The following is a 43,258-nucleotide window of genomic DNA, read 5'->3' as shown; positions in this document are numbered from 1 at the left end:
AATCTAGGTGCTTTTTGTACCAACTTTGGACTTATTTTTTGTAAGTTTTTTTCAATTTTTAATAGATTGTTAATTTTCCCTAAATTAGAAATTTTAAAACCCTTAGAAAAATCATTACGTGCTAATTTTCCAATTGTATATAATAAAGTCTCATTATTTGCTTGTTTAGTAAAATCAAATATTAATTTGTTAAATAAAATTTTTTTGCCCGCAACTTGCCTTACAACATCTTCTATGTTTTTAGCAGTTACTATTCCTAATTTTTCAAGTAGTTTTGTTTCTTTTGCTAATTTTAAAATGGTTAAACGATTTAACATTATAATTCTCGTTTTTCTTTATAATATTTATTATAAAAACTAAATATAAATATTAGCAAATATTTATCCATTAAAAAGTTTCTTCCACTTTTAATTTATCATAATTTTGGGGTGCGAAAAAAATAAAAAAAGGAAATAAAATTTTCCTAAAAAAAATATTTTTTTTAAATTTTATTAATAATCTGCTCATTAATTAAAATAATAAATTTATCAAAAGTAGTAGTAATTTGATCTTCTTGCCCGTAAATTCGATAAGTAATCATTTTTTTATCGCGTTCTTGATCACCAATAACGATTTGATATGGAATTTTAGCAACTTGTGCTTCTCGAATTTTATAACTTAAACGTTCATCACGATCATCAATTGTTGTACGTAATTTTAACTTTTTAAATTGCTGGTGTAATTCATTAACATATTCCAAATGATGCTCATTATTAACTGGAATTATGACAATTTGTTTTGGAGATAATCAAAATGGTAAAACTCCTTTTGTTTGTTCTAATAAAATTGCTATAAAACGCTCATAAGTCCCAATTAAACCACGATGTAACATTACTGGCATTGCTTTTGCCCCTGTTGCATCAATATAACTTAAATTAAATTTTTTTGGTAATAAAAAATCAAATTGTAAGGTTGAAACAGTAATTTCATGGTTTAATGCTGTATTAATTTGAATATCCAACTTTGGTCCATAAAATGCTGCTTCTCCAATCATTGGCACATATGGAATTTTTAAATCATCTAATGCTTCTTGCAACATTTGTTCAACATGATTTCACATTTGATTATCATCATAATATTTTTCCTTATTTTCTGGATCACGTAATGACAATGAGTAATAATCAACAGTAATTTTTAAATCTGTTAAAACTTCATTAATTAATTTAAAACAACGTTTAAACTCTTCTTTCAACTGGTCATGACGTAAAAAGATGTGCGAATCAGTTAATTGCATCATTCGTACTCGTTCTAGACCTGTTAAACTTCCTGATGTCTCATATCGATGTAAAATAGCATGCTCAGCAATTCGTAATGGTAACTCACGATAACTACGTTGTTTATAATTATAAACAGCAATATGATGAGGGCAAGCCATTGGGCGTAAAACACTAATTTCATTATCTTGTGCCATCGGGGCAAACATATTTTCTTGGTAATGATCCCAGTGACCAGAAATTTTATACATTTCACTAGTTCCAATAACTGGTGTATCAACCTCAATAAAATCATATTCTCATTCTTTTTCTCGGATATATTCTTGGATAACTTTTTTTAATGCCATCCCATTTGGTAACCAAATGGGTAAACCGGGTCCAACTAATTTATCAAAAGTAAAAATTTCTAAATTCTTCCCAATTTTACGATGATCACGCTCTCTTCGTTCTTCATATGCGAATAATACTTGTTCAAATAATTCACGTGAAAAATGTGAACTTCCAGTTAATCGTTGCAACATTTTATTTTTAGCATCATCTTGTCAATATGCTCCTGCTAAGCTTCAAAGTTTCAGGACTTTAATATGTTTCAAACTTGTAACTGGATAAGTATTTGGCAAATACAATTCATTCCCAAGTAAATATCCACCTTGTTCTGCCCTTGTTTCTGCACAAAAAGTTAATAAATAGCGATTGTTATTATATCATTTTTTTGCATCGGCTAGTGCCCCTAAAACAGGCTTAATAGCAAGATTATTATTAATTAACTTTGTTACTTCCTGCTCTAAAGCACTAAGATCAGTTTCTTTTAAATGTGGTTCCACATCAAAGTCAACTAAAAAGGTATCATCTTGTACGGCAATTTTAGCAATTTTAGCAGTTGGATGTAAATTAGTAATTGCCTTTGCTGTTATTAATGCTGTTGTATAATGCAAAATTGCTAAAGCTAGCGGTGATTTATCAGTAATAATTTCTAATGTTCCATCAGTTGTTACTAAATAGTCTAAACCACGAACTTGGCCAGCAAAAACTCCACCAAAGGCAGCTTTTCCTAAACTTGATGCAATACTACTTGCTATAGCATGAATTGTTTGTGGTGTATTAAATTCACGAACTTGACCATCCGGTAATGTAATTTTAATCATTTGTCATCTTCCTTTCCAAAAAGTAAAACTCGCTCCCAATATTACTTAAAGCAATAATACTAGGAGCGAGTTCTTCGCGGTACCATCCTAATTAAATTAGGATTTAACCTAATTTATCTTTCACACTTAATAACGAAAAGTGCTTAAACGTAAACTAATTGCTGTTACTAGTAATCTAATCATTCTTTTATTAAGCTTCCATCACCCTTAACTTGCTGAGAAAAGAGGAATATTAGACCATGGGGAACTAGTTTAATTATTTAATTGTAATTTCTTTAATTTCTTCATTGCGAGCAAATAGAATTGTTGAACCAATTTTTGCCCCTCATTTTTTTGCCACTTCACAAATTGCTTTTTCATCTGTTTTAAATGCTTCATAATTATCAACTTTATTCATAAAAATTGAATGTCATGATCCAAAGGCAGTATATAATTCTGGTAATGGACTAACTCCTAAAATTACCACATTTGGGCGAAATTTTGAAATTGTTTTTAATAATTCCCCTGTATTTGAGACAACAACGGCATACTCATATTTTCCATCTTTACATTTATTTGCTAATTTTTTAGCAATATCAGCGCGTGGACCTGTTGTTGAATTCATAGCGTCTTCTAATTGCTTTTCATAGTACAATTTTGAATAAAATTCATGCTCTGCTCGTTTGTTAATCATTGCCATTGTATGAACAGCAATAAACGGATAATCACCATTTGCTGATTCACCTGATAACATCGTTGCATCAGAACCTAATTCTGTTGCAAAATAAACATCAGTTACTTCTGCTCGCGTTGGCGATGGATTTTCTGTCATTGTTTCTAACATTTGTGTTGCAACAATAACAATTTTCCCTGCTTCACGACATTTACGAATAATAATTTTTTCTCAATATGGAACATCATAATAAGGAATTTCTAAACCTAAATCTCCCCGTGCAACCATAATTCCATCAGCGGCGGCAATAATTTCATCAATATTATTAATTCCAATTTGTGATTCAATTTTGGCAATAATTTGAACATGTTCAGCTTTACACTCTTTTAATAATTTGCGAATTTCTTTGATATTACCAGCTGTGTTAACAAATGATGCTGCAATATAGTCAATCCCTTGTTCAACTCCAAATTTAATATCATTAATATCTTTTTCAGCTAAAAATGGTAATGTAAAGTCAACCCCTGGTAAATTAATTCGTTTGTTTGTTTTAACAATATGATGGTTGAAAGCTTTTGTTTCAATAATGCCTGGTTTAATACCAGTAACATTTAACTGTAATTTTCCATCATCAACTAGCACCACATCACCAACTTTTAAATCTTGTGACATATCATATGAAACAGTGATTTCTGTTCCAGTTCCTTCACGGTTTTGATATTCTGTTGGTAATGAATAAATCGTAACTGTTGCTCCAGAAACAATTTCTTGTTTCCCACCTTTCATTATTCCAGCACGAATTTCTGGCCCTTTCGTATCTAATAACACTGAAATTGGTTTTCCAATTTTAGCACTAACTTCTCGTGCTCATACAATTCGTGCTCCTTGTTCAGCATGATCTCCATGTGAAAAGTTTAAGCGAATTGTTGTCATTCCTGTTTTAAACAATTCTTCAATTGCACCCGATGAATGTGTACTTGGCCCAATTGTTGTAATAATTTTCGTTCTTTTCATTTTCTCGTTAATATTAAATTTATCCATTCTTTTGACAATCTCCTTCTAAAAATATCTTACCACCTTATTTTATCGCAAAATTATGATTTTTGATAAATATTCTGATTTAATTGATCAAATTTAGCTCAAATTTCTTTCCGTGATGAACGCGGAATACTTAATGCTTCCATAATTGGACGAGCAATAATTTGATCACCTTGATTACCAATTGCTAAACCACCTACGCCTGCAATAATTTGTTCAACAGCAAATTGTGCCATTTGAAAAGCACGATAACGGTCCATTGCCGTTGGATTACCACCCCGTTGAGTGTGTCCTAAAACTGTTGCACGAGTAATGTAACCACTTTTACTTTCAACTAATTTTGCTAATTTATGCACATCGGGATAAATCATTTCACTAACAACAACAATGACACTTCGCTTTTGTGCTTGATGTAACATTGCAACCCGATCAGCAATTTCTGTTTCAGATAAAGCAGCTTCATTAATTGAAATAATATCTGCTCCACCAGCAATCCCAGCGTATAAAGCAATATCGCTGCAAGCATGACCCATTACTTCAACAATTGAACAACGATTATGTGATTGCATTGTATCACGCAAGCGGTCAATTGCTTCAACAACAATATTAATTGCAGTATCAAACCCAATCGTATAATCTGATGAAGTGATATCATTATCAATTGTTCCCGGTAAAGCAATACAATTAATTCCCAGCTCTGTTAACCGTTGAGCACCTTGATAACTACCATCACCACCAATAACTACTAATGCCGCAATTTCTTGCTTTTTTAAAATATCAACAGCTTTTTTTTGTACTTCTGGGTCTTTAAATTCCGGTAAGCGTGCACTTCCAATCACAGTTCCCCCTAAAAGCATAATACTATCCGCAAAATTATTATCAACAACTTCCATTCAATTATTAATTAATCCTAAATAACCATCACGAATAATATATGTTTCTAGTCCTTTTGCATGTGCTGTTTTAATAACTCCCGCAATTGCAGCATTCATTCCTTGTGAATCACCACCAGATGTTAAAATTCCAATTTTTTTAAGCATGCTTTTTCTCCTTCTCTTTTGCTTGTTTCATCTTGTTTATATTAATTTTAGTTGATATTCTAAGATTGTAAAGATTTTTTTAACTAAAAAACATAAAAAACACTTTAATAAGTGTTTTTTATTTTGTTCTAAATAAGAAAAAGTTAATTCTTATGCTGCAGGTGTTGCTACTGTAGCTGTTACTTTTACATTAACTTTAAATTCACCAGAAATGTTTGCTGAATTATCTTTTGCTTTAACTGTTACTTTAACATCTTTTGCAGCTTTATAGTCTCCCTCTTCACCATTATTTGTAATTTCAAAATCACTTGCTACTGCATTTAATGCTTTCTTTTGTATAGCTTTTAAAACAGCATTTGCAAGATTTTTATCAGTATTAACTGCATTTAAATCAACTTTTTTAACTTGTTCTGGATTTACTACTTTAATTGCTACATTTTGGTCAGCTACTGTTACATCTGAAATATCTACTTTTTTTCCTTCTCCGTATTTTGGTAAAGTTACTTTAATGTATTCTGATTTACCAATAACAACATTTTTATCTTTTGCTGGAGTAATTTGAACATAAACTTCAACTTTACCTTCTTCTAAATTAATTGTTGTTAATGATGTACCTTGGTTGTCTTTATAAACATCAAATTGAAAATCAGTTGCTGTTGCTGTTTTTAAAACTCCTTGCACTGCTTTTAAAACATTAGCTTCTAAAGCTGTTTTAATTTCAGCGTTTGTAACTTCTTTTGGGTTTGCTACTGCTACAGTTGCAGGTGCTACAATTTTTTTAACTATTGATAAATTATTACTTTCAGTTTTATTACATGCAACCACTGATGTTGTTCCGACAGCTGATACACCAAAAACTGCTAAAATCGATAAAAGTTTTTTCATTTCTTATATTTCCTTTCTCTATTAAGTAGTGTTTTTATTAAAAAGCAAATGTAATTAAAATTACATTGAATATATAAGAGAAAAATAACATTAATAATAATTATTAATTGCTTCTAACCCTACTTTATACAATTTATATCTTTCTTTTTTCTTTCCCTTATAGGAGCAATTGTACAATAATTTTTTTAAAAAAACAATAAATATTTCTTAAAAAAACAAAAAAATATTTTCCAAATAAATTGCTTAATCTTTTTTTGTTTTTTCGTCTTCTTTTGGTTCAGAAACTGGTGCTTCACTGTTTTCTTGTTCACTAACTTTTAATTCTGGCTCGGCTTGACCATCAACAAATGGCATAATTTCTTGATTTAATAAATTAACATTATTAACCATAAATTGTCCCGCTTGACTTGCTAAAGAAAAACGACATTTCTTTTTACTACGGCTTCCTTCAATATAATAAATTACTAATTGATTTGTTTTATCATTGCGTTCAACACGAGTAATTTTTTGAATTAAAATTCGTTCTCCTAAAAAAGCAATTTCTTTTTCATCAATTCCAACGGCAATTAGTTGTAAAAATAAGAAAATATAAATTCCTACCCCAACTGTTAAACCAAAAGCCAATACAATCATAATAATTAACGGTGCAGTTGATGATAAATTAATAACAAATTGGAATAAAAATCCAAGAATAACAATTGGTAAATTAATTCCTAACACTGTAAATAAAATAATTAAAATTTTTTTATTAATAAAACGTGGTTTAAATTCTCGTTTTGTAAAACTAATTAAATAACCAATAATTGATAAACTAACTGCAACAAATAAGAATGCTGCCATTGAGATTGCAATTATTGTTCCTTTTTCAGTATTTTCCACTTTTAGGTTTTCCTTTCTATCACAATTATTCTTACTTGCGAACTTGTGCCATTACTTCTGAAGCAAAATCAACTTTTTCTTTTTCAATTCCTTCACCAACTTCATAACGAATTATATCAACAACATTAACATTATTTGCTTTTATAACATCACTAATTTTTTGATCAGGATTAACAACAAAAACCTGGTCTAAAAATGATATTTCTGCTAATTGTTTATTTAAACGCCCTTCAACCATTTTTTCTAAAATATTATCTGGTTTTCCAGCATTTTTTGGATTATTTTTTGCTTCAGCAGTTAAAATTGCTTTTTCACTATTTAAAAAATCTACTGAAATGTCATCTCGTGAAATAAATTGTGGTCGCATTGCAGAAACATGCATTGCTAGTTGTTTTCCAATTGTTTCGTCAATCTTACCACTAAAAATTAAAACAGTTGCAATACGATTATTAGAATGTAAATAAACTCCTAGTGATTGATCTGTTTTTAAATGCACTGTTTTAAAACGGCGTAAAGTAATCTTTTCACCAATTGTTGCAATAGCATGAACAATAACAGTTTCTAATGGTTCACCATTAACTGACACTTTTAATGCATCTTCCACAGTTTTTGGGTCATTATTAATTAAGGTTTCTCCTACAGTTGCCATTAAATCTAAAAATTGTTTATTTTTTGCAACAAAATCAGTTTCTGAATTAACTTCAAAAATAGCTGTTTTATCACCTTTAGTTACTAAACCTACTAATCCTTCTGCAGCAACTCGATCAGATTTTTTAGCCGCTTTGGTAATGCCTTTTTCACGTAACCATGTAATTGCTTCTTCAATATTCCCGTCAGTAGCTTCTAATGCTTTTTTGCAATCTAGCATTCCGGCTCCTGTTCTATCTCTTAATTCTTTTACTAATTGTGCAGTAACTGCCATACTAATTCTCCTTTCAAATTTAATGTTCTTGTATTGAAACTAACCAGTTAATACAATCTAATTTTTATGTTATTTTTTTACTATTTTATTATCAACAATTGTTAAATGCTTGCTTAATTCACTAACCATTTCAGCTTTTTTTGCTTTTGGTAAAGCAAATCCTTCACTAAGAATTTCTAACTCATCAACTTTTAATTTTGATAATGTTTTCTCTAAATCATTATCAACTACATTAATTGTATTGAAATTAAAACTTGGTGCTGGTGTTGTTGCAACAGGTTCTGCTCCAACAGGTGCCTCTTCTTTTCCTGAAGTTGGTGCTTTATGTGAATAATGTGTGTCTCTTCCACGTTCATTTCTTCCGCTCATTCTTCGATTATCGTATTGTCCACCACGTGAATTACGATTCTCATCACCATCACGGCGAGTAAATTCACTTGGTTTAAATTGAGGTTCTGGCATTTTAATTCCCATTGCATCACCATATAAATCAGCAATATGATGAGTAATAATTGCAATTGAACGTGAAGTATCATCATTTGCTGGAATAATATAGTCAATTGGGTCTGGGTCAACATTTGTATCACAAATAGCAATGACTGGAATTCGTAATTTACGTGCTTCTCGAACAGCAATATGTTCTTCTTTTGGATCAACCACAAATAATGCTTGTGGTAATTCCTTCATCCCTTTAATTCCACCTAAGAATTTTTCTAATTTATCTTTTTCTTTTTTAATTAACATTTGCTCTTTTTTTGGTAACAATTTTAATTCACCATTTTTTTCTTGGCGTTCAATATTTCATAATCGTTTAACACGTAAATGAATTGTTTTTAAGTTTGTTAATGTTCCTCCTAATCAACGTTGATTAACATAAAAACATTCGCAACGTTCTGCTGCATCCTTAACAATTCATTTTGCTTGTTTTTTTGTTCCAACAAATAAGATTTTTCCTTTGCGGGCAGCAATATTTGCCATTAATTTTTTAACATCTTCTAATCTTCATAATGTTTGTTGTAAATCAATAATGTGAATCTTATTCTTTTCACCATAAATATATGGTTTCATTTTTGGATTTCATCGTTTTGTTTGATGCCCAAACTGAGCACCAGCTTCTCATAACATTTCTCTTGTTAATTCTTTTGCCATATTTCTATTTAATTCTCCTTTTCGTTAAAACATCCATTTATTTCTAACATTTACCACTATCTTATTAAAACAAATAGCACTAGGCAAATTAATCCATAAATGTGTATTGTATATCATTAATTTTATTGAATACAAGCAATAAAATTATAACATATTTTGTTTTAAACAAACAAATAAAAATGTTATTTATCAAAGATAAATAACATTTTTGGCTGTTCATTTGGTTTCTGTTCATTTTTTTATTATTGTGTTTTAATTAAAAATTGTTTGTTTTTCAAGGTTTTATAATTTTTAAATAAATAAAAATAAGTAAATCAAAAAATAACAAATATTTTTAATTCAACATTTTTAATGTCCAATCATTAGGATTAATTTCTTCCTTTGAAAAATTAATTAATGGCAAATTCGGATTAAGCTGCTGCAATGTTAAAATTTTAATTGAATCTAAATTTTCAAGTTGATAAATCTCATCTTTTGAACGAGTTAACAACTGCTGCAAATACAATACTAAAATAAATAAAGCAAATAAATCCACAATTAATGTTGCAATAGAATAAATTTGTTGGAACAATTGACGCAATTTAATATTTTCTTCTAACATCATTGGAATTGATAATTTTGAAGTATTATTAATAATATTAAAAAGAATTAAAATAATAACAAAACGAATAACATTGCTTTTTTCATCTTGACGAGTTAAAAGACCACATAATTGTAAACTAGCAATAAAAATAGTTATTACTAAAATGGTTAATAAAATAAATAATTCTTTATCATAGCGAAGATTCACATCATTAAAATTATTAAGAATAACGGGGCCAATAATAACAAACGGTGAAGCATAAACAATATATAACAAAAGCGAAACTAAACGCCGACTATTGAAAATCATAGCCATGGTAATGGTTAATTGTACATATGAATATCCTGTTAATAATATTCGATAATAACTTGGATCAATTGAATAGTCTGGTACTAACACTAAATTTCAAATTAATTTACTAAAGAAAAAAATACTAATTCCACCAATAATTGAAACAAAATTTAGTAAACTACGCGAAGCACTAATTTTTTTACTTTTATAATGTAAAAAAGTTCATGATGAAAGAATTGTAAATAAAAAAAAGGCAGAAAAAATAAACATTCATAAAAAGAACTTCAAGACACCATCACTGATTTCAAGAATTCATTGACGAATAAAAGGATTGCTACAAAAGTCTTTAAATAATATATCATCAAATGAATAATTCATTAATGTTTTCTCCCCCTTTTTGTAAATTTCTTCACTATCATTATACTCTACTTTTGTCAAAAAAAACAAAAAAACAATTATTAAAAATTGTTAAAAAGTTGAAAAAATTGCAAAGCCAACACTATAATCTCGCTCATGGCTAAGGGAAATATGAATAAGTTCATTTTGTTTTAACGAAAGACCTTCAACATGAAGATTATTATCATCTTTTAAACAAATTGTTACTTCGTTTAAAATTACCTTAGTTTCTAAGGCTTTAATTAAAGCTTCTTTTACTGCTCATCGGCCTGCTAAAAATTGTCGTTGAGCATTTTTATTAAAAAAAGATGCATATTGTTTTATTTCAACTGGACTTAATACTTTTTGAATGAATGCTGTCGATAGTTTAATTCGTTTATTTTGAATAATATCAATACCAACATTTTTAATCATAATTTTTTCCTCCGTTTGATAACTTATTAATATTTTAACAAAAAAGGATGAAAAACGATATAATAATTTTATAAAAGAAAACAATGAGGCCCATCATATGAATAATATCAGTTTTAAAAAAGTTGATTCCACAATTATTAAAGCGATTAGTACTGCCTATCAAACTTATGCAATTAATAATACAGATCCCAATAAAGTTAGTGTTTTTAATAAAAATGGAATTATTATTACAATTTATAAAACAAAAAGTGTTTTGTTCCAAGGCTATCAAGCTGAAAAAGAAGCACAGCGTTTTTTTCCATCCTTAACCAGTTCTTTACCAAATAAAAATGTCTCTGCTCCAGTTACATATTTTCAAAAAGATGTTATTGGTAATGACGAAGTTGGTGTTGGCGATATTTTTGGTCCGCTAGTTGTTACCGCTTCTTATCTTCCTATTGCAACTTTTAATGAATTATCAAAGTTACCAATCAAAGATAGTAAAAAGATGACAAAACAACAAATTTTAAGTTTAGTCCCAAAAATTAAAAAAATGGTCAAAAGTATCACTATTATTATTAATAATGAACTTTATAATAAATGATATACTAAATATCAAAACGCCCATATTATTAAAACCTTAGCCCATAATCAAGCTTTAGTCCAATTATTAGCAAAATATCAGTTAACTAATAAAACAATTTTTATTGACCAATTTGTTAATGAAACAAAATATTTTGAATATTTACAACAAACTAAAATGAGTTCAATTATAAAAGATAACCTTGTTTTTATCACTAAAGGAGAAGAAAAATCATTAGCCATTGCTTGTAGCGCTATTTTAAGTCGTGCAGTCTTTCTAATTAAAATTAATGAACTTGAAACAAAATATCATTTATCATTCCCCTTAGGAGCCAGTGAAGATGTTAAAGCACTAGCCCGTAAATATAAAGAAATAATGCCAACAACTATTTATACTCAATTTTTAAAAGAGCATTTTAATTTAACAAAAAAATAATCTTCTAGAAAGATTATTTTTCATCTTCATCAAAAGAAATTATTTCATTAGGAATTATTTTTGCTTTATATTTTAATGGTTGTTGGTTTGTTGCTAAATAAGCATCTAAATCTGCTTTTGAATATTTGTGATTATTTAAACATAATGTTGCAATTATAATATCAAAGACAGGACCAAGAATTCAAATTCAATTAAAACATACTAACGCAATTGAACAAAAACCAACAACAATTCGAGCTCAATAAAAATTTTTTAATCCTAAAATGGAAAAAAGTAATGTAATAATGCTAAAAATGCTAATAATAATACTGAAAACTAAAACAAGTTCTTTTTGATAAGGATAATTTAAGATTTTTGACCACATATCACGATAAAGATAATATAGAACGGAAAAAATAATGTTAAAAATAGCAACTAAAATCGCTAGGATCATGGCAATTTTACCTTTTTGATCTAATTGGCGATGTTGTTTAATATTTATCATAATTTTAATTTGGTCAACTTTTGTAATATTATTTTCTTTAATTTGCTTGCGAAAATAAAATAAGTTATTAATTCAAATATAAAAATATTGAAATGAAGTACATAGCGTAAAAATTAACACTGATCCAACAGCTAACAAAGCAAAGCCATTTGTTGCATAAAAATTTAAGAAAAAATAAGGAAATAAAGTATTGTCTGGTTGGTCATCACTGTGCCGAATATAACCACGAATTAAAATACAAATTAAATATAGGGTTGGATATAAACAAATTAATCAATAATTTGTTTTATGATGGATTTCAAATTTGTAAAATGTATCACCAGCTGTGACAATGTAACTTAAAATCATCGCAATTGGAATAATGGTATGCAAAATAAATGTTGAAATTCATTCATAAACACTCATATTTGTTACTATATCACCTTGAACTGCTAACCCTAATCAAAATACTAGCATTGTCATTGTAATATAAACTGTTACCATTAATCGAATAATAAAATCTGGTTTTGTATTTTTAAATTTTTTTTGAAATAAATAAAAAACAAAATAAACAAAAACTAAATAATTTGTTTGCGTCGTAAAATATGAATAATAATGGCTTAAGCGCTCCCCATAAGTTGGTAACTGCCCATAAATGCCACTGTTTGTTTTTAAAACTAAAATAAAATCACAAACTAAAAAAACAAAAATTAACATAATACCAATAATCCGATAAATTAATAATTTCCGATCCGTAAAAAAATGCTTCATCTAAAAAAACCTTTCTGCCTCTAATATTTGATAAATAAAATAAGTTACTAAAGTATTTTGTTAATATTTGATAATTGATAGTTTTATTTGTAAATTAATTATTTTTCCTTTTGTCGTTCTACTATAACATTAATAATTGGTAAACAACGATAACGAACTTGTGCTTGGTCAAACATCCGTTTTGCTGCTTGATTATCATCGCTACCTTCGTATTTGTCATCATCATAAATAACTTCTTTAATTCCAGCTTGAATAATAATTTTTGTACATTCTGCACAAGGAAATAAAGTTGTATAAATCCGACAGTTTTCTAAATTTGTTCGTGCACTTAAAATGGCATTCAATTCAGCATGCGCAACATAAGGATATTTTGTTTCTAAATATTTCCCTTCTCGCGATCATGGAAAATCATCATCATTTAAGCCACGGGGTAAACCATTATAACCTGTCGCAATAATTTGTCCAATTTGATTAACAACACAACTGCCAACTTGGGTATAGGGGTCTTTGCTTCGCATTGCACAAACATGCGCAACGCTTAAGAAGAAATCATCTCATGATAAATAATCATTACGTTTTTTCTGTGCTACTGTTGTCATAAATTAGAGATTCCTTCCTTCAAGTTAAAAAAAATATCATTAAGATTAACTTGACTTTGTAACAAAAAGATTGGTCAATTTGCTTTTGGATAAAAATAATAATTATTTAACATCTCTTCAATTGCGCTCCGTTCCAATAAACCTGCGCGGTAATAACTCAATAATGCATTAATAACAGCGCTATTAAAAGGTGGAACATAACGGATTCATAATAATGCAATTGTACTAACCACTATCATTGTTACAATAATAAAAACCGGATATAATATTGTTCAATTAACACGATATGAACGGTTAAATTCTAAGGCATAACCAAGAGCACTACCAACAAAAAAGCCAACAAAATTAATTAAATAAAATGAATAACCTAAAAAGATTGGCATTATTAATAACCAAAGCATAATAATTAAAGTTCGTTGGTTTGCAATTAGAGCCCCTAAATCTTCTTTACCATAATTATAGCTAAATAAACTTCCTCATAAAATTGCTAATAAAATTGTTAACCCACCAAAAATTCAATTTGGTAATACGGCTGCTAAAAAGACTCCCGCTAACGGAATTCCAACCACTAAAATGATTGATAAGCGTCAACGTCCTAAAAGAGCTTCCACATAACGAGCAACACTAAAAATCAGAAATAAATTTAAAACTACTAACAATGGATTGCTTGAAAATAAAACATATGTTCATAATCGTCATCATTGATTATTTCAAATTAATAAATCACGTGTAAGCCCACCATAAACAAGTTGGGTCGCTCCTTCACTTAAACCTTGGGTATTAAAAATTTGAGAACCAAAAAAGATTCCAACAATTGGAATAATTAATAACAAAGCAATTAAAACTCAAGTAACACCAAGGTTATTGACACTTAATTTATCACTTAGTTGTTTTAAATTTTTTGTTAATTTACTATTAGGATCTTTAATCCCATCTAAAATTTCCTCAGTTGTCATTCCAGCCATTGAAGTATCATTTTCGTTATTTTTTTGCAACATTGTAATATTAGGATAATAAGTACTTAAACGATCAAGATAATTATTTTTATCAACAAATAATGTTACATCGCCATTATCATCTTTATAAATTTGCGAATGATTTTCAATTAAAACAATTGATAAAATAGTAAGTTTTGCGCGTTGAAACTTCTTATTTAAAAAAGTCCTTAACGTTTGCACAACTTCATCATTAATGATGAAGTCATTAAATTCACCACTAAAATCATCAATAATTTTAATAATTTGAAATTCTTTACTATCAACTTTATATAAATAAACATTATTATTGCGTGGTTTATTTTTATAAACATTGTATTTTTCTTGTTTTAAAAAATAATCAACTAGAGATAACTTATCTTTATCAAAACTCATTGTTTTCTATCCTTTCGCGCGTAATATTGCTAATCTTTGTTCAAACTCTTGTGGTAAGGCTGCTGTAATGGTCAGAGATTCTTTAGTAACTGGATGAATAAACCTTAATTGATATGCATGCAGATATTGTCCAAAGCTTTCTTTTTTATCAGCGACTGTGCCATATAACGGATCACCAACAATAGGATGATTAATGTATTTTAGATGGGCTCGAATTTGATGAGTTCGTCCGCTTTCTAATTCACACTCTATATAAGTATAATCATTAAAGCGTTCAATTACAACAATATTAGTTACTGCTTTTTTAGAATTTTTTGCTGTGACTACCATTTTCTTACGGTTATTAGGGTCACGCCCAATCGGCGCGTCAATTTTTGCCCGATTTTCAATGATTTGACCATGAACAAGAGCTAAATAGTCGCGTTGTAACTGCTTTGTTTGAATTTGTTGCTGTAGTTGATGATGAACAACATCATTTTTAGCAATAATTAAAGTTCCCGTTGTTTGGCGATCAATCCGGTGCACAATTCCAGGCCGTTGTTCACCACTAGCAGTTGACCACTGCACCCCTCGTGCTAATAAAGCATTAACTAAAGTATCATTCTGGTGCCCTGGGGCTGGATGAACAACTAAATTATTTCGTTTATCAATAACCATTAAATAACTATCTTCATACAAAATTGTTAATGGGATTGCCAAGGGTGTTAATTCACTTGCTTTAGCACTTGGAAATTCAATGATAACATGGTCTCCAATTTGACTAACATAATTTGCCCGTACAACTTGCCCATTAACTTGAACTTTCTCTTGCTTAATTAATTCTTGTATTTTAGTTCGTGAAAAAGGAGTGGTATTTGTTTTAAAATAATCAGTTAAAATTTTATCAATTCGAGCTGATGATGAAACAATTAACGTAAACTTAGCCATTTGAATTCGAATGCTCTTCACGTTTGTTTCGTGCTCGTTCACGATAAAACTGAATAATTTCAATAATAATAGCAAGAATTAAGACAATAACACCAAATGTTACTCAAGTATCAGCTAAATTAAACACACTATAAGGTGGAAATAAAATTCATGCTAGAAAATCAACAACACCACCATGATTTCACATTCGGTCAATTAAATTCCCAAAGCCACCCGTCGTAATCATAATTAAACCAACGGCGGCAATTTTATTATTAATATATAAAAAAATACTAAATGCAAGCAAAGTAATGAAAACTGCACCAACAATGACAAGTGGAAGATTATCATCGTTTCTCCCAAAAGCAATTCCTTTATTAACCATAAATTTAAAATTAATAAATCCATCAAGAAATTTAACTTCGTGAGCCGCTGGGTCATGTGGCAATAAATGAAAAGCTAATTGCTTCGTAATAATATCTAAAATTAATAACGAAATAAAAATTGATAGGCAAACTTGGAGTTTATATTTTCAAATATAATTCCGATTTTTAAAATGGTCTTTAAAATCATATCAAAATTGTTTTGTTCGTTCTTTCATTTGCTTTTGACTCCTTTTTCGTTTTATACATTATCGCACATTTTTTGCCGATAAAACATTAAAACAACGATTACAAATTTCATTATTTTGTCCATTTAACTGATTATAAATCATTCAACAACGTTGGCATTTTAGACCATCTTTTTCTTGAACTTTTAAATAACTAGTTTCATATTCCGTTAAGTTCTGATGGTCAGTAGTAAAAATAATTTCACTAACAATAAAAATTTGATATAAATCTTTAATTGTTGCTAAACTTGCATAGACTGGTTTTAAAACAATCGTTACTTGACACTCTAATGATTTTTTAATTTCTTTTTGTTCACGACGACGTTCTAATTCTTTGTTAACATCATCTCGTAACTTTAATACTTGGTCTCATTTTGCAACTAACTTATCATTAATTGACATTGTTAAAACAAAATTTTCTTCTAAATGAACCGAGCTTTGTTGGTGGGGATATGTAATAAAGCGGTGGCTTTCTTCAACGGTATGCGGAATAATTGGTTTTAAAACATCAACTAAAATCCGATATAAATAATATAATGTTGTTTGGACCGCACGACGACGTGGTGATTTCATTTCCTCAATATATAAAATATCTTTTGTAAAATCCAAATAAAATTTTGATAATGTTGTTGTAACAAAATTATTAATTAAAGTATAAACATTATTAAAATTAAATTCTTCATAATTTTTATTTACTTTTTGTTGAAATTCACGAGCTAAATGTAAGACATAATAATCAACTTCCGCTAATTTTGGTTGTAAATCTGTTAGTGGATTAAAATCATTTAAATTTGCTAACAAAAACCGCAATGTATTACGAATTTTTCGATAAGCTTCAGCAATTTGTTTTAAAATTTCTGAACCAATTTTAACATCATCACGATAATCAACCGAAGCTACTCACATTCGCAAAATATCAGCCCCATACTGGTCAGTAATCGATAATGGGGAGATAACATTGCCCAATGATTTACTCATTTTTCGCCCTTTTTCATCATTAGCAAACCCATGTGATAAAACAACTTGATAAGGAGCATGTCCTGTTGCAACAACCGAAGTAATTAGCGATGAATTGAATCACCCTCGAAATTGATCAATTCCTTCCAAATAAACATTAACGGAATGGGGCAAATGATATTCTTTGGTTACTGCTAAATTACTAACTCCACTATCAAATCAAACATCCATAATATCTTGTTCTTTTCGTCAATTGCGATTTTGATAAGCTGGTGGTAACAGTTGATCAGCACTTCATTCAAATCAAATGTCCGTTGTTTTTGCTTTTGCAAATAAATTAATAACATGTTCAATTAATTCTGGTGTAAATTGTGGTTGATTGTTTTCATCATAAAAGGCAATAATTGGCACACCCCATAATCTTTGTCGAGAAATACATCAATCCTGACGATTTTCAATCATTGTTTCCATTCTTTTTGCTGCTCATTGTGGATTCCATTGTACTTGTTTAATTTCACTTAATAATTCTGGTTTAATTTTTTCAATTGAAACAAATCATTGTGCTGTTGCTCGGTAAATAACTGGTTTTTTTGTTCGTCAATCAATTGGATAACGATGCTTTGTAAACTTTAATTTTAACAAAGCGCCATTTTGTTCTAATCGTTGTCCAATTATTTTATTAGCATCTTCATAATAAACACCAACTAAACTATTATCTTCTACTTCAGCGGTATATTTTCCAGCATCATCTAATGGGGCAAAGATTGGAATATTATTAGCCCGCGCAATTAAATAATCATCTTCACCAAATCCGGATGCTGTATGAACAATTCCTGTTCCAGCTTCAACAGTAACATGGTGGCCAAGCACAACAAGACTATCACGTTCATATAAAGGATGTTTTGTAATAATGCCAACTAATTTGGCACCAACCACTTCTTTTACAATTTTAACTTTTTTTCAATTTAATAATGTTTGCAGTTGGTCTAATAAAGCCTTAGCAAATAAATATTTTTCACCCTCAACAAGTACTTCAACATAAACAATATCTTTGCCGACCGCTAATAATTGATTCATTGGAATTGTTCACGGTGTTGTTGTTCAAATCAAAAATTTTGTTCCTGGGTTAATTGTCTTATTTCCTGTTGTCACCGTAAAAGTTACATAAATTGATGGTGATGTTAAATCAGCATATTCAATTTCTGCCTCTGCTAAAGCTGACTCACTTGAAGGTGATCAATAAATTGGTTTTAATTGCCGATAAACTAATTTTTTTTGGACCATTGTTTGAAATAAACGTAATTGTTCTAATTCATATGCCAAATCTAATGTCACATATTTTTGCTGAAAATCACTAAATAATCCTAACCGACTAAATTGCGTAATTTGTTTTTCAATTTGGTCTAAAGCATATTGGCGACAAATTTGGCGAAATGCGACTGGGGGGGTTGTTTTCCGATCAACTCCACTTTTAACAACAGCAGTTTCAATTGGCAAACCATGCGTATCTCAGCCACAAATTCACGGACTATAAAATCCTTTTTGGTTATAATAACGAACAATAAAATCTTTTAAGATTTTATTTAAGGCGTGACCAACATGTAAATCTCCGTTTGCATACGGAGGCCCATCATGTAAAATAAAGGCTTGGTTGCTAACATTATGTTGGTAGCGTGCTGAAACAACATTTGTTTTAAGTCATTCTAACTGAATTTGTGGTTCTTTTTCCGCCAAGTTAGCTTTCATTTCAAATAAAGTATTGGGAGTTAATAATGTATCTTTATAATTCATTCGTGTTTTTTTCCTTTCTGTCATAAAAAAAGTAAGACTATAAGAGCGCCAATGCGCGGTACCATCTTACTTTATAAATATTGCAATAATATTTACCTTTTTTTCTTAATTTTAAATTGTAAAAACAAGAGATAATTATTTGTCTTTTATGATTAGCTCACATCATCCTAATCTTGCTATAATAAAACGAGCAAATAACCTTGGTTTGTTTTCCTATAAGTAAATCTTACACTATTTATTTAATTTTGTTAATAATTTCTTTTTTAATCAATTCTGTAATTCGTTCACCATCGTTAATGGAAAAGGCATAAATTCGTTTATTTCTTTCTAAAAAATCATCAATTACTTTTAACACATTTTGGGGATTATGCCGATTATGATCAATGTCATCAAGTAATACCGCAATTTCTTCTTTAAAAGCATAAGAAAAATCAACTGCTTTCATAATAATGCGTCCTGCATTATGACTTGCAACTTCAAATGCTTCGCGTGACTTTTCAATATTATAACGTGAAATATGCTCTAAATGTTGCAATTCTTGTAAACGCAACATTAATTGTCGATTATCGTATGTTAATTTTTCAATAATTTCATTTTGTTCATAAATAACTGTCCGTAAATCTTTCTCTTGTTCTGCCATATTTTTCCCTACTTTTATGCAAATTTTGCAATTGTAATTCGATAATGTTGATTTTTTAATGGTAAAATTGCATTAATTTTAAAACGACCATACCATTTTATTGATATTATAATATCACAAGAAACTTGAAAAGTCTTATTATTTACCACGGAAAAATTAACATAAACATAATTTTAATCAACATATTTTTGTGCTTGTTGTCGTTAAACATTGCAAAGTAGTGCACTTACTACCGCATCTAGTCGTAAACTTTTTACTGTCTTTGTAAAAATAGTAAATTGGTATTCAATAACAACCGGAGCAAGATTAATCGTTCAAATTAATAAATTCTTTTGAACAATTAATGGGGCATCAACAAACACGGGAATAATTTTCTTTAAAACACTTAAATATAAATCATTCGCTGTGATATATAAATTGCCAATGACTGGTAATTCTAATTGTAATTGGTTTAAAATAAAACCAAGCACCTGATGATGTTGAAAAAAAATGCGATGTTGGTTGTTTCGCATGTAAAATAACCGTATGATCGTGGCTACTATTAAAGCTAACTGTTGCACGAAAACCATTTGTTAATGGTTTATGAATAACATAATTAGAAATTTTTTCTTGTGCCAAGATTGCTTGTAAAATTGCAATTTGCCGTAAATCAAGAAAATCTGTGTGAATAACTTGACCGCGGCGTGCTTGTTCACATCATCCTTTAATCTTATTAATTAATTCATAATCTTGCTGATAATGTTGCAATAATTGGGTTTTATTAAGCATCTTTTTGAATTGTAAATTGGTAGGTTTTATAATCAATTTTTTGAACATCACCATCAAAAGCATACATAACACCACTAATAAAGTCCAATAACCGTATTCATTCTGACTTTGGTAATTTTTCTAAATGAACAATTAATTGTCCTTTTGTCAATAATAAATCCGCCATTTTTGGAGCATCATTATAACTATCAGCAATGAAGCCAGTTGTCAAGACACTTGTATCACTATTAGTCTCCGAAGAATTTTGAATTTCGTTTTCACGCTCAAAAATCACCTTTTGAAAGGGTGTTTCTGGAACAAAAACAGGTTTTGCTAATGGTTGATCACTATGGACGATTGGTTCGGTTGGACTATCATTAAAATCAATTCGTGGTTGAGCGTCGTAAATACTTCGTTGTTTTTTCTTAAAAATGCTCATTATTATCAACTACGACGAACAAATGGTGGTAAATCATCATCTTCATCGTCATGTTCAACTACTTGATTATTATTAACATGCTCTCGTCACGCATTAATTCGACGGTTTGCATTTGCTGTTTCACGTTCAGAATTTTCTGATAAATTAGTGAAATAACTTGGTCGTTTACGAGCAATATCTTGATGATTGTTGTCATCATTAATCTCAGCGTCACGAGTTGGATGCGGTGCTGGTGCTTCATATTCTTCCATTGAAGGACGATAAGTATTATCCGGATTAGTAAAATTTTGTTCTTCATCAAACCCAGTCGCAATTACAGTTACAATCATTTCATCATCTAAATGCTCATTAACTGCTGTTCCAAAAATAATATTAACTTCGCCGCCAATTGCTTGTTTAACAATATCAACAGCGTCATTAGCATCATTTAAGGTTAAGGTATTTCCACCAGTAACATTAATAATAGCATCACGTGCACCACGGATTGACGCTTCTAATAATGGAGAAATAATTGCTTTATTAGCAGCTTCAATTGCTTTATCTTTACCTAAACCAATACCGATCCCAAATAAAGCATTCCCTTTATTTTTCATAACAGTCTTAATATCTGCAAAGTCTAAATTAATTAAGGATGGTACTGCAATTAAATCAGTAATGGTTTGAACTCCTTGGCGTAAAATATTATCGGCTTCTTTGAACGAATCTTTTAATGGGACACCCCCAATGACTTCTAATAAGCGATCATTTGAAATAATAATTAATGAATCAACATGCTTACGTAGTTCTTCAGTCCCTTGGATGGCATAACTATTGCGCGCACGACCTTCAAATGAAAATGGCGTTGTAATAATTCCAACGGTTAAAGCGCCTTGTTCTCTAGCAAGTTTGGCAATAATAGGAGCAGCCCCAGTTCCAGTTCCACCACCCATTCCAGCGGCAACAAAAACCATATCTGCCCCTTTTAAAGCATCTTTAATTTCTTCTGCTGATTCAATTGCTGCTTGGCGACCAACATCAGGATTAGCACCTGCTCCTAGCCCCTTGGATGTTTCTTTACCCAATACAATTTTATTTTTTGACTTTGAAACACTAATAATCTGGGCATCAGTATTAGCAACAATAAATTCAACCCCTTGCACACCTGCTTCAATCATACGATTAACCGCATTATTACCAGCACCACCAATACCGATCACTTTTATTGACGCGACTTGTTCATAATTATCAAAATTGTCCATAACCTTAATTCCTCCATTTTTTATATATTATACTATTTATTTAATATTTTGGTAGTATTTTGTTTATATTATTGTGAACTATTTAAATGCTGTTTACTTAGCGGCATAACCCCTTGTGCTGGATTAACATTGCCGCTTGGTTGGTAATGCTCACCATTTTTGTCACTTCGTGGTCCTTTTTTATCACCATTATTATTTAAGTAACGAATATAACGATGATCAACCGATTGAATATTTGTTGCACTAACTTTATTTGCTAAATGTTGATAATAAATATTTCCCAATAAGCCAGTACATCATGTTTCTTTTGCTCCTAATGTTGAAGCAATATAAACAGTAACATTTTTATCTTTATTTAACGCCAACAGATTTTCTTTAAATCCACTAATTCGTAAAATTTCACCAACAACAACCACTGGATAGTTATAGCGCCCTAAGCTATTAGCTAACTTTTCACTTAATGTTTCCATTTCTTCAGTTAAAACATGATTAACAATTCGTTTTAAATCATAATGGGTAAAGTTTAATTGTGTTTGGTGTTGATGATCATATTTGCTGTAAATAATTAAATTATCTTTACTATTATTATTTAAATTAATAATTTTGTATAAATATTTTAGTGCTTGCTTATTATCACAACTTAAGACATTACGTAACCGCGTAATTATTTTTTTAATCCCACCCGTAATAATAATTTGATCGCATAAAGTTTCACGAACAAAGACATAAGCGGTAATATTATCATAATCTCAATTAATAATTGTAATCCCATTTTGCAAATCAACTGGTGATGCAATATTTCACGCAAGACTAAACCCTTCTGGAAGGATACCCATAACTTCAATTTTGGCATATTTAAGGGTAGCAAAAATACTTTGAATAATTCGTTTTTTTGTTACATAAACAATTGCCTTAATACTTACTTTGTGCGCCGCCTGCCCTATTGGTGGCGCTGATAATGCTTTTTGTTCATTCAAAATGTAACGATATGGTCTAATAAAAAAAGTAGTTTCATCATCTAATAAAGGAACTTCTTTTGCTAATGTAATTAATGAATCAATATCATTTCTTGTAATTAGACGATCATGTGTTAAATTTAGCATTTTGGTTGAAGTTTTAATTGTCATATTATTAGCTGGAATACTAATTGCCACTCGTTCAATCACAATTCCTAATTGTCGATTTGCATCTTTAATTAAATTAACTAATTCTTTAGCCACATTTTTTTCATCAATAATGATACCATTATCACAAAAATGATATTCAAGATGTCTTTTATAAAGTACTTTAATTTGTGATTCAGTATAAACACCAACCATAAAACTAAAACTATAATTTTTAATTACTAACACAGCATATACTTCTTTTAACTTATATTCCACTTCGTTCACCTCCTCCTTTTAAAATTTTAGAATATTATTTCACCCGTTCTAATATTCTTAATTTAGCACTTGTACTCCGATGATTTCTTGCTTGTTCAGTTCCCGAAGGTACGATTGCTTTTTTGATAATAATCTGATAATCACTTTCAAAATGTGATATTACTGGTAATTGTTGATTTATTTCATAATTAGGATCTTTTGTTAAACTCTGAAAATATTTTTTAACAATACGATCTTCTAATGAATGAAATGAAATAACAACTAAGCGACCATGCACTGCTAATAAAGTTGTTGCTTGTAGTAATGATTCTTGTAAAACAAATAACTCTTGATTTACTTCAATCCGTAATGCTTGAAAAACTCGTTTTGCCGGATGTTTCGCTTTTTTTAAAATCTTTTGTGGCAAGCTTTTTTTAATGATTTCAACAAGATGGAAAGTAGTAACAATTTCTTGTGTATTACGAGCAATAACAATGTTTTTTGCAATTACTTTTGCAAATGGTTCTTCACCATAATCCTGAAAAAGTTTTGCTAAAGCTTCTTGTGAATAAGTATTAACAATGATTTTTGCGGTTAATTCTTGCTTTTGATTCATCCTCATGTCTAATAGACTATCATAACGATAACTAAAACCACGGTTATCATCATCTAATTGTGGTGATGATACTCCGAGGTCATATAAAATCCCATTAACTGCTTTAACTTGTCGTACTTGTAATTCAGCAGCTAAATTAACAAAATTATTTTTAATAATTTCATAATTATGATATTTACTTTCCTGCAAAATTTGTTTAGAAGCAATAATTGCTGCTTCATCTTGTTCAAAACAATATAGCTTTCCATTTGGAAGATGTTTTAAAATTTCAAGACTATGTCCAGCTCGCCCTAAGGTACAATCAACATAAATCCCATTGTTTAGAATATTTAAACCGGCAATTGCTTCTTGTAATAAGACTGTTTGATGTTTAAATTCCATACATTAAATTTTTTCCTCAAAATTTTTTGCCGCTTCTTCGATTCTTGGTGCTTGTTCAATATATACTTCTCAAACTTTTGGATCTCATAATTCTAAGTGGTCATTGTTTCCAATAATAACAACATCTTTTACAATATTTGTTTTATTTTGTAAAATGGACGAGATTTTAATTCGTCCAGCATTATCGAAAGTAGTTTCATCCGACATTGACATAATTTTTCGTGTCAAAGCCCGTCCTTCGGCTCTGGCTTGTCCAGTTGAAGCAACTTTTTCTGTTCACTTTAACCATTCAACTTCATTACGAACATCAATACAACCATCAAAACCAAGAGAAATAAAGACTTTATCATCTTTAAACTGTTCTCTCATTTTAGAAGGAATTGTTAATCGTCCTTTATCATCTAATGTATGATTGTAAGTTCCTAATAATGCCATTTTGCCCCATTCTCCCCCACTTTCATACATATTTTATTATAATATTTCCCATATTGCAACACTTTTCCTAAAAAATTTTTTACAAAAAAATAATCCTACTAATAAGTCAATAATTAAAGGATTTTTTAAAATGTAAATTGTAAAGAGAACAAAAATAATGGTCCACAACTAAGATATATAATCAAAAAAAAAAAAAAAAGAATCTCCTGATCCCTTCCCATAATTAGTTATTATAACCTAATCAACTCTAATAACTTCTTTATCCTTATAATATCCACATTCACGACAAACTCTATGTGGCTTAATTAATGCTCCACAATTTTTACATGCTATCAAAGTTGCTCCAACTAATTTAAAATGTGTTCGGCGTTTTCTTTTTGCCTGCTTGGATGTTTTTCGAAATGGTACCGCCATTATTTCTCCTCCTTTGTTGTTTTAACTAATTTTTCGTGTAACTGTTCTCATCGTGAATCCGCTTGAGCTGCTTGATACAATGCAAATTCTTCTTCCGAAAAAACTTGCCAAGTTGAATCACCACTAATTATTTTATCACTATTTTTAGATAAATTAATAGGAATATTCATAATTATTTCATCTCACGCATAATTTATTATATCAAAATTTTGCTCATTTAAGTAATTAATATCACTTTTTTTAAAAAATTTAAAACTATATTTATCATTTCATTCTAAATTAACTGGAACAGAAAAATGTTCTAATGTCTGAGCATCCTCAACAACAATTTCACCAATAATTGTTGCAATAATATTAATCGCATTAAGATCTGGGTGATAATTAATAATTCCCTTAATGGTAATATCTTTGATTCCTCTAATATTAACCGAATAATCTAGTAATTCTAGACTAATATTTAATGGTATATCAACGATAACTTGCGGTTGTTTAATAAAATCTGTTTCTGTATAAATCATTTTGTTCCCTCATTATTGACTTTTTCTGTCAAATTTGAATAATCTTGCCATAATAAAACTTTTGTTAAATTATTCATTAATATAATATAATATAATATGATTATACATTTATTTTTATAAAATATAAATGTGCTGTAAAAATGAGGAGCCAAAATGAAAATTATAACATATGACAAAGAAAACCAATTAACTGATTTACAGATTCAATTAATTGAAAAATTAAATAATGACATTCAAAGTGTTCTAGAATTAACTATTAACGAATTAGCAGATAGCCTTTTCATCAATACTTCAACCTTAAGTCGGTTAATTAAAAAATTGGGGTTTGAAAATTATAGTAAATTTAAAGTATGAGTTGCTGGAAAGTATAATAATATCAAAGAATTCGATATTCAAGAAAATGAGACAACTCTCCATAATATTATTGATAATATTTATAAACTGCACACTTATGCCTTAGATGAAACTTACCGAAATTTAAAAGTTAATCAATTAGAAAAAATCATTGATACAATTAATGATAGTGAACGAATTGTTATTTGGGGAATTAGTCGCCACACTTTAATTTGCGAAAATTTAAATTTACACTTAAATGTTTTAAAATATAATTCAACTTATCTTGTTAATTATTATGCCACAATTCAATTAATTGAAACTCTTAGTGAAAATGATTTATTAATTTTAATTTCAAAAAGTTTACAAGATGCTGAATATCATTTTCTAATTGATATTGCAACAAAACGAAATGTTAAAATTATTTTATTAACTATTAACAAAAAATATAAAGGACCACCTAATTTGCAAAAACTAACCTTAGAAAATACTGAAATTTTAAATTTTTATGTTGATAATCCCCATTATGTTTCGCGGTTAATGCTAATTAATATTGTTTTTGGGATGTTAATTGCAAAATATCATCCTACTCATAATGAAGAATACCAAGATTATTATACAGCCATTGATGAATGACATGAATATGTTAAAAAACTAAAATAACTAGTGAACATCTGCTTCAAAAGATGTTCTTTTTTATATGATAAATAAAATGCTGCCTAATTAAAAGGATTAAGCTTGTTTACGATAAATTATTAACTTAATCCTCAATAAATGTTCTTTTCTAACGAATTTGTAATTGTAATTTCTTCAAATTCATTTTAATTTGTTCAAATTGTTGGTTAATATCTGCTTCAGTTAACTGTTTTGTCATATCATTAAACGTAAAACTAATTGTTAAAGCAACATAGTTAGGCATTTCTTTATGATCAAAATACTGGTCAATAACTTCTATCGCAACAACATTTTTTACACCAGTTAAAATCTTTTTCTTAATTTGCTCATAGGTTACTGTGGCGGGTACCCAAATTGAGATGTCACGATTACTTGCGCTAAATTTAGAAAGCGGTGTAAAAAATGTTTGTTTTTTCTGCGGATAATTAAAAATTACCTCAAAATTAATTTCGCCAAAATAAGTTGCACTTTTTAGATTAACTTCTTTCTGATATGCAGGATGAATCAGACCAATAATTGCTAATAATTGTTTTCCTAAAAAAACATAACTAGTTTGATAAGGATGGTAAACCTTATTTTTTGGTGCTTGTTGATATGATAATTCATTAATATCAATTTGTTCACTTTGTACATAAGCTTCCAATAAGCTTTTAATATAATAATATGAATTAGAAAGATTATCTCCTGTTATTTTATTTTGAACAATTTCTACTTGGCTTACAAAGGCCCCATGATAATAGCTTTTCTCATTTGCATAAATTTTTTCAACAGTAAATAATTTAACATTTTTTTGATTTCGAGCATTATTATATCCGACACTATTTAATAAACTATTTGTTAAACTTAAGCGCATTACCACATGTTCTTCTGATAAGGGAGATAATAATTGATATGGTTTTTGATAATTAAAAAAATTAAAATTAGTAATTTCCTCTTGTTTAACTAATGCATATGTTTTTGCCTGATAAAAACCATTATTTAAAAAGAAAGTTTCAAAATTTTTAATTGTTTTTTCAGCGGGACGTTTAGCTTTAACTAGATTTGGTAAAACTGGCGGTTTAGCAATAATGTTATTATAACCAAATAAACGCACAATTTCTTCAATTAAATCAACTTTTTGGAAAATATCAGTACGGGTTACTGGTGGTGTCACAAACAATTGTTCGCCTTCTTCTTTAAATTGGAAAGCTAATGGTTCTAATAAAGCTTTAATTTCTAATAAGGTAAAAGAATGACCAATAAATTGATTAATCTCAAGTAAGGTAATGCTAATTGGTTCAACTGTTTTCTTATATTCTTTAATAAAATTTAAAACTGATAACTCTGCCAAAAAACCATTAATTTTTAATAAGTATAAATAACGTGATAATCCTAACCTAACAGTAGCATAACTAAGCGGTTTAATATAACGATGCAAATTAATATTACTAATGCCAACTTTTCGTTGTTGTTGACGCATTACAATATGATTTAAATGGAGTGCTAACACTGTTATTTCCGTTGTTGTAGCACTAATAGCATAAACCGGATTAACACGAATCCCAATTAATTCAACAAATTCATTCCCCTCAACAACAACTAAATCACCTTTTTTAATATTAAAAGTTTTATTTTCATAATCATCAGTAATTTTTAAAGGGTTTTTAATTTTATTAAAATCATAAAGCAATAATGGTTGGCCTGTCTCAAGCGTTGCTTTAATTGCTAAATCGCCAAATGGATCTGCTATATTTGATTGATATTCATTAATTTTTAACCAAATTCGATCTGATAATTTTAACGGACTTTTTTCTGGTGTTAATTTAACAACATTAACGCTAATTGCTGATTCAACTGCTGATGTTGCAATTACTACTTTTAATGGATTTTGATATTCTTTTAAATTTTCTGTTGATTCTAACTCTAACGGAAATAATTCTCGTTTAAAATAGCGAGCTAATTCACGAGCTAACTCGTAAGCACTTAAACAATCACTTCGATTTAATGTTAAATCAATCTCAAATAAATAATCAGTTAAACCAATTTTAGTTAAAATATCCTCAGCACCAATCATATCATATGAAACTTCTTTTTCATTAAAAGTTAAAATAATTTCATCTTGTTCGGCTGCTGTTAAATATTTTTCACCAATTCCTAATTCACTTAATGAACACATCATTCCTTCTGAAGCATATTCTTTAATTTCGCGTTTTGCAATTTTTGTTCCATTTGCTAAGACTGCTCCTGGACGAGCAACAACAACATATCCGTTTTCAGCTGGGTTACTAGCTCCGCAAACAATTGGATCAACTAATTCTTGGCCTGTATCAACGAGACAAAACTTTAAATGCGTATCAGGAATTTCATTAACCACTTGAATTCGGCCACAAACAATATTGCTATTACAATCAAAATTATGCGTACGTTCTACTTCAAAACCTAAACTATTTAAAGCAGCAGCAATATCAGCATTACTAATATCAGTAAAATCAATATATTTATTTAATCATCTTCTTGTAATAATCATTTTAAACCTCCTAATCAAATTTCTTAAATTGTTCTAAAAAGCGAATGTCATTCATATAAAAACGACGAATATCATCAATCCCATATTTTAACATCGCAATTCGTTCAATTCCAATCCCAAAAGCAAAGCCAGTTAATGTTGGATCTTGACCACATGCTTCATAAACAAGCGGATTAATCATCCCAGACCCCATAATCTCAATTCATCCAGTTTGCTTGCAAATTGAACAACCTTTACCTTGACAATTAACACAAGTAACATCAACTTCAACTGACGGTTCTGTAAATGGAAAAAAACTTGGCCGTAAACGGATTTGCGTCGCTTCACCAAACATTCTTTGGCAAAAGTATTGAATTGTTCATTTTAAATTAGCAAAAGTAATATTTGGAGCAACTAAAAATCCATCAATTTGCATAAATTGGTGTGAATGCGTAGCATCATCATCATCCCGACGATAAGTATTTCCGGTTGAAATCATCGCAATAATTTCGTTTTTACTTTTCATCTGCGAAATTGCACGGGCTGTCATATTGGTACAATGTGTTCGTAATAATGTATTTTTAGACAAATAAAATGTATCTTGCATATCACGAGCGGGATGCCCTAATGGTAAATTTAAACGTTGAAAATTATATTCATCATCATCAACTTCAGTTCCAAACACAATATCATATCCTAATTCTTGGAATAATTGAGAAATTTCATCAATAACTTGGTTTAAAGGATGCTTTGTTGCTAACACTAAATTATATCCTGGTAACGACAAATCAATTTTTTCTTGTTCAATTGTTGCTAATAATAAAGCATTTTCTAATTCTGTCTTTTTAGTTTGACATAATACGGTTAATTCCCCTTTAATTTGATTTGCTTTTTGTCCAATTGTTAAACGTTCTTGATGCGTTAAATCTTTCATTTTTTTCAATAAATCATTCAACATTGCTTTTTTTCCCAAATATTTTAATTGAAGCGTATTAACTTCCGCTACTGTTTTTGCTGCTTTAATTTTTTTTGTTGCTTGATTAAATAATAACTCTAATTCTTTTTCCATTGCTTGGTCCTTTCTTGTTGAAGTCTAATTAAGTTAGAAAAATCCTTGTCTATATTAAAAAATATAAACAAGGAGCAATTTCTTACGGTACCATCTTTTTTTACTAATAAATAGTCTTAATTACAGTTAACGAATCATTAATATCAATAATCCGGCTGGGATTAGCAGCTCTCATTAGGTGAATTCCTTAATATCTCACCAGTTATTTGCACCATCCATAACCTCTCTGACGATAAGCGTATTAATTACTATTCCTAAATCAACGATTTAATCTGAAATTTTATAATTTTATTATAACCTATTTTACTCAGTTAATTCATTTAGTTTCTGTTTTTTTACTAAATGCATAGATAATAGTCATGCTAAAACTAAAATAATCCCAATAATAGTTCCAACTTTTAATGGTGTTTGTCAATTTAATGGCAAATTAATAACAAATCTAAACTGTTCTAAAATAATATTAACAGCAAAATGCCAAATTAGTAAGGAAATAACATATGCAAAAAAGAAGGTAAATAAAACACCAAGAACATAATTACCAATCACAATAAAGTTTACTTGCCGTGGTTTATATCCTAAGGCTCGCATTGTTAAAATAACTTGGCTAGCTTCATCAATTACTGAAGAAGTAATAACTGATAAAATAATGAAAATAATAATTCCATTTAATATTTGTAAAATCAACAATGAATCATTTAACATCCCTAAGCCTGCTGATGCTAATAATTTTTGCAAGGTAATTAATTCAACATTATTTAGACCAGTAAAAATACTAATATCACTACCATCACTAGTTATTGTCGTCATAATTTTTCCTAAATTATCGGTAATATTATGATTAAAAATGTTAATTGTTAAGTTTTGCAACGAAATTTTATAATCTTGTTTCCCCATTAGTAAATCTTTTGGATTAATCTTATCATAAATTATTTTTTCCTTCGAAATTACACCATCATAAAAATCACCTGGTACTGGTTTTCCGTTAAAATCATAAAATAAAAATCGAATAGTATTAGCATTAATAAAAACATTACTTCGTGTTATATCATTTTTATTAATTCCTTTAACAACAATTGATAAATTATAAGTAGATCTTACATTTTTAACTGTAAATTCAAACGTGTCATTAATTTTTAAATTATTTAATTTAGCTATTTTTTCTGAAATAATTGCAGGAATTTGTGTTCTTGTTAATGGTGCCACAAACAATTCAGTCATTACGGTCTCATTAACACCTTTCATTTGGTAAAACTCTGCTCAAGTATCTGGTTCAATCCCTTTTAAATTAAGATCACTAATGACTGCTGCTTCACGATTACTTGGAGTTACAGCTAAATTAAGAACTGGCAATTCTGTTTGAGGATTGTAATACAATGTATTAAAACTAACAACTGTCTTAACATGGGTTTGGTCAATTAGATTACTTAAATTAATAATTTTTTTCCCTCAATCTGGTAAATTTTTTCCTGTAATATTTTTTATATCTTTAACAACTTGAATTAAATCAGTCAAATAAACTGATTGATAAATTGGCTGATAAAGGAGGAGTTTTCTTCATAATTCTATATCCATCGGATTTTGATGAATAGCCGTTGCTAATTTATTAAATTTTGCTAATGAAACGGCTTGTGTTTGTTCAACATCACTTGTTGGTAACACTTGAAAATGATTATTATTTATTAATTTTAATTTTTCTTCTCCTGTTGGAGTTCTATAACTTGTTGCCATTGTTAATAAACTTGGAAATTGGAATCGATGGTCAACATCTTTTTGATAAACATTACTAAACAAATAAACAATTTGACTAAAAATATCAGATGCATTAAATTGAATGATAAAGAGTAATGAAGAAATAAAGAAAATAAACATTACAATTATTCATTTTCAAAATCCTTTTAAAGTAAATGCCAATTGAATTCGAAACAAGAAACTTGTTTTACTAAAAATTTTTTTAATGCCAATTATTAAACCATAAAAATGCATTTTTCCTTCACCATTAATTAATACTAAACTTGGTTTTTTTAAATAACTCATTGTAAATAAAAATGATAAAGTAGTAAAAAAGACTGGAATAACTAAAAACAAAATTAGCATAAATCATCAAGAAACATAAATTAGTTTAAATGGAATTAATAATCCTGTTGTATATAATGTATTAACATATAACTGAATAGGAATACTGACACAATACCCTAATATAATACCAAATAGCATCGTAACAAAAAACTTTGTTGAAAAAATTCATGATAATTCAGTTGTTTGATAACCAAAAACTTTAAAAATTCCAATTTGCCGACGAGTGTTATTCATCTCTTTTTTCATTGTATAATTAATAAAAATAAAACCTAAAAATAAAAGCACAAAACCAATGGCACTATATAAAATAATTTGAATGTTAATATTTTGCGTTTGCATTGCAATATAATTATTTTCATATGGAATTAAAGTTGCTGTTGGATTAATATATCCTTGAGCTAAATTTTCTTTTAAAGTTAAAATTGCATTTGATGAATTTAACTTAATTAAAATTTTTTGACTTGGTTTTAAAGTAATAGTTCCTAATTCACTACGGACATTTGCATCTTGAAATTGAGTGTAAAATCGCTCAGTTGTAAATAAAACACCATATTTCCGAATATCATTACTATTATTAATTTTTAAATTTGTCTGCTTAATAAAATTATCTAAATTATTTCCAATCCCAACAATTTTTAAATTAAATTTTGGGTTATTTGGAATGACTGAAAAAATATCTCCAATCTTTAACTTATTTTGCTCCGCAAATAAACTACTAACAACTGCTTCATCATTTGTTATTGGTAACCGTCCTTGATATAACTTCAATTGGTTAAAATTAACTGGTGCTGTTTGTTCTAAATTTTGTACTACTGCAGGAGTAATCTTTAAAGTATAATTTGAACTAGTTTCTTGTTTAAATGAAATCGTTTCAAAAACACCAACAGAATATTCTGGCAAAGTTTTTTGTGCTAATAACCGTGTCACCATTTCTTTTGGTTGATTTCAATTATATTTTTGAAAATAAAGATAGGCAATTGGATTAACACCATCAATGTTTTGATACATTCCTCGGTATTGAGCAACTTCAAATAACTTAGCCATAATTTGACTTGTTGAGCAAAATTGTTGTAATGCTGGAAGACTATCACAAACACTTTTTGTTGTTGTTCACCAACTACTGTTTTCATTTAAAATTGCTTGAGGAACTCCGGTAACACTAATCTCTTGCTTATTTTTATCAATAAACTTATTATGCAAATAATAATCTTCCATAAAATTAGGTTTATAATCTTCAACACTAAAAAAACCATAATCTCATTGCTCAGAGGTATAAATTAAATCATTATATTTTATTTTATATTGTAATGCCCCTGATAAAATTCCGGCAATTGTTGCAATAATAATGATAATAAAAAGAATTAAGCCTCCTGCTTCAATTCAATTTTTAAAATATGCTTTTAAATAACTTTTTAAAATTTGGCGCATTCTTATTCTCCTTCTTTCATTTTAAACAATTATATCAAATTCAAAAGTTATAAAAATAACTAAAATAACTACTTTTTAAAATTAATAGAATCTTCATTTCCAATAAGTTCTGCTAAAACAAAGCCAATTTGGTCAATAATGTCTGTTGGCAAAACTGGTTTTTTGTATTGTGAAATTTCATCCCCAGCTAGCCCATGTAAATATGTTCCAACGATTGCTGCTTCAAATAATTCATAACCCTGACCAACTAAACTGGCAATTAAACCAGTTAAAGTATCACCCATTCCAGCAACTGTCATATAGGGATTACCTGTCCCATTAATATACACTCGATTACCATCAGTAATAATTGATTGATATCCTTTTAAAACAACAATAATTTTATACTTGTTCGCAAATTCTTTTGCAATATTAATTCGATTATTTAAAATTTCTGGCACACTTTTATTAATCAAGCGTGATAATTCTAAGGCACGGGGTGTTAAAATTACCCATCCACGTAGTTTTCGTAATAAAGGGGCATCTAGGACATTAATTCCATCAACATCAACAACAATTGATCCTTTATAATTATCTAAAATATAATTTAAAGTATTATATGTCCGTTCTGTTTTTCCTTTTCCCATTCCATAGGCTACCACATTAACTTTGTTTGTTAATAAATCTAAAATTCGGGCTCGGTCAGAAGCATCACAGAATGTGATTTCTGGAGCGGTATTATTTGTTTTTTCTAATAATTCTGGTGATAAAGCCAAATTACTAATCCAAATCCAGCATTTAATGCCATATTAGCAACTAAGGTTCCAGGATTTAATATTCTAAACTTGAAGCAAAAATAAGTAAATTGCCATAGATGCCTTTGTGTGAAATTAGCGAACGAGAATGTAATTGGACACTATCCGTATAAAATAAGTTGTTATCAATTAATTTTGCACAAATACTATTAATCTCTTGCTGATAAAAACCCAATTGTCATACAACAACTTTTCCTAAGTAAAGAATAATATCATAATTAATAAAAGCTGATTTGTAAGTAAAAAAAGTGATAGTTTTATTTGCTTTAATTGCAATTGTTGGAATTGTTGCACTATCATTTTCAATTCCGCTTGGAATATCACATGCTAAAACATATTTTTGACTTTCATTAACTTTTTTAATAATTTCATCAATAGCCGGTGGCATTTTTTCATGATAACTAATACCAAAAATGCAATCAATAATAATATCAGTTCATAAAATTACTGCTTCAATATTATCATCAAGAAAAGTCATTGTTACATTCCGCAACTTTTTAACTAATGAATAATAATATCCAACTTCTTTGTTCCATCATAATCATTAATTAATTTCGCTAAACAAAAGCCATCCCAACCATTATTACCAACATTAGTTAAAATTAAAAAACTATGAACTGCTAAATTCAAATGATGAAATAAGCCTTCTGCTGCTTTTGCCATTAATTTAACTGGAGGAATATCAAATTGATTAAAAATAAAATTTTCAAGATTTTTTGTGTCTTGTTGATTACTAATATAAAGCATATTTCTTAACTCCTTACTTGATTATATTAAATTAAAAAGAAAACCATTTTAAATCCCTGGTTTTTTTAAAATTTCAACTTTTTCACGATAATTTGGCATATATTTTTCAACATAATATCAAAACAACTTAGAATGATTATGATGAACTAAATGTGATAATTCATGAATAATTACATATTCCAATACTGTTGAATCAAAATGAATTAATTTTGTATTTAAAACAATTTTTTCCATTTGAGGATAACAAACACCTCATTTGCGAACCATTGCTTTAATTGTTAAATTTTTATAAGATAAATTCATTATTGTTGCTCATTTATTTAATAATTGCTCAAATTTATAACTAAATTTTTGCTTTAAAAAATGATGTAACTTCTTAACATTTTCATCATAACTACCAGCATCTTTTAATAAAAAATATTGTCGATTAACAATTTTAGTATAAATATTCTCATTCGTTAGTTGCAATGGATATTTTTCATTAAAAACATAAACATAACCTGTTCCATTTGGATTAATAACAATCTTTCGATAATTATCGTGAACATCAATTACAGTAATAATTTTCTTAATATTTTTATAAATTAGAGCTTCAATTTCTCAATCATGGGCATAACTAGGGGCTGATACTTTAATTTTACCATTATTAACATTTAACACAATATTCTTTTGTTCTTTAATAATTAAATCATATTTAATTAAATTACCCTGATATGGTAGCACTTTTTCCAATGCCATGATGTTCCTCCCCCTAACATAAATATGGATTAATTAATGATTATCATCTATTTTATCATCATTTTCATTTTCATTCTCAAAATTATGGTGTAACTCTGATGATTGCAAAGAATTATTAGTTGCTGGTTTTTTTGTAATATCTTCACGGTATTTTTTGCCAGCTGTTCAAATTTTATCAATATCACCTAAAAAAACTTTGCCATCATAAGAACTATCAACGCGAGCATTGGGATTAATGCGTTGTTTACCACTTGGTTTTGGAACTGAACCAATTCGTTCAGCTAATTCTGTTTTATCTAATGACATATGTTGTTTTGATTTTGGAATAATAATTGAATCATATGAATTTAATTTTCCTTTTGAAGGCGAACTTTCCGTACTAAAAATAGGTGCTGAATAATCACGATGTTTAATAATATCACCTTTTTGTACAAAGTCACCTTCTTGTTCAATAAGTAGTCCTACGGGTGATTCATCAACAATTCCTTCGTTCTCTTTAATTGTAGGTAAATATTGCCCTTCTGCACCAACACGAATTGTTGGATTTGAATTAGTAGCATTATTATCTTCTTCTACTGGGAGAAGATGTGCTTCACCTTGTTCATGTAAAAGAGCATTCCGAGCCATCTTCGCTTTCAATAAGGCCATCTTTGCTTTTAAATCATTTGTTGTTGAAACTGATTTGTTGTTAATAGGATTTTTTGTTTCTTCAAGAAGAGTAAGTTCACTTTGACTTACCATTTCTTTTTGGGGTGTTAAACCACGAGCACCAATTTTACCAGTTTCAAAATTAATCGCTGTTAAATGATTTTTTTGATCTTGCGTTAATGATTTTGTTTTTCGTGTTTTACTATAATAAGTTATTGCAAATCAACTACCAAAGAAAGTTAATCCTGGGCCAATAAATAACAAAATAAATCCTGAATTAATCGGTAAATTTAATTTAAAAATATTTAAAACAGCATTAAGACTTCTTGGTTGACCAGCAAGCGCAACAGCCATTGTTAATAAAACGCAAGATATTAATCCAATAATAAAAGCTCAACTTATTCCAAAGACTTTATAACTATTATTTTTTGATAAATAATTTGGAATTAAATACATTAATACTAAAAAACTAGAAATTCCAATTAAAATAGCACCAACTAATTCTGGTTTTGTAATTATATTATTATATACTGTCATATTTGAGAACTGTAAAACCAAAAGGGCAATATCTTGTAATAGCATGTATGCAGCATTATAAAGGAACATTTGACTATTAATTTTATTTGCTACCATAATTAATATCCCAAACAGTAACGCACTAAAAATTCCGCCAATTGTTAAGAAAGTTAATGACACTCCACGTAATTTCTCCATTTTTTTCACCTATCTTTTAACCATAACAAACCATGCATATTATTATTAATTATATATTGTAATTATACCCTATTTCTATAAAAACCAATAATAAAATGTAAAAATTGTTTGTTATTTACCATTTTAATTAAACCAAAATTTAAAATAAAAAAGATACTAGTTTTAAATTTAAAACTAGTATCACTTCACATAATCGTAACATAACTTTGACTCAGGGTAATGCTTATTATGTTGATAATTATATTTTTTCAGCAATAATTAAATAATTCAAGGTATATATATTATGTTTATTAATTATGTTTATTAATTATGTTTATTAAAAATCGATTTGCTACTTAGTTTAAAGGATTAAAAAGAATGGACATATTTGTATAACAAATCATTTTACAGACCAGTTTTTTGTAAAATAGACAAGGGAATTCTTTTTAATTATTATTCTGAAACAACTAAAAGTTAATATGTTTTGCTAATTGATATTTGATATTTAATACATTCCAACCACCCTACCAGATTCAAGAAGATTGATAAATTTAAAAATAAAATGAATTAGCCGCTAATTGCTAACTAACCATTAAATGAATGTTAAACTTTATAATCCTGAATCATAATAACGTATATCCAATTACATTATATAATATATTATTTTATTTTCAACAAGATAATGCACTTTAAAAATTAAAAAATAACTTTTTTGAACTTGTAAAAAACTATGTTTATTTAAGCAATAAAAAACTAGTTTTAAATAAAACTAGTTTTACTCTAACATTTTTTCAATCATAATTACTTCATTTTATTTTTTATTGCAATGTTGCAATAATTTGATAAAATGGCTGTTTTGTTAAAATTGATGCCATTTTATCAGAAGATGCCAAAATTTTTGAACCTGGTTTTGCGCGAAAAACAATTTCTTTTTTATCTGGATTATATGGCTTGTCAACTAAAAGCTCATCATATCAAAGGTCTTTATACTGTTCTGCAAAAGATTGTCCCAACAGTTGTTTAACAACAGCATAGCGAATGTCATTTAAATTATTTCCAGTATATGTTTCATTTAGTGTAACTTTAATTTGTTCCATATTTTTTGGTTTTTCATTGTTATAATTTAAATATTTACGGTGATCTAAAATAACATGAAATTTAAAAGTAACATTAGAATCATTAAAAATATTAGGTACACTACCACTTAAGTAAAAAGTACCATTTAATTGATCATAAATATTAATATCTAAAATCCCACCTTGCATAAAGGCTTGCATAATAGCTTGACTATAAAAAGCAGAAAAATGATTACGATCACCACTAAATTCCATTAGAGCTGCCGCTATAATTAATGTACTTCCTGTTGGGTCTTTCTTTCAATTATTATAAATATCACTAGCTAAATAAACATTCCCTAAATTAACAACTGGATACACTTGGTCAAACGTAACAGCTTCTGAGATAATTTCTAATTCACCAGTAAAATTACCTCCTTCTTTTGCAATAATTTTATAATTATTATTATCTTCCACAATAACTTCAACATCATCAATTGTAAAATTTGTGCCATTTAAAACATTCATCACTGCTAAAACACGAGCAGGATCTGCTGGTTTATCAACTGCTTCTTCTGAATATGGTAATGAAGTCAAAGTAATAATTTTTGTTAAATCATTTGTTGATCAATCCAAATTAATTTTTTTTTTGCTAAAAATGGTTGATTCGAAACATATGGCATTGAGCGAATTGTTGCTGTTTTCATTCCTGGATCAAGATCAACAGCAAAGTTATCTGAATTATAATTTAACTTTTGAATAGCTGCTTTGATACTAGCAACATTTGGAATGACATGATAATTGGTTTTCTTTGCAATATCAGCAACATTAGTGCAACTAACAACTGAAGTAATAGAAGCCGAAGTAAATGTTAGTGATGCTAAAATCATCATTAATTTTTTCATACTTAAAAACTCCTTTATCACAAAAATAAATTATTCATAAATATTATTTTTAAAAATATTTATTATAAACCAAATAAGGGTGGACAATTTTCCTTTTTAAACTGAATTAATAATTTTGTTTTTCGTAATTGTGCTTTTAAAAATGTTCGACAAATTAGTGATTTAATAATCACTACAATATTCATTTGTTGGAGAAATCGAATCATTGCGGCAAATAGATCAACTGTAAAGTTATTTATAAATAATTCATTATAAATTTCCATATTAGTTCAAATAACAAAACAAGTAATTTTTTTAAGATAAAACCCATAAATAACAACTAAAGCAATTGTTAATAGCAATGATAAACCAATAATAAGATAAAAAATGTAAAATAAATTTAATAAAATTAAATATGGAATTCGTGCTAAATGTTGATTTTGAACTAAAACAATATAGCGTTGAAAATTATAAGCTAATGTTATTGTTAATAAAATTAAATTTAATAGTCATGTTAAAAGAACAAATCAATTAGTTTTAAGCAATAATTTATAATAATGGTCAAATGATTGTTGATAAAAACAAAAATTAATTAAAATTTGCGTTAAAATTCCTACCACAAAAATAGAAACAAAGGAAATTAACACTACATAAGCTAAATTAAAAAGAACATTATCAAAAACAAAATTATTTACTAGATAAATAATTCCAATTCCTCAAAATAAAAAAACATAAAATAATAATGCTAATAAAAAGAAACTAAGAAACTTATGATAAAAATTATTATATTTTAGATTCATTGTTATCACCTTTTATTAATTATATCACTTTTTATTAATAAAAAATTGCTAACAATAGCAATTAATCATCTAACTTTAAAACAGCCATAAAAGCTTCTTGAGGTACTTCAACAGAACCAATTGCTTTCATTCGTTTTTTTCCTTCTTTTTGTTTTTCTAACAATTTCTTTTTCCGGGTAATATCGCCACCATAACATTTTGCTAATACATTTTTACGCATAGCTTTAATATCTTCTCGCGCAATAACTTTATGATTAATGGCTGCTTGAATTGGAACTTCAAAATTTTGACGGAGAATAATTTCTTTTAACTTTGCACAGAGAGCTTTACCACGACCATAAGCAAAATCACGGTGAACAATAATTGATAAAGCATCAATAATTTCATTGTTTAGTAAAATATCCATTTTAACTAATTTATTAGGACGATAACCAATAAAATCATAATCTAACGAAGCATAACCTTTACTAATTGATTTTAACCGATCAAAAAAATCAAAAACAATTTCATTTAATGGCATCTCATAAGTCAAAATTCGTCGCGTATCATCAATATACTCTAAATTAACATATGTCCCACGTTTATTTTGACATAATTCCATTAATGAACCAATATATTGTTTGGGGGTCATAATTGTTGCTTTGACAAATGGTTCTTCAATGCGATCAATTTTTTGCACAGCGGGTAATTCACTTGGATTATCAATGCTAATCATTTCCTTATTTGTTAAATAAACATGATAAATTACCGATGGTGCAGTTGCAATTAACTCTAAATTATATTCTCGTTCTAATCGTTCTTGGATTACATCCATATGTAATAATCCTAAAAAGCCACAACGAAAACCAAAACCTAATGCTTGCGATGTCTCTGGCTCATAAACAAGGGAAGCATCCGATAACTGAATTTTTTCCAAGGCTTCTTTTAAATCTTTATATTTAGCAGAATCAATTGGGTATAGACCACAAAACACCATTGGGTTCATTTTTTTATATCCTGGCAATGGCTGTTGCGCTGGATTAGCAACAGTTGTAATCGTATCACCAACCCGAACATCACGCACCATTTTAATACTTGCTGCTAATCACCCTACTTCACCGGCTCCTAATTGGTTTTTTTTAACTTCTTTTGGGGTTTTAACTCCTAATTCGGTAACTTCATAAACAGCACCGGTATTCATTAATTTAATTTTTTCACCAACGCGAACAATTCCTTGCTTAACTCGAATTGAGACCATTACGCCTCGGTATTTATCATAATATGAATCAAAAATTAATGCTTGCAACGGATTATTATCATCGCCGTCTAATGGGGGAGGAATATCCTTGACAATTGCTTCTAATACCTGTTCAATATTTAATCCTGTTTTAGCACTAATTAATGGTGCATTTGTTGTTGGAATTCCAATTAAATTTTCAATTTCTTCTTTAACGCGGTCTGGGTCAGCTGATGGTAAATCAATTTTATTAATAACAGGAATAATTGCTAAATTATTATCAATTGCTAAATAAACATTAGCTAATGTTTGAGCTTCAATTCCTTGTGCTGCATCAACAACTAAAATTGCTCCTTCACAAGCTGCTAAACTACGTGATACTTCATAAGTAAAATCAACATGTCCTGGAGTATCAATTAAATGAAAAATATACTCTTGTTGATCTTGAGCCCGATACTTTAACTGAACAGAATTTAATTTAATTGTTATTCCTCGTTCACGTTCTAAATCCATTGAATCCAATAATTGTTCTTGCATTTCTCGTTTTTCAACTGTTCCTGTTAACTCTAAAATCCGGTCTGCTAAGGTTGACTTTCCATGGTCAATATGAGCAATAATTGAAAAATTACGAATTAATTTTTTCTCCATTTAAAATTGAAACCCTTTCTATCAGCAGTTATATCCTCTTATATTATTATACATAATTTTAGTAAAATAACCTGAAATAGCTGGTTTTAATAATAAATAATTACAGCCAAATTGAATTTTTAAAATAAATACAATATAATATAAAACACAATTTAAAAAATGAAACTATGGAACAATTATTTTAAAAATTTTATTAGCATTTTTTTATATCACGGAATGGGGAATACTTGTGAATACTAACTTTACAAAATATTATAATCAGTTAATGGCTGAAGTAACTTTAATTACGAATGTTGAAATTTGACTGTATAAAAAAAAGTAGGGTATAAAAATATAAAGAAATTAAATAAAAATAATTAAACCATTTACTAAAATGGTTTTTTCAAATAAAAAAACAACCCTTTAACAAGAGTTGCTTTTTTGGAGCTTCATCGTACATTATACAAAATATAAAAATTTGTTGACAATAAAATTAAACATGGTATCTTTAAATTAAGTATGTGGATTATTTATTCCATAATTTCTTAAAATATATTAAATACCCTTAAATAATTTATACAGCCAAAAATTTCTGATACAAAAAAAGATTGGTTGTATACATTATTAAAAAATTTAAAAACTTTTAACACGAAACAAATTAACTTGCAACAACATGAAGGGTTAATTTATCAAATTATGCGTGTTATTAATCAAAGTACTGAATTTATTCATAACCGCATTAGTAATGCTCTTAACGAATATCGCAAATTATATCGACAAAATTTTAAAGTTAATTTAAACATGCGGCAAGAAAATTTATGAATTTTTGATTATTGTGAAAAACAACTACAATCTAATTATGACAAAAAAATTAAAATTTTACGAGAATCAATCATTAACTATTATTACTTAAATTATTTAAAAGATAAAATTGAAGAAACATTAAAAATTATTAGTTTTTCAGCACGAACATTATAATAAAATGAATTATGTAAAATGAAGTGCAACAAATCTTTATTAATTAAATAATATAATAAAAATTACAAAAATCAACCATAAATTTAAAAAAATTAAAAATATTTTAATTTTT

Annotated in this window: 41 protein-coding genes; 3 read left to right on the top strand and 38 right to left on the bottom strand. The window is 28.4% G+C overall.

The window, feature by feature from the left end; all coding sequences use genetic code 4:
- From C6B38_RS08260 to C6B38_RS08215, 10 genes are all read right to left on the bottom strand, one after another.
- On the bottom strand, positions 1-317 hold a 317-nt coding region (locus C6B38_RS08260; protein ID WP_146693370.1), incomplete at its 3' end, for a hypothetical protein.
- 164 nt (positions 318-481) lie between these two features.
- Positions 482-2,398 (bottom strand): threonine--tRNA ligase, encoded by a 1,917-nt coding sequence (thrS, locus tag C6B38_RS08255; RefSeq protein WP_105299269.1) that lies wholly within the window; start codon positions 2,396-2,398, stop codon positions 482-484.
- Between the two features lie 256 nt (positions 2,399-2,654).
- Positions 2,655-4,091 carry a pyruvate kinase gene (gene pyk, locus C6B38_RS08250; RefSeq protein WP_105299268.1) on the bottom strand — a complete coding sequence of 479 codons (1,437 nt, stop codon included), beginning with the start codon at positions 4,089-4,091 and terminating at the stop codon, positions 2,655-2,657.
- 53 nt (positions 4,092-4,144) lie between these two features.
- A complete protein-coding gene (gene pfkA, locus C6B38_RS08245; protein WP_105299267.1) occupies positions 4,145-5,128 on the bottom strand; it encodes a 6-phosphofructokinase in 984 nt (327 codons plus the stop codon).
- Positions 5,129-5,278: 150 nt separating this feature from the next.
- The gene (locus tag C6B38_RS08240) at positions 5,279-6,013 is read right to left on the bottom strand and encodes a spiralin lipoprotein (protein WP_105299266.1); all 735 of its coding nucleotides are present in this window, start codon (positions 6,011-6,013) and stop codon (positions 5,279-5,281) included.
- A 243-nt stretch (positions 6,014-6,256) separates the two neighbouring features.
- On the bottom strand, positions 6,257-6,892 hold the full coding sequence (locus tag C6B38_RS08235; protein ID WP_105299265.1) for a hypothetical protein: 636 nt from the start codon (positions 6,890-6,892) through the stop codon (positions 6,257-6,259).
- Positions 6,893-6,923: 31 nt separating this feature from the next.
- Positions 6,924-7,814: a translation elongation factor Ts gene (gene tsf, locus C6B38_RS08230; protein WP_105299264.1), complete on the bottom strand. Its 891-nt coding sequence runs from the start codon at positions 7,812-7,814 to the stop codon at positions 6,924-6,926.
- Between the two features lie 69 nt (positions 7,815-7,883).
- Entirely contained in the window at positions 7,884-8,963 is a 1,080-nt protein-coding gene (rpsB, locus tag C6B38_RS08225) for a 30S ribosomal protein S2 (RefSeq protein ID WP_105299263.1), read from the bottom strand.
- A gap of 334 nt (positions 8,964-9,297) precedes the next feature.
- Positions 9,298-10,215 (bottom strand): hypothetical protein, encoded by a 918-nt coding sequence (locus C6B38_RS08220; protein ID WP_105299262.1) that lies wholly within the window; start codon positions 10,213-10,215, stop codon positions 9,298-9,300.
- Positions 10,216-10,305: 90 nt separating this feature from the next.
- Positions 10,306-10,647 (bottom strand): holo-ACP synthase, encoded by a 342-nt coding sequence (locus tag C6B38_RS08215; RefSeq protein WP_105299261.1) that lies wholly within the window; start codon positions 10,645-10,647, stop codon positions 10,306-10,308.
- A gap of 97 nt (positions 10,648-10,744) precedes the next feature.
- Between C6B38_RS08215 and rnhC the strand changes: the two genes are divergently transcribed.
- Positions 10,745-11,644 (top strand): ribonuclease HIII, encoded by a 900-nt coding sequence (rnhC, locus tag C6B38_RS08210; protein ID WP_105299260.1) that lies wholly within the window; start codon positions 10,745-10,747, stop codon positions 11,642-11,644.
- 13 nt (positions 11,645-11,657) lie between these two features.
- Here the strand turns inward: rnhC and C6B38_RS08205 are convergent, their stop codons facing one another.
- The 16 genes from C6B38_RS08205 to C6B38_RS08135 all read right to left on the bottom strand — a co-directional run bounded on the left by C6B38_RS08205 (position 11,658) and on the right by C6B38_RS08135 (position 25,900).
- Positions 11,658-12,878: a hypothetical protein gene (locus C6B38_RS08205; RefSeq protein ID WP_105299259.1), complete on the bottom strand. Its 1,221-nt coding sequence runs from the start codon at positions 12,876-12,878 to the stop codon at positions 11,658-11,660.
- A gap of 98 nt (positions 12,879-12,976) precedes the next feature.
- Positions 12,977-13,477: a deoxycytidylate deaminase gene (locus C6B38_RS08200; protein WP_105299258.1), complete on the bottom strand. Its 501-nt coding sequence runs from the start codon at positions 13,475-13,477 to the stop codon at positions 12,977-12,979.
- Positions 13,465-14,847, bottom strand: a complete 1,383-nt coding sequence (locus C6B38_RS08195; RefSeq protein ID WP_105299257.1) for a rhomboid family intramembrane serine protease — start codon at positions 14,845-14,847, stop codon at positions 13,465-13,467. Before C6B38_RS08195 ends, C6B38_RS08200 begins: the two co-directional genes overlap by 13 nt.
- A gap of 6 nt (positions 14,848-14,853) precedes the next feature.
- A complete protein-coding gene (locus C6B38_RS08190; protein ID WP_105299256.1) occupies positions 14,854-15,774 on the bottom strand; it encodes an RluA family pseudouridine synthase in 921 nt (306 codons plus the stop codon).
- On the bottom strand, positions 15,767-16,354 hold the full coding sequence (lspA, locus tag C6B38_RS08185) for a signal peptidase II (RefSeq protein ID WP_105299255.1): 588 nt from the start codon (positions 16,352-16,354) through the stop codon (positions 15,767-15,769). Before lspA ends, C6B38_RS08190 begins: the two co-directional genes overlap by 8 nt.
- Before the next feature lie 30 nt (positions 16,355-16,384).
- On the bottom strand, positions 16,385-19,111 hold the full coding sequence (gene ileS, locus C6B38_RS08180; protein WP_105299254.1) for an isoleucine--tRNA ligase: 2,727 nt from the start codon (positions 19,109-19,111) through the stop codon (positions 16,385-16,387).
- Positions 19,112-19,346: 235 nt separating this feature from the next.
- Positions 19,347-19,751 carry a hypothetical protein gene (locus tag C6B38_RS08175; RefSeq protein WP_004028804.1) on the bottom strand — a complete coding sequence of 135 codons (405 nt, stop codon included), beginning with the start codon at positions 19,749-19,751 and terminating at the stop codon, positions 19,347-19,349.
- Between the two features lie 14 nt (positions 19,752-19,765).
- The gene (locus C6B38_RS12030; protein WP_255401141.1) at positions 19,766-19,900 is read right to left on the bottom strand and encodes a hypothetical protein; all 135 of its coding nucleotides are present in this window, start codon (positions 19,898-19,900) and stop codon (positions 19,766-19,768) included.
- 157 nt (positions 19,901-20,057) lie between these two features.
- Positions 20,058-20,519 (bottom strand): hypothetical protein, encoded by a 462-nt coding sequence (locus C6B38_RS11610; protein WP_233485696.1) that lies wholly within the window; start codon positions 20,517-20,519, stop codon positions 20,058-20,060.
- Positions 20,512-20,937, bottom strand: a complete 426-nt coding sequence (locus C6B38_RS08165; RefSeq protein WP_105299253.1) for a cell division protein SepF — start codon at positions 20,935-20,937, stop codon at positions 20,512-20,514. The genes C6B38_RS11610 and C6B38_RS08165 overlap by 8 nt, the downstream gene beginning before the upstream one ends.
- 2 nt (positions 20,938-20,939) lie before the next feature.
- The gene (gene ftsZ / locus C6B38_RS08160) at positions 20,940-22,175 is read right to left on the bottom strand and encodes a cell division protein FtsZ (RefSeq protein ID WP_105299252.1); all 1,236 of its coding nucleotides are present in this window, start codon (positions 22,173-22,175) and stop codon (positions 20,940-20,942) included.
- 68 nt (positions 22,176-22,243) lie between these two features.
- Positions 22,244-23,557 (bottom strand): cell division protein FtsA, encoded by a 1,314-nt coding sequence (locus C6B38_RS08155; protein ID WP_105299251.1) that lies wholly within the window; start codon positions 23,555-23,557, stop codon positions 22,244-22,246.
- A gap of 34 nt (positions 23,558-23,591) precedes the next feature.
- Positions 23,592-24,533, bottom strand: coding sequence for a 16S rRNA (cytosine(1402)-N(4))-methyltransferase RsmH (gene rsmH, locus C6B38_RS08150; protein ID WP_105299250.1), 942 nt, complete (start codon positions 24,531-24,533; stop codon positions 23,592-23,594).
- 3 nt (positions 24,534-24,536) lie between these two features.
- Positions 24,537-24,968, bottom strand: coding sequence for a division/cell wall cluster transcriptional repressor MraZ (gene mraZ, locus C6B38_RS08145; protein ID WP_105299270.1), 432 nt, complete (start codon positions 24,966-24,968; stop codon positions 24,537-24,539).
- A 237-nt stretch (positions 24,969-25,205) separates the two neighbouring features.
- On the bottom strand, positions 25,206-25,382 hold the full coding sequence (rpmF, locus tag C6B38_RS08140; protein ID WP_004027582.1) for a 50S ribosomal protein L32: 177 nt from the start codon (positions 25,380-25,382) through the stop codon (positions 25,206-25,208).
- Complete coding sequence (locus C6B38_RS08135) at positions 25,382-25,900, bottom strand: hypothetical protein (RefSeq protein ID WP_105299249.1); 519 nt, start codon at positions 25,898-25,900, stop codon at positions 25,382-25,384. Before C6B38_RS08135 ends, rpmF begins: the two co-directional genes overlap by 1 nt.
- A 153-nt stretch (positions 25,901-26,053) precedes the next feature.
- Here C6B38_RS08135 and C6B38_RS08130 point away from each other — a divergent pair, with 153 nt between their 5' ends.
- The gene (locus C6B38_RS08130; protein ID WP_105299248.1) at positions 26,054-26,896 is read left to right on the top strand and encodes a MurR/RpiR family transcriptional regulator; all 843 of its coding nucleotides are present in this window, start codon (positions 26,054-26,056) and stop codon (positions 26,894-26,896) included.
- A gap of 121 nt (positions 26,897-27,017) precedes the next feature.
- Here C6B38_RS08130 and pheT read toward each other — a convergent pair whose 3' ends face one another.
- The 12 genes from pheT to lepA form a co-directional block, all read right to left on the bottom strand.
- Entirely contained in the window at positions 27,018-29,414 is a 2,397-nt protein-coding gene (gene pheT, locus C6B38_RS08125; protein ID WP_105299247.1) for a phenylalanine--tRNA ligase subunit beta, read from the bottom strand.
- Between the two features lie 10 nt (positions 29,415-29,424).
- Positions 29,425-30,462, bottom strand: a complete 1,038-nt coding sequence (gene pheS, locus C6B38_RS08120; RefSeq protein ID WP_105299246.1) for a phenylalanine--tRNA ligase subunit alpha — start codon at positions 30,460-30,462, stop codon at positions 29,425-29,427.
- Positions 30,463-30,765: 303 nt separating this feature from the next.
- On the bottom strand, positions 30,766-33,966 hold the full coding sequence (locus C6B38_RS08115; RefSeq protein WP_105299245.1) for an ABC transporter permease: 3,201 nt from the start codon (positions 33,964-33,966) through the stop codon (positions 30,766-30,768).
- 68 nt (positions 33,967-34,034) lie between these two features.
- The gene (locus C6B38_RS11605; protein WP_233485695.1) at positions 34,035-34,721 is read right to left on the bottom strand and encodes an NAD(P)H-hydrate dehydratase; all 687 of its coding nucleotides are present in this window, start codon (positions 34,719-34,721) and stop codon (positions 34,035-34,037) included.
- Between the two features lie 55 nt (positions 34,722-34,776).
- On the bottom strand, positions 34,777-35,253 hold the full coding sequence (locus C6B38_RS11600; protein WP_233485694.1) for an NAD(P)H-hydrate epimerase: 477 nt from the start codon (positions 35,251-35,253) through the stop codon (positions 34,777-34,779).
- Positions 35,254-35,261: 8 nt separating this feature from the next.
- Positions 35,262-35,507, bottom strand: coding sequence for a hypothetical protein (locus tag C6B38_RS11595; protein ID WP_233485693.1), 246 nt, complete (start codon positions 35,505-35,507; stop codon positions 35,262-35,264).
- A 48-nt stretch (positions 35,508-35,555) separates the two neighbouring features.
- Positions 35,556-36,245 (bottom strand): M48 family metallopeptidase, encoded by a 690-nt coding sequence (locus tag C6B38_RS08105; RefSeq protein WP_105299244.1) that lies wholly within the window; start codon positions 36,243-36,245, stop codon positions 35,556-35,558.
- Positions 36,246-36,278: 33 nt separating this feature from the next.
- Positions 36,279-37,607, bottom strand: coding sequence for an MFS transporter (locus C6B38_RS08100; RefSeq protein ID WP_105299243.1), 1,329 nt, complete (start codon positions 37,605-37,607; stop codon positions 36,279-36,281).
- A 797-nt stretch (positions 37,608-38,404) separates the two neighbouring features.
- Positions 38,405-39,277 carry a hypothetical protein gene (locus C6B38_RS08095; RefSeq protein ID WP_105299242.1) on the bottom strand — a complete coding sequence of 291 codons (873 nt, stop codon included), beginning with the start codon at positions 39,275-39,277 and terminating at the stop codon, positions 38,405-38,407.
- Positions 39,253-39,546 (bottom strand): Vmc-like lipoprotein signal peptide domain-containing protein, encoded by a 294-nt coding sequence (locus C6B38_RS08090; protein WP_105299241.1) that lies wholly within the window; start codon positions 39,544-39,546, stop codon positions 39,253-39,255. Before C6B38_RS08090 ends, C6B38_RS08095 begins: the two co-directional genes overlap by 25 nt.
- A 62-nt stretch (positions 39,547-39,608) precedes the next feature.
- The gene (locus C6B38_RS08085; protein WP_105299240.1) at positions 39,609-40,325 is read right to left on the bottom strand and encodes a hypothetical protein; all 717 of its coding nucleotides are present in this window, start codon (positions 40,323-40,325) and stop codon (positions 39,609-39,611) included.
- Positions 40,326-40,386: 61 nt separating this feature from the next.
- Positions 40,387-42,189, bottom strand: a complete 1,803-nt coding sequence (gene lepA / locus C6B38_RS08080; RefSeq protein WP_105299239.1) for a translation elongation factor 4 — start codon at positions 42,187-42,189, stop codon at positions 40,387-40,389.
- Between the two features lie 591 nt (positions 42,190-42,780).
- Between lepA and C6B38_RS08075 the strand changes: the two genes are divergently transcribed.
- Positions 42,781-43,146, top strand: coding sequence for a hypothetical protein (locus C6B38_RS08075; RefSeq protein ID WP_233485692.1), 366 nt, complete (start codon positions 42,781-42,783; stop codon positions 43,144-43,146).
- The last annotated feature ends 112 nt before the right edge of the window (positions 43,147-43,258 follow it).

The organism is Spiroplasma sp. ChiS, assembly GCF_002968355.1.
In the GTDB taxonomy this organism is placed as follows: Bacteria; Bacillota_I; Bacilli_A; order Mycoplasmatales; family Mycoplasmataceae; genus Spiroplasma; species Spiroplasma citri.
This window is presented reverse-complemented; position numbering and strand designations above follow the sequence as displayed.